Origin of the sequence: Candidatus Tisiphia endosymbiont of Beris chalybata (genome assembly GCF_964026555.1) — a bacterium.
GTDB lineage: Bacteria > Pseudomonadota > Alphaproteobacteria > Rickettsiales > Rickettsiaceae > Tisiphia.
Genome location: NZ_OZ032159.1, coordinates 980,414 through 1,038,084 on the forward strand (window position 1 = coordinate 980,414; position 57,671 = coordinate 1,038,084).

The 57,671-nt window shown below is 33.3% G+C and carries 56 protein-coding genes, 2 tRNA genes and 4 pseudogenes (2 of these 62 running past the window's edge); 25 read left to right on the forward strand and 37 right to left on the reverse strand.

Annotated features, from left to right (window positions below):
* Both AAGD44_RS04735 and AAGD44_RS04740 read left to right on the forward strand, forming a co-directional pair.
* On the forward strand, window positions 1-388 hold the 3' portion of the coding sequence (locus AAGD44_RS04735; RefSeq protein WP_341763608.1) for an MFS transporter. The gene continues 965 nt to the left of window position 1, outside the view; 388 of the gene's 1,353 nt are visible here — the last part of the coding sequence; its start codon lies beyond the left edge, outside the window; it ends in the stop codon at window positions 386-388.
* Between the two features lie 266 nt (window positions 389-654).
* A complete protein-coding gene (locus AAGD44_RS04740) occupies window positions 655-1,287 on the forward strand; it encodes a DUF6444 domain-containing protein (RefSeq protein WP_341763609.1) in 633 nt (210 codons plus the stop codon).
* Between the two features lie 64 nt (window positions 1,288-1,351).
* On the opposite strand, the gene AAGD44_RS04745 is transcribed toward AAGD44_RS04740, so the two are convergent.
* A complete protein-coding gene (locus AAGD44_RS04745) occupies window positions 1,352-1,504 on the reverse strand; it encodes a hypothetical protein (RefSeq protein ID WP_341763610.1) in 153 nt (50 codons plus the stop codon).
* 8 nt (window positions 1,505-1,512) lie between these two features.
* On the opposite strand from AAGD44_RS04745, the gene AAGD44_RS04750 reads away from it, so the two are divergent.
* Window positions 1,513-2,067 carry an IS66 family transposase gene (locus tag AAGD44_RS04750; protein WP_410521010.1) on the forward strand — a complete coding sequence of 185 codons (555 nt, stop codon included), beginning with the start codon at window positions 1,513-1,515 and terminating at the stop codon, window positions 2,065-2,067.
* Window positions 2,068-2,233: 166 nt separating this feature from the next.
* On the opposite strand, the gene recN is transcribed toward AAGD44_RS04750, so the two are convergent.
* The 3 genes from recN to AAGD44_RS04765 all read right to left on the reverse strand — a co-directional run bounded on the left by recN (window position 2,234) and on the right by AAGD44_RS04765 (window position 5,053).
* On the reverse strand, window positions 2,234-3,925 hold the full coding sequence (recN, locus tag AAGD44_RS04755; RefSeq protein ID WP_341763612.1) for a DNA repair protein RecN: 1,692 nt from the start codon (window positions 3,923-3,925) through the stop codon (window positions 2,234-2,236).
* A 4-nt stretch (window positions 3,926-3,929) separates the two neighbouring features.
* Entirely contained in the window at window positions 3,930-4,832 is a 903-nt protein-coding gene (locus AAGD44_RS04760) for an outer membrane protein assembly factor BamD (protein WP_410520971.1), read from the reverse strand.
* 137 nt (window positions 4,833-4,969) lie between these two features.
* Window positions 4,970-5,053 (reverse strand) — tRNA-Leu (locus tag AAGD44_RS04765).
* Between the two features lie 207 nt (window positions 5,054-5,260).
* Between AAGD44_RS04765 and AAGD44_RS04770 the strand changes: the two genes are divergently transcribed.
* Window positions 5,261-6,001, forward strand: a complete 741-nt coding sequence (locus tag AAGD44_RS04770; RefSeq protein WP_341763613.1) for a Bax inhibitor-1/YccA family protein — start codon at window positions 5,261-5,263, stop codon at window positions 5,999-6,001.
* 285 nt (window positions 6,002-6,286) lie between these two features.
* Here the strand turns inward: AAGD44_RS04770 and AAGD44_RS04775 are convergent, their stop codons facing one another.
* From AAGD44_RS04775 to AAGD44_RS04785, 3 genes are all read right to left on the reverse strand, one after another.
* A complete protein-coding gene (locus AAGD44_RS04775; protein WP_341763614.1) occupies window positions 6,287-6,772 on the reverse strand; it encodes a DUF6314 family protein in 486 nt (161 codons plus the stop codon).
* A 297-nt stretch (window positions 6,773-7,069) separates the two neighbouring features.
* Window positions 7,070-7,675 carry a carbonic anhydrase gene (locus tag AAGD44_RS04780; RefSeq protein WP_341763615.1) on the reverse strand — a complete coding sequence of 202 codons (606 nt, stop codon included), beginning with the start codon at window positions 7,673-7,675 and terminating at the stop codon, window positions 7,070-7,072.
* A 137-nt stretch (window positions 7,676-7,812) separates the two neighbouring features.
* Complete coding sequence (locus tag AAGD44_RS04785) at window positions 7,813-8,400, reverse strand: UbiX family flavin prenyltransferase (RefSeq protein WP_341763616.1); 588 nt, start codon at window positions 8,398-8,400, stop codon at window positions 7,813-7,815.
* A gap of 402 nt (window positions 8,401-8,802) precedes the next feature.
* Between AAGD44_RS04785 and AAGD44_RS07825 the strand changes: the two genes are divergently transcribed.
* Window positions 8,803-8,973, forward strand: a complete 171-nt coding sequence (locus tag AAGD44_RS07825) for a YdcH family protein (protein ID WP_410520972.1) — start codon at window positions 8,803-8,805, stop codon at window positions 8,971-8,973.
* Here the strand turns inward: AAGD44_RS07825 and AAGD44_RS04790 are convergent.
* From AAGD44_RS04790 to AAGD44_RS04850, 13 genes and pseudogenes are all read right to left on the reverse strand, one after another.
* Window positions 8,970-9,182 (reverse strand): palindromic element RPE1 domain-containing protein, encoded by a 213-nt coding sequence (locus AAGD44_RS04790; RefSeq protein WP_341763617.1) that lies wholly within the window; start codon window positions 9,180-9,182, stop codon window positions 8,970-8,972. The genes AAGD44_RS07825 and AAGD44_RS04790 overlap by 4 nt on opposite strands.
* A 110-nt stretch (window positions 9,183-9,292) precedes the next feature.
* Window positions 9,293-10,222: an SDR family NAD(P)-dependent oxidoreductase gene (locus AAGD44_RS04795; RefSeq protein ID WP_341763618.1), complete on the reverse strand. Its 930-nt coding sequence runs from the start codon at window positions 10,220-10,222 to the stop codon at window positions 9,293-9,295.
* Window positions 10,215-10,739 carry a cytochrome c family protein gene (locus AAGD44_RS04800; protein WP_341763619.1) on the reverse strand — a complete coding sequence of 175 codons (525 nt, stop codon included), beginning with the start codon at window positions 10,737-10,739 and terminating at the stop codon, window positions 10,215-10,217. The genes AAGD44_RS04795 and AAGD44_RS04800 overlap by 8 nt, the downstream gene beginning before the upstream one ends.
* 335 nt (window positions 10,740-11,074) lie before the next feature.
* Window positions 11,075-11,149, reverse strand: a tRNA-Gly gene (locus AAGD44_RS04805).
* Window positions 11,150-11,200: 51 nt separating this feature from the next.
* Complete coding sequence (locus tag AAGD44_RS04810; protein WP_341763620.1) at window positions 11,201-11,362, reverse strand: palindromic element RPE1 domain-containing protein; 162 nt, start codon at window positions 11,360-11,362, stop codon at window positions 11,201-11,203.
* A gap of 251 nt (window positions 11,363-11,613) precedes the next feature.
* Window positions 11,614-12,399: a succinate dehydrogenase iron-sulfur subunit gene (locus tag AAGD44_RS04815; RefSeq protein WP_341763621.1), complete on the reverse strand. Its 786-nt coding sequence runs from the start codon at window positions 12,397-12,399 to the stop codon at window positions 11,614-11,616.
* A gap of 57 nt (window positions 12,400-12,456) precedes the next feature.
* Window positions 12,457-14,287: pseudogene (ftsH, locus tag AAGD44_RS04820) on the reverse strand (ATP-dependent zinc metalloprotease FtsH); the annotation flags it as partial.
* Between the two features lie 10 nt (window positions 14,288-14,297).
* On the reverse strand, window positions 14,298-15,629 hold the full coding sequence (tilS, locus tag AAGD44_RS04825) for a tRNA lysidine(34) synthetase TilS (protein WP_341763622.1): 1,332 nt from the start codon (window positions 15,627-15,629) through the stop codon (window positions 14,298-14,300).
* A gap of 32 nt (window positions 15,630-15,661) precedes the next feature.
* Window positions 15,662-16,573 (reverse strand): signal recognition particle-docking protein FtsY, encoded by a 912-nt coding sequence (gene ftsY / locus AAGD44_RS04830; RefSeq protein ID WP_341763623.1) that lies wholly within the window; start codon window positions 16,571-16,573, stop codon window positions 15,662-15,664.
* Complete coding sequence (locus AAGD44_RS04835; RefSeq protein WP_341763624.1) at window positions 16,570-17,550, reverse strand: L-threonylcarbamoyladenylate synthase; 981 nt, start codon at window positions 17,548-17,550, stop codon at window positions 16,570-16,572. The genes ftsY and AAGD44_RS04835 overlap by 4 nt, the downstream gene beginning before the upstream one ends.
* Window positions 17,547-19,568, reverse strand: coding sequence for a glycine--tRNA ligase subunit beta (gene glyS / locus AAGD44_RS04840; protein WP_341763625.1), 2,022 nt, complete (start codon window positions 19,566-19,568; stop codon window positions 17,547-17,549). The genes AAGD44_RS04835 and glyS overlap by 4 nt, the downstream gene beginning before the upstream one ends.
* Before the next feature lie 121 nt (window positions 19,569-19,689).
* Window positions 19,690-21,358, reverse strand: a pseudogene (gene ettA / locus AAGD44_RS04845) (energy-dependent translational throttle protein EttA).
* A 180-nt stretch (window positions 21,359-21,538) separates the two neighbouring features.
* Window positions 21,539-22,078 (reverse strand): demethoxyubiquinone hydroxylase family protein, encoded by a 540-nt coding sequence (locus tag AAGD44_RS04850; RefSeq protein ID WP_341763626.1) that lies wholly within the window; start codon window positions 22,076-22,078, stop codon window positions 21,539-21,541.
* 488 nt (window positions 22,079-22,566) lie between these two features.
* On the opposite strand from AAGD44_RS04850, the gene rpmH reads away from it, so the two are divergent.
* The 3 genes and pseudogenes from rpmH to AAGD44_RS07835 form a co-directional block, all read left to right on the forward strand.
* Window positions 22,567-22,701 carry a 50S ribosomal protein L34 gene (rpmH, locus tag AAGD44_RS04855; RefSeq protein WP_341763627.1) on the forward strand — a complete coding sequence of 45 codons (135 nt, stop codon included), beginning with the start codon at window positions 22,567-22,569 and terminating at the stop codon, window positions 22,699-22,701.
* A 6-nt stretch (window positions 22,702-22,707) separates the two neighbouring features.
* Window positions 22,708-23,004, forward strand: a pseudogene (locus AAGD44_RS07830) (hypothetical protein); the annotation flags it as partial.
* Window positions 23,005-23,244: pseudogene (locus tag AAGD44_RS07835) on the forward strand (ribonuclease P protein component); the annotation flags it as partial. It lies immediately after the preceding pseudogene.
* Between the two features lie 174 nt (window positions 23,245-23,418).
* Here the strand turns inward: AAGD44_RS07835 and lpxC are convergent.
* Together lpxC and AAGD44_RS04870 are read right to left on the reverse strand one after the other, a co-directional pair.
* Window positions 23,419-24,276: a UDP-3-O-acyl-N-acetylglucosamine deacetylase gene (gene lpxC, locus AAGD44_RS04865; protein ID WP_341764682.1), complete on the reverse strand. Its 858-nt coding sequence runs from the start codon at window positions 24,274-24,276 to the stop codon at window positions 23,419-23,421.
* Window positions 24,277-24,532: 256 nt separating this feature from the next.
* A complete protein-coding gene (locus AAGD44_RS04870; RefSeq protein ID WP_341763629.1) occupies window positions 24,533-25,366 on the reverse strand; it encodes a pyruvate, water dikinase regulatory protein in 834 nt (277 codons plus the stop codon).
* Between the two features lie 391 nt (window positions 25,367-25,757).
* On the opposite strand from AAGD44_RS04870, the gene hemE reads away from it, so the two are divergent.
* The 3 genes from hemE (at window position 25,758) to hemJ (ending at window position 28,438) form a co-directional block, all read left to right on the forward strand.
* The gene (hemE, locus tag AAGD44_RS04875) at window positions 25,758-26,777 is read left to right on the forward strand and encodes a uroporphyrinogen decarboxylase (protein WP_341763630.1); all 1,020 of its coding nucleotides are present in this window, start codon (window positions 25,758-25,760) and stop codon (window positions 26,775-26,777) included.
* 151 nt (window positions 26,778-26,928) lie between these two features.
* Complete coding sequence (gene hemH / locus AAGD44_RS04880; protein WP_341764683.1) at window positions 26,929-27,993, forward strand: ferrochelatase; 1,065 nt, start codon at window positions 26,929-26,931, stop codon at window positions 27,991-27,993.
* A 7-nt stretch (window positions 27,994-28,000) separates the two neighbouring features.
* Window positions 28,001-28,438: a protoporphyrinogen oxidase HemJ gene (gene hemJ / locus AAGD44_RS04885; protein ID WP_341763631.1), complete on the forward strand. Its 438-nt coding sequence runs from the start codon at window positions 28,001-28,003 to the stop codon at window positions 28,436-28,438.
* Between the two features lie 173 nt (window positions 28,439-28,611).
* On the opposite strand, the gene AAGD44_RS04890 is transcribed toward hemJ, so the two are convergent.
* Window positions 28,612-28,929, reverse strand: a complete 318-nt coding sequence (locus AAGD44_RS04890; protein WP_341763632.1) for a hypothetical protein — start codon at window positions 28,927-28,929, stop codon at window positions 28,612-28,614.
* Window positions 28,930-29,113: 184 nt separating this feature from the next.
* Window positions 29,114-30,613 (reverse strand): Npt1/Npt2 family nucleotide transporter, encoded by a 1,500-nt coding sequence (locus tag AAGD44_RS04895; RefSeq protein ID WP_341763633.1) that lies wholly within the window; start codon window positions 30,611-30,613, stop codon window positions 29,114-29,116.
* A gap of 229 nt (window positions 30,614-30,842) precedes the next feature.
* Between AAGD44_RS04895 and AAGD44_RS04900 the strand changes: the two genes are divergently transcribed.
* Together AAGD44_RS04900 and AAGD44_RS04905 are read left to right on the forward strand one after the other, a co-directional pair.
* Window positions 30,843-31,829, forward strand: a complete 987-nt coding sequence (locus AAGD44_RS04900) for an alpha/beta fold hydrolase (protein ID WP_341763634.1) — start codon at window positions 30,843-30,845, stop codon at window positions 31,827-31,829.
* A 66-nt stretch (window positions 31,830-31,895) separates the two neighbouring features.
* Complete coding sequence (locus AAGD44_RS04905; RefSeq protein WP_341763635.1) at window positions 31,896-33,077, forward strand: acetyl-CoA C-acyltransferase; 1,182 nt, start codon at window positions 31,896-31,898, stop codon at window positions 33,075-33,077.
* Between the two features lie 161 nt (window positions 33,078-33,238).
* Here AAGD44_RS04905 and AAGD44_RS04910 read toward each other — a convergent pair whose 3' ends face one another.
* Window positions 33,239-33,373: a hypothetical protein gene (locus tag AAGD44_RS04910; protein WP_341763636.1), complete on the reverse strand. Its 135-nt coding sequence runs from the start codon at window positions 33,371-33,373 to the stop codon at window positions 33,239-33,241.
* On the opposite strand from AAGD44_RS04910, the gene AAGD44_RS04915 reads away from it, so the two are divergent.
* The 5 genes from AAGD44_RS04915 (at window position 33,368) to AAGD44_RS04935 (ending at window position 38,905) form a co-directional block, all read left to right on the forward strand.
* The gene (locus tag AAGD44_RS04915; RefSeq protein WP_341763637.1) at window positions 33,368-33,520 is read left to right on the forward strand and encodes a palindromic element RPE1 domain-containing protein; all 153 of its coding nucleotides are present in this window, start codon (window positions 33,368-33,370) and stop codon (window positions 33,518-33,520) included. The two genes, AAGD44_RS04910 and AAGD44_RS04915, sit on opposite strands and share 6 nt — an antisense overlap.
* Before the next feature lie 97 nt (window positions 33,521-33,617).
* Complete coding sequence (trxA, locus tag AAGD44_RS04920; RefSeq protein WP_341763638.1) at window positions 33,618-33,941, forward strand: thioredoxin; 324 nt, start codon at window positions 33,618-33,620, stop codon at window positions 33,939-33,941.
* Window positions 33,942-34,054: 113 nt separating this feature from the next.
* Window positions 34,055-34,792 (forward strand): ABC transporter ATP-binding protein, encoded by a 738-nt coding sequence (locus AAGD44_RS04925; RefSeq protein ID WP_341763639.1) that lies wholly within the window; start codon window positions 34,055-34,057, stop codon window positions 34,790-34,792.
* A 1-nt stretch (window position 34,793) separates the two neighbouring features.
* Window positions 34,794-35,570 carry an ABC transporter permease gene (locus AAGD44_RS04930; RefSeq protein WP_341763640.1) on the forward strand — a complete coding sequence of 259 codons (777 nt, stop codon included), beginning with the start codon at window positions 34,794-34,796 and terminating at the stop codon, window positions 35,568-35,570.
* Window positions 35,567-38,905 carry a 2-polyprenylphenol hydroxylase gene (locus AAGD44_RS04935; protein ID WP_341763641.1) on the forward strand — a complete coding sequence of 1,113 codons (3,339 nt, stop codon included), beginning with the start codon at window positions 35,567-35,569 and terminating at the stop codon, window positions 38,903-38,905. The genes AAGD44_RS04930 and AAGD44_RS04935 overlap by 4 nt, the downstream gene beginning before the upstream one ends.
* On the opposite strand, the gene AAGD44_RS04940 is transcribed toward AAGD44_RS04935, so the two are convergent.
* The 7 genes from AAGD44_RS04940 to atpH all read right to left on the reverse strand — a co-directional run bounded on the left by AAGD44_RS04940 (window position 38,906) and on the right by atpH (window position 45,230).
* Window positions 38,906-39,232, reverse strand: coding sequence for a DUF721 domain-containing protein (locus AAGD44_RS04940; RefSeq protein WP_341763642.1), 327 nt, complete (start codon window positions 39,230-39,232; stop codon window positions 38,906-38,908).
* On the reverse strand, window positions 39,229-40,233 hold the full coding sequence (locus AAGD44_RS04945; protein ID WP_341763643.1) for a glycosyltransferase family 4 protein: 1,005 nt from the start codon (window positions 40,231-40,233) through the stop codon (window positions 39,229-39,231). Before AAGD44_RS04945 ends, AAGD44_RS04940 begins: the two co-directional genes overlap by 4 nt.
* 45 nt (window positions 40,234-40,278) lie before the next feature.
* Window positions 40,279-40,692, reverse strand: a complete 414-nt coding sequence (atpC, locus tag AAGD44_RS04950) for a F0F1 ATP synthase subunit epsilon (protein WP_341763644.1) — start codon at window positions 40,690-40,692, stop codon at window positions 40,279-40,281.
* Window positions 40,693-42,135 carry a F0F1 ATP synthase subunit beta gene (atpD, locus tag AAGD44_RS04955; RefSeq protein ID WP_341763645.1) on the reverse strand — a complete coding sequence of 481 codons (1,443 nt, stop codon included), beginning with the start codon at window positions 42,133-42,135 and terminating at the stop codon, window positions 40,693-40,695.
* 91 nt (window positions 42,136-42,226) lie between these two features.
* Window positions 42,227-43,096, reverse strand: a complete 870-nt coding sequence (gene atpG / locus AAGD44_RS04960; protein ID WP_341763646.1) for an ATP synthase F1 subunit gamma — start codon at window positions 43,094-43,096, stop codon at window positions 42,227-42,229.
* Window positions 43,093-44,652, reverse strand: a complete 1,560-nt coding sequence (gene atpA, locus AAGD44_RS04965; protein ID WP_341763647.1) for a F0F1 ATP synthase subunit alpha — start codon at window positions 44,650-44,652, stop codon at window positions 43,093-43,095. Before atpA ends, atpG begins: the two co-directional genes overlap by 4 nt.
* Before the next feature lie 26 nt (window positions 44,653-44,678).
* Entirely contained in the window at window positions 44,679-45,230 is a 552-nt protein-coding gene (atpH, locus tag AAGD44_RS04970; protein ID WP_341763648.1) for an ATP synthase F1 subunit delta, read from the reverse strand.
* A 258-nt stretch (window positions 45,231-45,488) separates the two neighbouring features.
* On the opposite strand from atpH, the gene AAGD44_RS04975 reads away from it, so the two are divergent.
* Window positions 45,489-46,034 (forward strand): hypothetical protein, encoded by a 546-nt coding sequence (locus AAGD44_RS04975; RefSeq protein WP_341763649.1) that lies wholly within the window; start codon window positions 45,489-45,491, stop codon window positions 46,032-46,034.
* Window positions 45,922-46,926 (forward strand): ankyrin repeat domain-containing protein, encoded by a 1,005-nt coding sequence (locus tag AAGD44_RS04980; protein WP_341763650.1) that lies wholly within the window; start codon window positions 45,922-45,924, stop codon window positions 46,924-46,926. The genes AAGD44_RS04975 and AAGD44_RS04980 overlap by 113 nt, the downstream gene beginning before the upstream one ends.
* Window positions 46,927-46,952: 26 nt before the next feature.
* Here AAGD44_RS04980 and truA read toward each other — a convergent pair whose 3' ends face one another.
* The 4 genes from truA to AAGD44_RS05000 all read right to left on the reverse strand — a co-directional run bounded on the left by truA (window position 46,953) and on the right by AAGD44_RS05000 (window position 52,122).
* A complete protein-coding gene (gene truA / locus AAGD44_RS04985) occupies window positions 46,953-47,702 on the reverse strand; it encodes a tRNA pseudouridine(38-40) synthase TruA (protein WP_341764684.1) in 750 nt (249 codons plus the stop codon).
* A 92-nt stretch (window positions 47,703-47,794) separates the two neighbouring features.
* The gene (gene rpoD / locus AAGD44_RS04990) at window positions 47,795-49,705 is read right to left on the reverse strand and encodes an RNA polymerase sigma factor RpoD (protein ID WP_341763651.1); all 1,911 of its coding nucleotides are present in this window, start codon (window positions 49,703-49,705) and stop codon (window positions 47,795-47,797) included.
* A gap of 18 nt (window positions 49,706-49,723) precedes the next feature.
* Window positions 49,724-51,505, reverse strand: coding sequence for a DNA primase (gene dnaG, locus AAGD44_RS04995; protein WP_341763652.1), 1,782 nt, complete (start codon window positions 51,503-51,505; stop codon window positions 49,724-49,726).
* Window positions 51,502-52,122 (reverse strand): diacylglycerol/polyprenol kinase family protein, encoded by a 621-nt coding sequence (locus AAGD44_RS05000; RefSeq protein WP_341763653.1) that lies wholly within the window; start codon window positions 52,120-52,122, stop codon window positions 51,502-51,504. Before AAGD44_RS05000 ends, dnaG begins: the two co-directional genes overlap by 4 nt.
* Before the next feature lie 78 nt (window positions 52,123-52,200).
* On the opposite strand from AAGD44_RS05000, the gene greA reads away from it, so the two are divergent.
* The 4 genes from greA to AAGD44_RS05020 all read left to right on the forward strand — a co-directional run bounded on the left by greA (window position 52,201) and on the right by AAGD44_RS05020 (window position 56,227).
* Complete coding sequence (gene greA, locus AAGD44_RS05005; protein WP_341764685.1) at window positions 52,201-52,689, forward strand: transcription elongation factor GreA; 489 nt, start codon at window positions 52,201-52,203, stop codon at window positions 52,687-52,689.
* Window positions 52,690-52,766: 77 nt separating this feature from the next.
* Window positions 52,767-53,390, forward strand: coding sequence for a lipoyl(octanoyl) transferase LipB (gene lipB, locus AAGD44_RS05010; RefSeq protein ID WP_341763654.1), 624 nt, complete (start codon window positions 52,767-52,769; stop codon window positions 53,388-53,390).
* 11 nt (window positions 53,391-53,401) lie between these two features.
* Window positions 53,402-55,525, forward strand: coding sequence for a hypothetical protein (locus tag AAGD44_RS05015; protein WP_341763655.1), 2,124 nt, complete (start codon window positions 53,402-53,404; stop codon window positions 55,523-55,525).
* A 387-nt stretch (window positions 55,526-55,912) separates the two neighbouring features.
* Window positions 55,913-56,227 (forward strand): hypothetical protein, encoded by a 315-nt coding sequence (locus AAGD44_RS05020; RefSeq protein ID WP_341763656.1) that lies wholly within the window; start codon window positions 55,913-55,915, stop codon window positions 56,225-56,227.
* A gap of 126 nt (window positions 56,228-56,353) precedes the next feature.
* Here the strand turns inward: AAGD44_RS05020 and AAGD44_RS05025 are convergent, their stop codons facing one another.
* The gene (locus AAGD44_RS05025; protein ID WP_341763657.1) at window positions 56,354-56,524 is read right to left on the reverse strand and encodes a palindromic element RPE1 domain-containing protein; all 171 of its coding nucleotides are present in this window, start codon (window positions 56,522-56,524) and stop codon (window positions 56,354-56,356) included.
* 361 nt (window positions 56,525-56,885) lie between these two features.
* Here AAGD44_RS05025 and AAGD44_RS05030 point away from each other — a divergent pair, with 361 nt between their 5' ends.
* On the forward strand, window positions 56,886-57,671 hold the 5' portion of the coding sequence (locus AAGD44_RS05030) for a DUF2748 family protein (protein ID WP_341763658.1). The gene runs 540 nt beyond the window's last position; the window shows 786 of its 1,326 coding nt (coding positions 1-786); the start codon lies at window positions 56,886-56,888; the stop codon falls past the right edge of the window.

Below are 57,671 nucleotides of genomic sequence, written 5' to 3' on the forward strand. Positions count from 1 at the left end.
GTTGGTAATTTTTTGGATTTTTATCCTGTTATACCCCTATCTATTGAACAATGTTAGAACACCGTTTGATATTTTTATACTTCAATCATTGCTTATGTTTTTTGTGCCGGACTTAACCCCTGGCCAATCAATTTTATATACATATTTTCCTGTTTTTAAGCGCTTTACATATGTGGGTTTTATGTACGCTATATCACGAACAATTATGTATATTATCACATCTTTCGGCCTTATTTATTTAACAACACAGCTAGGTAATTATGGGTTGTTGATTGTTATGATTCCAGTTATGATAGGTTATACATTTGGTATATTGCATTTTGAAAAATTAGAGATAGCAAGTGGCCACTATCCTACAAAAAAGAAATGGTTTCTAGCGATGAATTAGGCCCTAGAAACGCTCCTATAGAATGAGTAGATTTCGATTGTCTTTATTTTACTTAATTCTTGCCACTTTAATTCTCGCGAAATAGGAAAAAGTAAAGCTGTCTAACATAATTTGGCCTATAGTGCTACAATCTAACTCTATAAACTATCTTGCCCATTTAAGAATGGGAATTGGTGACCGTTCAGTGATTTATCAAGAGCAGTAAAAAAAAGCTTGCATAAATATTAAACATATGTAATTTGAGGTTAAATATTTATGCAAGATTGATGAGCAAAAATCTAGAGACTAAAGAAGTAGATTTAGAACAAGTTATTCAGCTATTGCAAAAACAAAACGAAGAACTTCTAAAGGAGAATGAAGTGCTGAGGTGCAAAATAATTGCGCTTGAAGATAAGCTAAATATTAATTCCGGTAATTCAGGTCTTCCAACGTCTCGAGAGATTTTTCAAATAGAGAAGAAAACTAGAGTAAAGAGTGATAGGAAAGCAGGAGGCCAGCCTAACCACAAATATAATTCTTATCAAATGAAGAAAGCCGATGTGATAGTAGATGTTATGCCTTGCGAAGAATCTTGCAAGTGTGGTGGCATTTTAACTTTAGCAGAAGCATATAAACTACATCAAAAAGTAGAAATTCCTGTAATTCAACCAGTTGTGACAGAATACCACTTACGCCAAAAGATATGCGCTAGCTGTAATAAAAGATATAAAGGCAAATTGAATAATTACAAGTTACTGGGGAAAAATGCTGAAGGGATAATCGGTAGTTTAGGTGGATTTTTTAATAATAGTAAGCGTGATATCCAACAAATATTAAGCCAGATATTTAATTTAGATCTTAGTCTTGGTTTAATCTCCACAAGTGAAGGTAGAATAGACCTCTTGCATAACCTAATCTAATTGGTAATTTTGTCGTCGAAACTCCTCTCTGTCCCTCACGTACGTCTATGTATAGTATAGTCCATTAAGGTACGTACAGGGTATTTATCTTCAAGTATGCATGACTACTATGCTTCCTGCGTACTATCGTGTATGTATCATAGTAACCTAAGCTATACGCTGCGGTACTCGACTTCGTTTCTCCTAAAAATTCTTCAATTATCTTTAGGTTATGCAAGAGGTCTAATATCTAAAAAGCTTGAGAATAAATACAATGCACTAGTGAAATTAGCAGGGGAAAGCAGCTATTTGCACTTTGACGAGACTAGCTCTAATAATAAAGGGAAAAGACATTGGTGTTGGGTTGCAGCAAATAGTGTTGTTACAGTATTTAAATTAGCAAGTTCAAGAGGGAAAAAAGTATTAGAAAGTTTTTTACCAGAATATGAAGGGAAAGTAATTAGTGATAGATATGCCGTATATAATATATTTAAGCAGGAGAAACGGCAAATATGTTTAGCTCATCTACGTAGAGATTTTAAGAGATTTGCTTATAGCAAACATAACAATTTAGCAGAAATTGGCAAGAATTTACTAGCCATAATAGATACAGTATTTAGGTTTTATAAATTAGACCTCTTGCATAACCTAAAGATAATTGAAGAATTTTTAGGAGAAACGAAGTCGAGTACCGCAGCGTACATAGACGTACGTGAGGAACAGAGAGGAGTTTCGACGACAAAATTACCAATTAGATTAGGTTATGCAAGAGGTCTATTATGTCTTTCTTACTATATTTAGGGGGTCTACCTCCTTCTTTGCATGATGGGATAAATAATTCTTGTATTAAACTCCATTCTCTTTCTTTTAGATCTGTAGGATATTTTGCTCTTGCCATAATTTAATATTCATCGCTTATTATCTGTTAATTTATCATATCTTTGGTTTTACAACAAGCTCTAAGAACCTAATTTATTAATAATTCCTTCGCTGCTTTGAGAGTGATATCGGTAATTAATTTACCTGATAACATACGTGCAATTTCATATTCCTTCTCAAGGTTATCTAAATTTTTTATACTGATTTTAGTATGTTGATTATATTGGGTTTTAGTTACTAAAATATGTTGATCGGCTTTTCCTGCTACTTGAGGCTGATGAGTAATTACAATTACTTGCGATCGCAAGCTAAGCTTTTTTAATCTCTCACCTATTTTATCCGCTACAACCCCGCCAATTCCAGTATCTATTTCATCAAAAATTATTGTGTCAATTAATAGTTTATCGAAAAGACAAGTTTTTATGGCCAACATAAACCTTGATAATTCTCCGCCCGAAGCAATTTTATCAATAGGTGCGAGTTTCATGCCAGGATTAGTTGAGGCTGTGAAACGCACCTCATCTATACCATTGTTATATATATTGAGAAGCTCCGGCTGTATTTGCTGCGCCCCTTCCTTTAAACATAGAATGTCTTTACGGTTGATTTCAATTTTAAAAATTGCTTTTTCCATTTTAAGCTGCGTCAGTTCCTTTTGGATAGCTGTTTCAAGCTTTCTTGCGCTAATGGAGCGTTTGTTGGATAATAGGTTGGCTAATTCTAAATACTCTTTATATTTTTCTATCGTGTTAATAGCTAAGTTTTCTACGTTTTTAATCTTATTTTGCAAAGTTGTTAATTGCTGCTTGGAACTTTCAACAAATTGGGGTATTGATTCACAAGAAATATTATATTTTCGAGCTTTAGCTCTTAATAAGAATAATCGTTCTTCAATTTCGTCAAGATTAAATTCATTCTCTTCAAACTTATTAATAATATTTTGTAACTTTATCTGCGCTTCCTCTAAACTATTATAGCAGTCCTCTAAGTTAGCTGAAATAGACGCAAGTGTCTCATCTTGCAATAGATTTCGACTTATTAAACGCCTAGCATTATTGATTAAGTTGATTAGCTCAGGATTTTCCAGGTATCCTAAAATAGTTTGAGTAGTGACTAATTCTTTTTCGCGATTCTGTAAAGTATGCCTAATATTAATAAGTTTTTCTTCTTCTCCTTCCAATATATTAAGGTTGGTTAGCTCCTCGATTATAAAAGTTAAATAATCTATTTCTTTATATATATTCTCTTTTTCTTGGTTAATTTTACTTGCTTCTTTTATATTTTCTTGTAACACATTATAACATTTGGCTAATTCCATTCTTAAGCCTAAAAGGTCTCCGTAGTCATCTAAAATATTTAAATGAGAAGAAGGAGACAGAAGAGAAGTGTGATTATTTTGTCCATGTAGTTCAAATAAATAATTAGCTATTTGTTGGACAGAATTTTGAGTAACTACTTGATCATTGATCAGAAATTTTTTGCGGGTCCCCAATTTTTGGGTACGTTTTATAAATAATTCCCCATCATGTTCGATGTTAAATTGATCTAAAAGCTCCTTTAAATGGTCATTTAATGTAAAAGTTGCAGTAACTGAGCAAAAATCATAGCCATCCTTTATTATATTATCTGAAAACTTATTACCTAACGAGAACAAAATAGCATCAAGCAGAATAGATTTTCCTGCCCCTGTTTCCCCTGTAATTACACATAAACCTTTTTCGAATTCAATTTCTAATTCGTCTATCAGAATAAAATTCCTAACTGAGAGACTTTGTAACATCTGATTATTTTAAAGATTTATTCATTAATGCGTGCGCATATCTATACCAATTACTATTAGGATAATTATAACCAAGCACGGCGGCATATTTTTGAGCTTCTTCATTCAATCCTAGCATCAAATACCCTTCTACTAAACGATAAAGCGCTTCGGATATATGGGAAGTAGTCTGATAACTATCTACCACTAGCTGAAACCTATTAATAGCTGCTATTGGGTTTTTTTTCCGTAGATAATAACGCCCTAAATCCATTTCCTTACCGGCTAAATGGTCGGTTACTAAATCTATTTTTAAAGATGAGTCAATGGAATAGCGAGTGTTAGGAAATAGGCTTATAACATCTTCAAAGCTTTCTTTAGCTAGAACGGTTCTTGACTGATCAAGCTGAGTATCTGATATTTGCATGTAATATGATAGTGCTTTTAAGTAATAAGCATAAGATACATCGGGATGCATAGGGTGAAGGCTAATAAAAACAGTTAATACATCAACTGCTTCTTCATACTGTCCTGCTAAAAATAAAGAATAGGCTTGCATTAATTCAGCTTGGGAAGAAGCTATATTACCCGGATCTTGATAAAAAATTCTTGAGAATTGTTCTGCAGCCTTTAAATATTTTTGTTTTTCCAGTAAAACAACACCTTCATCATATAATTCATTAACTGGGACTATTAAATCCTCATCTATTTTTTTAGTTTTACAGCTAGATAAAGCTAAGCTAGCAGTGATTATATAAAATAATAATAGACTTCTTGCATAAGTCAATCTAGCCGGTAATTTTATCGTCGAAACTTTCCTCTGCTCCTCAGCTACGTCTATGTATCCTCTAGTAACCGACTTCGTTTCTTCTAAAAATTCTGCAGCGCTATCTGACTTATATAGGAAATCTAATGTTATTAATTTCATAATGCTTAATTATTTATAAAGCTACTTTATACACCAAATATTAGAAGCTACACAAGGTTATTTTAAAAAATGATAATTTTTAGCTTTCTAATTATTCCACATATTGGGTAAGATTTTTGATCTAAACTATAACTGCTTGGTACCTCTGACCGGACTTGAACCAGCACGCTTTTGAGCGATAGATTTTGAGTCTACCGTGTCTACCATTCCACCACAGAGGCATCTAGTAAAAGTCAAGCTTGGTTAATTTTCTAAAATAGCTATATAGTTTTTATATGTAAACAATTTACTTAAACTTTCTACAAAATACAACGAATATCAGCGATATTTGTTGAATATAAAAATATTTTAAAAATATCCTCTTGAAAAGCACCTGCTTGCAGCTTATACTTATACCTATAAACAAAAATGGTTCATGGGGTTTACTTATGATTGATTACACAAAAACAAGAATATTTACTGATACACAGAATAAGACGCATGATGCCGGCTTAAGGGATTATATGTTGAAGGTGTACAACTATATGGCGCTAGCTCTTGCTCTTACAGGGATTTTAGCTTTTGCTACTAACTTTGAGCCCTTAAGAAGTTTAATGTTTAGTGTTACTGCTAATGGACAAGTTGTAGGTAATACAGGCCTGGGCACATTGGTCATGATTGCCCCAGTAGGAATAGCAATGTATTTCTTTATGGGTTTTGGTACGATGAAACTGGACACTGCGAAGATATTATTTTGGGTTTATGCTGCTTTAACTGGTATATCTTTAGCATCATTAGGGATGATTTATACAGGTGAATCAATAGCACGTACTTTCTTTATTTGTGCCTCTGTTTTTGGGGGGATGAGTATTTATGGCTATAGTACTAATAGAGATTTAACTTCATTTGGTTCTTTCTTTATTATGGGGCTATTTGGACTTATTATTGCTTCTGTAGTGAATTTATTTCTCCAAAGCTCAGCTTTATATTTTGCTACTTCTATCCTTGGGGTTGCTATATTTATGGGGCTTATTGCTTGGGATACACAAAAAATAAAATCTATGTATTTTATGTATGGCGGTGGTGAGTTAGGACAAAAAATGTCTATTATGGCTGCTTTTACTTTATATCTAGATTTCATTAATTTGTTCTTATATCTAATAAGGTTTTTAGGTAATAGAAGGAACTAACATAACCAAAATTCGATGTAACAACTTATATCGAATTTTTAGTTATAATCTCCAATTCTTGAGGTCAAAAGAACATACTTCCATAAAGAATTGGATTTTATTTTGCATAGCAGGCGCAGAGGTATGTACTAATACACCAGCATGCATAACTACCGTGCTTCCCGTATATTATCGGGTATGTATCATAATGATATAAGCTATACTAAAAAAATAATTTAGCGAGATGAATAACATATTGGCGGACGTTCTGCAATTTTATTCTCCCTAGCTATTTTTTTGAAGTGCTTACGTTTTATCAATTCTAGTGTAACTAGTTTGTATAGTATAATTTTTATAAGGCCCCAGCACATTATAATTTAAGTTAAAGCGATCGGAGTTATAAAAAATATAATGTGCTATGTAAGTGTCCAAATTACATTGATGGATTCCTTCCGCTTTAACAGGCAAGACAGAAGTAAAATACATTTGATAGAATAAAGAATTATCATTGTCATCATAAAAATACTTAATAATTGTATTCTGCCTAAGAATATATAGATATTTTCGAGAGGCCTTTACCATACTTTTATTATTATAATAATTAATATTTAATTCTTCTCTATATAATACTATATTTTTGTTAGAACTGTGTGAAGCGGCATGCTGCTTTATAGGATCATATCCTATAAAATGAGCGGTTCCTTCTCCCGTTCCTTGATTACTTAAAATCCTTCTAATGGAATAGTTTCCTATTAAGTTATAAAATATATTTTCTATAAACTTCATTGTCATACTCTGTTGACCTCAAGAATTATTTTAACAAATTAACCTGTGGGTTATATTTAGGATATTTTTTGGATCGCAGAATTGGATTTATTTTGAGAAGTAGGGGGCGTGGGATGTATAGCTACTAATACCATGTCCGAAAACTAATCATCATGTCGTCGTATAGCTTATGTCATTATGATGCACACACGATAGTGTGGGGGAAAAGCATAGTAGAGCTGTGCATGCTTTTGAAGATAACTACCCTGTACGCACCTTAATGGACTATACTATATCATAATGACATAAGCTATACTGAAAATTTTATTTCAACAGTTCGTAAGTTTTTTGTGTATCCGAATAAGTACAAATTTGCCCAGTGGGGATATCAAAAAACCACCGATGAATCACTAATTCCTGCTTAATAACTTTTTCATGTATCCAAGGAAATGACAAGCAATTTTGATATGACTGATTCAGAGATAATTTTGCATAATCATCAGCTTCATATTGCTTAAAATTAGGGATTTTGATTAAAGAAACCCAATTAGTTATAAAATCATTTTGCGGCTGCTGCTCGCTATTTAGCAGCATCTTAACCCCCCCACATTGGCTATGACCCAATATAATGAGATGCTTAATTTTAAGGAAACATATACCGAACTCTAAAGCCGCACTCGTACCATGATGCGTATCGTCCTTTTCGTAAGGAGGCACAATATTCGCCACATTACGGACTACAAATAAATCTCCTGGGGCGCATTGCAATATTAAAGCTGGATCCACTCGGGAATCACAACAAGCCACTACCATAATTTTAGGCTGTTGGCCATCACGGTAGAGATTATACATGATAGATTCATCATCGTTAGCATATTTCTTCCTGAACTCTTGATAACCTTTTAATATTTTATTAAAACTTTGTTCCATATAATTCTTTATACTGTTAAATTTATAGTCATTTAGGTTGAATTAGATACTAGGCGCAAGGAGTGAAGCCTAGAAATACTAGGTGAACGACGAGCAACAACGTAGCTAGTTTAACCTAAATGACTATATCAACTATTTTAAGCTTTTGCCGGTAGCCCATCCCAACGTTTCCCTAAAACAACAGGAAGATCAAAAAGATCAAGAATACGACAAACGGAATGATTAATAATATCATCTAAAGTTTGAGGTAAGTGATAAAAAGAAGGGACAGGGGGCACAATTATTCCTCCATAATTTGATACCTTTAACATATTTTCCAAATGGCCCGAATGTAGGGGGCTTTCTCTAGCCATTAACGCAAGCTTTTTGCGTTCTTTAAGGACTACTCCGGCTGCTCGTGTCATTAGATTGTCTTCAAGACCAGTAGCAATCGAAGCAAGAGTTGACATACTACAGGGGGCGATTATCATACCCGATAATAAAAAGGAGCCACTTGAAATTCGTGCTCCTATATCCAAGATATTATAGTTATAATCAGCCAAGTTTCTTACTTGTTCTATGGAATAGTTTGTTTCATGAGAAATAGTAAGATAAGCTGCTTTGGAAATGACCAAGTGACTTTCAACTTTTAATTGCTTTAGCATCTCTAATACTCGGATCCCATATATAGCTCCCGAAGCTCCTGATATTGCTATAATTATTTTTTTTTTGCTCTCAAAATGCATAACTATATTTTTTCCTTTTAAATTATAGCCTCTTATACTAAGATAAGTTTTATAGTGAATTGATTTGAATTAGCAACAAAATTGTGCGGCATTCCCAATAGTAAATTATTGAGATCAATTCAGTTAAGGTCACTATATTAATTTAGAACTCTAGCCTTTATATACTGATTACAAAAGATACAAGAAAGCCTTGATCTTTTGTTAACAACCTAATATTGATACACGTTATAGTAATAATTGAAGACTTTACTTCGATTATATCGATAAAACTTGCCACCGCTCCTCAGCTGCGTCTATGTACCCAGCTCGGCTCGGCTTCGTTTTTCCTAAAAATCCCGAGCGCTTTTTTGACTTATGCAGGAAACCTAATGCCCAATTTTAAATAAATCATGGAGTTGTAAGATGAATATAATCAACCATATACAAAGTCTGCAAAAAAAACATAATAATCTACAAAAACTCATAAATCATGCATTCTTACACTTTCAGGATGATACTCAAGTCAGGAGTTTAAAGAAACAAAAATTAGCTCTGAAAGATAAGATCCTCTCATTGTATACGAATATAAATTAAATCCTTGAGTTTCTTACTACTGCTTTGAGAGCAACTTGTATATACAACTCTTTCAGAACCCAGGAGTATATTAGACCTCTTGCATAACCTAATCTAATTGGTAATTTTGTCGTCAAAACTCCTCTCTGTTCCTCACGTACGTCTATGTACGCTGCGGTACTCGACTTCGTTTCTCCTAAAAATTCTTCAATTATCTTTAGGTTATGCAAGAGGTCTAATATATGTAAGCTGCACTCCTAGCTCTTCTTGAAGTTGACCTTCGTATACCAACTCTTCAGTTACGAGCAGTATATTTCTCAAGCCCCTGAAAATTTTATATCTACTCAGAAGAGCTCCTTCGATCTTTACCTCGAGCTGGTAATTTGGACAATGAATCTAAGGGAGAATCCTCAGCTACGGCCAAGTGCGCTGTAGTTTTGTGTGGCTCAACTCCTTCAAATTCGCAGCTCTGTGCGGGGTGCGGAAGAGATGTAGAGTTTAAGCTTGGTTTCCCAGGTAACTTAGAGTTAATATAATCTAGAAGTGGATAAGGAAATAGGCTGATAATTTTAAGGAGAAAATAGATAATTTTTGGAAATACTATCAAGCCTTTTTTATTATTAATTCCTTGGATTATAATTTTTGCTGCTTGCTCAGCAGAAATTTTAAATGGCATAGGAAATTTATTAAGCTGGGTCATTGGAGTGTCAATATAACCGGGAATCACCACACATACTTGCACCTGAAAGCTTTGAAGATAAGATCGCATGGCTTCACCAAAAATTTTAATAGCGGCCTTACTTGCAGAATATGAAGGAGCGCTAGCAAGAGGAAGTAAACCTGCCATTGAGCTTATGAGTACTATAGTCCCATGTTTACGTTTGATCATTACTGGTAAAGCAGGTAAAATAATATTTAAACTGCCATTTAAATTGGTAGAAAAAATTTCTTTTACTTGAACGGTTGTCTCGGGATGATTTAGAGTCCCTGCGGATACACCTGCTGAAGTTATTATAATATCAATATTATAATTGTTACAAAATTTTTCCATATATGTTTCTGTTAAAATAGCATCTTTAACATCACAAATTACCTCCACTACCTCCGCTTGACGTCGCCTACAAATATCTGCTACTTCCTTAAGTCTACCTTCTGATCTAGCAAATAAAATTAAGCATATTCCTTTATTAGCATATTGCACCGCTAATGCACGGCCAAGCCCGCTAGAAGCACCAGTTATTAGAATTGTCTTATTTTTGCTGTTAATCATGGGCAAATGTTTTTAAAAATACTATTACATCCGCTATATCTTGAGGCTTATTTAACCCCGCAAAAGTCATCTTTGTTCCAGGAAGGTACTGATTAGGCTTATGTAGGAAATGGAATAGGTTTTCCTCATCCCAAATCCCTCCTATATTGGATAAAGCAGTTGAATATTTATAATTTTCTACTTTTGCCTTTTTAGAGCCTACAACATTCCATAAATTTGGCCCAACTTTATTGAGGCCATTCTTATCAAATGTATGACACATTAGGCATTTCTTAATTATATTACTACCAGCTTCAGCATTAGCTTTTTTTATTAATTCTTCTATATTAACCGGTTCAACTGCAGTTGTTTGACTAGTGTCCTCGATGGAACTGTCTGTTATCGGTATACTATAACCCCGGGCTTCAGGGCGTAAAAGAGGTTTATATAGGATATTTGCTATAAATCCGACCATCATTGAAATTAAGCTGGCTAATAAAATAGAAGCGACAATTTTGTTTAACTCTATTCCAGACATATTATTATCTCATAAGAATTATATGATATATTATATTTGCTTTGAAAGGGCTTATGCAAAACTTCGGAGGGCTTTATTAAACTTTCTGCATAAGTCGATCTAGTAGGTGATTTTGTTGTCAAAACTTGCCACCGCTCCTCAGGCTGAGTCCATGTACGCAGCTTGGCTCGACTTCGTTTTTCCTAAAAATCCTGAGCGCTTTTTCGACTTATGCAGAAAGTCTATTAGTACTATGACAATACTATGCCTATGTTTCACTAAAACAAATTTAGTGAAACTAGTCTATAAAGTAAGATAAAAATATAATAACTCTAGTAATCTAATTGTTGTTGTATTGGAGCGGGTGAAGGGATTCGAACCCTCGACTTCGACCTTGGCAAGGTAGCGCTCTACCCCTGAGCTACACCCGCTAAACTCCGATTATGATAATAATCTACTCATAAATTAGTTTTAACATATACTCAATAGATTTCAAGATCCCTCATTAGACCTCTTGCATAACCTAATCTAATTGGTAATTTTGTCGTCGAAACTCCTCTCTGTTCCTCACGTACGTCTATGTACGCTGCGGTACTCGACTTCGTTTCTCCTAAAAATTCTTCAATTATCTTTAGGTTATGCAAGAGGTCTATTTTATTTTACAAGGATGAGCAAGCGCAGTGTATAAAATAGCACATAAGCATACAAATCCCCGATAAAATGAAATTACCATTCTTGAAAGGCAAAGAGATACGAATAAATTCCGTGCCCTTATTAATATTTTCTACATAAGCAACTAAAGGTTCCTTATGTACAAGCAAGGGTTAATGTAAGGATAAATATAAGGAAATACTATAAAAAGATCAAGAAGAAAAGTATCCCCCTTGATAAAATTCTATACCCCTTGTCTTTCTATTATTTGCCCCTTTATTGCCGCAATAGCTTTAGCAGGATTTAAACCTTTGGGACAAGTTTTAGTACAATTCATAATTGTATGACAACGATATAATTTAAAAGGATCTTCCAAAGCACTAAGCCTTTCTCCCCTATATTCATCTCTAGAATCTGCAATCCATCTATAGGCTTGTAAGAGAATTGCAGGCCCTAAATATTTGTCTCCATTCCACCAATAGCTCGGGCAGGAAGTAGAACAGCAGGCACATAAAATACATTCATATAAGCCATCTAATTTTTCTCTATCCTTAAGAGACTGCAATCTTTCACTATTTGAAGGAGCTACACTATCAGTTTTTAGCCATGGCTCTATTGACTCATATTGAGCATAAAAATGAGTCATATCCGGTACTAAATCCTTCACTACCTTCATATGAGGAAGAGGATATATTTTAATGTCTCCCGAGATCTCTTCAATCGGTTTAATACATGCTAAAGTGTTAGTCCCATCTATATTCATAGCACAGCTACCACAAATTCCTTCACGACAGGAGCGCCTAAAAGTTAAGGTAGAATCTATTTCATTTTTGATCTTAATTAAGGCATCCAAGACCATAGGACCAGTTTTGTCTAAATCTAATTCGTAGGTATCAATTCTTGGATTTTCTCCAGAATCAGGGTTGTACCGGTAAATTTTGATATTACGTGGCTTTATTATAGAAGTAGAAGATTTATGCAATACCCCTTGATGAATCCTGGAATTCGGTGGTAACCTAAATTCTGCCATAATCTATTTCTCAATTTTAATGCAAGGAACGCCAGTATATCATACATTATTTATAGCTGGAAATAAATTTTCTGCTTCAGAATTCAATGACCTATCACTTAATAAATTTTTAATCTGCTGTCCTGATAGTGTTTCATGTTCGATCAACATTTTAGCTAATAAATGCAGCTGTTCAATGTGTTCAGTTAATATATCTTTGGCAAAATCATATCCTTTTTCAATAATTTTCTTTACCTCTTTATCGATCGTCTCTGCGGTATGAGGAGAACTATGACTATTCCCAGCTCTTCCATGACTATACAGATCTTCATTAGCTGATCCATAATATATTGGGCCTATTAACTCGCTTAGTCCCCAATCTGTAACCATAGCTCTAGCCATTTGAGTAGCCATTTTAATATCCGAAGAAGCACCAGAAGTAACTTTAGAGGGACCAAAGATAATTTCTTCGGCTACTCTACCAGCCATTGCTACTGCTATATCCGCTTCCATTTTATCACGAGGCATAGAAAACCGATCATTTTCTGGTAATCTCATAACCATACCAAGCGCCCTACCTCTTGGTATAATTGTTGCTTTATGAATTGGGTCAGAAGCAGGGCAATAAAGACCAACTAAGGCATGGCCGCCTTCATGGTAAGCAGTTAATTTTTTTTGCTCCTCTGACATTACCATTGAACGTCTTTCTACTCCCATTAACACCTTATCTTTCGCTTCTTCTAAATCTCCCATATTAACTTCTTTTTTGCCTTTGCGCGCAGCGATTAAAGCAGATTCATTCACTAAATTTGCAAGTTCAGCGCCAGAAAATCCAGGAGTTCCTCTTGCAATAATTCTAGCTAATATATTTTTAGCACATTTTATTTTTTTTAAATGTACTTGTAAAATTTGCTCTCTCCCATCTATATCTGGGTTAGGCACAGTAATCTGCCGATCAAATCTCCCTGGCCTTAACAAGGCGGTGTCTAATACATCAGGGCGATTAGTTGCGGCAATAATTATTACCCCTTCATTATCTTCAAACCCATCCATCTCAACCAACATCTGGTTTAAGGTTTGTTCTCTCTCGTCGTTACCCCCGCCCATGCCAATACCTCTATGACGACCTACTGCATCTATTTCATCAATAAAAATTATACATGGCGCATTACGCTTACCTTGCTCGAACATATCTCTCGTACGCGGCTTGCCCCTACCCCTACAAACATTTCCACAAAATCAGAACCAGAAATACTAAAGAAAGGTACATTAGCTTCTCCTGCGATAGCTTTGGCAAGTAAAGTCTTACCGGTACCTGGAGGGCCAATAAGTAAACATCCTTTTGGGATTTTCCCCCCAAGTTTCTGGAATTTACTCGGATCCCGCAGAAAGTCAACAATTTCAGTTAATTCTTCCTTAGCTTCATTAATCCCTGCCGCACATCTTTAAAGGTAACTTTAGGGCCTTTATCTGAAATTAATTTTGCTTTAGATTTACCAAAACCCATGGCTTTCCCCCCGCCTTGCATTTGGCGCATAAAAAATACCCATACACAGATCAGCAAAATCATTGGGAACCATGACACAAATATGCTAAATAAAGAATTCATTTTTGTATCGGGTGGGCTTACTTCAATATGAACCCCATTGCTACTTAACTTATTAATAAGATCCGCATAATCAGGAGCATAAGTCGAAAAGGTAGCACCATCGCTTAGCGTACCGCTGATTGTTCGACCTTGAATCTTTACAGAGCTGACAGCTTTTTCATCAATTTTTGTTAAGAAATCTGAAAAGGCAATATGGCTTTTCGAGCCCATAAGGCTATCATTTTGAAAAGCGTGGAAAGTAAGTATCATTAAGACAAAAACCGATACCCAAATTAGAATATTTTTACCTTGATTGTTCATCTATGCTAACCTAATAGAAATGTGTAAAACGTGATACAAAGCTAGGGTAAAAACAAACCGCCATTTCCTCCTCCAAGCTTTCATCATTATAATATGATAGATGGGGGATGGCTATAACTTTTTCAAGTATTTTGATTATAGGTAGAGTAAATAAAATTGCCATATGGTTCTTAAAACTGCGATTTTTTAAAGATGTTAGATCTAGATTATTTCTTATTTCAGAATAATTTTTTACTGTTAAATTATCAATAAAATATTTTTTATTTTCTAGTTTTACAATATTATAGTTAAGATTAAAAAGAAACCTATTATCCCAAATACAGTTGTTAATTAATGGTATAGAGGTAGGCCGGTGCCTCCCAAATTCTCGATATACTATAAGATGATCATTAATTTTTCTAATTATACAACCGTGTAATGTTTTGGTAAAATTAGTTGGTTGCTGCAATAATTCGTTTATTCGAGTAATAGCATCTGTTCTACCTTGATAATTTTTGCCACTAATAGTATTAAGGGTAAAGCTAATGACTTGTTTTTTAACCACAGTAAAAAATTCTGTAAATTTTAATAAGTCTATTAGAGCAAACCCCAAACCATAAATTTGCACTGCTTCGGCAATACAAGCAATAAATTCGGGGTGCAATTGTTCTTCTACTTGCTGATTGACTGCTAACTGTTCTTTGATTATTTGAGTTTTTTTATTCTCACCTTCGATATTTAATCTTTTTCTAATAACATTTCGTAGATATTTATTAGATAAATTCGTTTCATCTTCAAACCATTTAATATTGTTAGTAATCAAATATTTAGTTAGTTGTTGCTTTGGGATATTAAATAATGGCCGGACTATTCTAATGTTATTATACCATATAATATAGTGACTACTTAGGCCAAATACACTACTTTTTTTTTCTGATCTTATACAATAATTTTCTATATAATCATCTAAATGATGTGCGGTAAAGAGAGTCAATATATCTAATTTTATACATAACTCTGTCATCAGTTTATAACGAGCTTCTCGGGCCCTGGCTTGTAAATTAGAAAAATTATTTTTAGAATCAAAGTGAAGTTGATAGTGAGAATATCCTAATTTATGGCTCAAATTACGCACATATTCATTTTCTAGCTTAGAATTACTGCGTAAATGATGATCTATAGAAATTACAATTAGGTTGATATTACTGCTTTTTGCCCATTTATGTGCAAGCATCAAAAGCGCTATAGAATCAGAGCCCCCGGAAACAGCTAAAGCGATAGTAGGCGTAGAAAAATCATTGGATACATTAATACTGTCCCCAATTAAATTATTAATATTATTTATGAATTGTTCATATAGCATTTATAAGGTCCAATTAACCAGAACCGGTAAGCCTAACTATGGCCTACTAAGCCATTAGCAAATAAAGCCGGGTCAAACGGTTTTAAATCCTCTATAGTCTCTCCTATCCCTATAAAATATATCGGTAGGTTAAACTTCTGAACCGCTCCCACTACTACCCCTGCTTTAGCAGTCCCGTCTAATTTAGTAACAATTAAGCCAGTAATATTAGCAATAGCCTTAAACTGCTCTATCTGATTGTATATATTTTGTCCGGTAGTAGCATCAATTACTAAAATATTATGATGTGGTGCAGTGTCATCGACTTTCTTAATTACTCGTATAATTTTACCAAGCTCATCCATAAGGTTCTTTTGGTTATGTAATCTGCCGGCAGTATCGATAAATAATACGTCTATATCATTCGTTAGCGCCGATTGCATGCCTAAGTAAGCTACACTTGCGGGGTCTGCTAATTCCTCACCAGTGATAAATACCGCCCCACTCCTCTGCGCCCAACTAGATAACTGACTAACAGCAGCAGCTCTAAATGTATCACAAGCAGCAATGGCTACTTTTTTCCCTTGCTGCGAATAAATAGTAGCAAGCTTACCGATAGTAGTGGTTTTGCCCGAACCATTTACTCCGCAAACAAGAATTACATTAAGCTTTTTGGCTAGTAATTCAAATTCATGTTTTTGATTTAGGAGATTAACGAGTATTTCAGCTAGTTTTCCTTTAATTATCGCCGAGCTGGCCTCAGCATCAAATTTTATGGACCGTAGCTTAGTTATAATTTCAGTAGCTACTGAATGAGTGATATCAGAAGATATTAGAAGCTCTTCTAGTTCGCTTAAAGTTTGTTCATCAAGCTTTTTTTTATAAAATATTTTATCAATACCAAGCGATATTTTATCTGAACTTTTAACTAAAGCTTTTTTTAATTTATTAAATAAAGAAATCATATTATTTCAGCAGCCCTTTTAAGTCTGTCATTAATCGCGGCTCCTATACCGACTTTCGGAATTTTTGCTACCGCAATTGTCGATATTATATTTTGTATAGCGTAATGATCCAATAATCTAAGCTTTAAATATAGATTTGCTGCCGCTTCAATTAAGTTACCATTTATACTTAAATTAACCGAAAAATTACTACTAAGTCTACTAGCAGCAAAATTAAGCCCTATTTCACCCTCTTGTAAACTGTCTGCGTTTATCCTTAACCTTACCTTCGGTGAATAATGTCTGAGCAACATACCAGGCGCTTTGACTTGAATTGAAGCGGCGCATGGCATGAGTCTTCTACCAACTACTTTTTCTAAGGCTTCGCTAGTAATAAAACCCTCTCTTAAAATAACTAAATCAGCAGAGGTAGTATCTACTATAGTTGACTCAAGTCCATATTGAGATTGATATCTGTCTTCTATTAAAATAAAAACTTCTTTCTCATGTAAGAAATGTTCTTGCACATGTTGCAGAGTAGTAGAACTTATATAACCAGAAGGGTTAGCGCTAGGAGCCGCTATTGGTACCCCAGATTTTGTGATTAACCCCAGAGCAATATCATGTGAAGGGCAACGCAAAGCGACAGTAGTAAGACCAGCTACTACAGCTTTAGCTATTTTCGCACTGCTCTTTACTGGTACTACGATGGATAAAGGCCCTGGCCAGAACATATTAACCAATTTTAACGCATCTTCACTAAATTCTCCAATAGTTTGAGCTTGTTCTAGACTCTTAACATGGACAATTAAAGGATTAGTATTAGGCCGACCTTTAATCCTAAAAATTTTTTGGCAAGCAGCTTCATTGGTAGCATCCGCCCCTAGTCCATATACAGTTTCTGTAGGAAAAGCTACTACATTACTTGATTTAATAAAATCAACCGCTTGGTCTAATTCTTTATGGATAATAGCTTTATTATATTTTATTAGACTCATAAAGTATTGAAGTTTGCTAATTTGTTAAATAACTGTTTAATCATTTGAAGTAACAACAAACGATTATTAGCAATAATGGGATTAGAATCTTTTACTAATAAGTTATCAAAAAATTCATTGATAGGCTTTAATATTTCTAGCAATATAGTAAATGCTGCAGAAAAATCTTTTGCCGCCATATAGTGATCAACTTTCTTAGTAATATATTTTAAGGAGGTAAATAGCTGCTGTTCGTAATTAGAAACAAAAGCCTCTTGATTAACTTCTTCTTCGCACGCTACACCTTCTAATATATTATTAGCTCGCTTATAAATAGTTAATAAATCATTACCGTTTATTTCCCCCAAAAGTTTTTGCAGAGCGTCAATCTTTAGGCTACTTATTACTAGATCTTCTTCTATATTGAAGTCAATTATAGCATTAATTAGCGGCATATTATAGTAATCTTTAAAATAATATTTTGCTCTTTCTTCTAAAAAAGCTAAAATTAATTGGTTTTTTTTAACCCCCAAGTTTTCTTGAGGTAAAAACTGATATAGAGAAATAGTGTAGGCAACTAATTGCTTAATATTGATCTTTAATTTATTACCTAAAATTATTCTAATAATACCCGCAGCTTGCCTCCTAAGGGAATAAGGATCTCTAGAACCACTGGGTTCTTCTCCTATTAATATTAGGCCAACTAAACTATCTAATTTATCAGCAATAGCTATTATTGCAGCTTCTGTTGTGGAGGGCAAATTATCCTTAGGCCCTTGGGGCTTATAATGATCCTTTATTGCTACTGCAATATCATTGCTTAATCCTTCTGCTTTAGCATAATAGTATCCCATAATTCCTTGTAACTCTGGAAATTCTCCAACCATTTCACTTAGCAAGTCACTTTTACAAAGCCTGGCTGCTATTTGTAGATTCTGATTGCTAGGGCTAATAAACTGACAAATACTAACAATTCTGTCAATTTTTTGCCTTATAGTACCAAGCTGCGCATGAAATGTTAGTTGTTCCAGTTTCGGTAAACGTGCTTCTAAGTTATGCGCCAAATCTTGCTGGTAGAAATAAAGAGCATCTGATAAGCGGGCAGATAATACTTTTTCATTGCCTCTAACTATCATATCGCGATTATGAGGCATGTTACTCACAAAAAGGAAATATGGAGCAAAATTACCAAACTTATCAAAAGTGCTGAAATATTTCTGATGAGTTCTCATAGAGCTAATCAACACTTCACTAGGTAATTTTAAAAATTTTTCTGGAATTTTTCCAACCATCACCACCGGAAATTCTACCAGCCCTGTTACTTCGTCTAACAATCCATCATTTTCTTTTATTATTAAATTAAGCGACTGAGAGATAGAATCTAACTGTTTTTTAATTAGCTCCTTACGTTCTACCTGACTTAAAATAACACTAGCTTCCCGTAACTTCTGCTGGTACTCCGTAAAATCTCTGACCACTATTAAGTTAGGGTTAATAAATCTATGCCCAAAAGTAGTATTATTAGCAGTTAAATGGCCATATTTTATAGATAGTACCTTCCCCTCAAATATACATAAAATATTCCTAAGAGGCCTTACCCAACTTATATCATAATTTCCCCACTTCATAGATTTGGGCCAAGTATATTTACTAATTGCCTTAAGGATTATCTCAGATAGCAAAGCACGTGTATCGATTGCCTGAGTTTGTTTGACAATTATATAATATAACTGCCCTTGCACTAAGTGGGTCGATAATTTTTCTTTCTCAATATTATTTGATCGACAAAACCCATTTATAGCTACTTCTGGCGCAGAAACTTTTGGGCCGCGTATTTCTAGTAATTTAGGCTGGATAATATTAGGTAAATTAATAATGTGACAAGCTATTCTTCTTGGGCCAATATATACTTGAACTTCTGCAACCAAATCATTTTCTTGTAAGATGGTAGTAAATATCTCCTTATAACCCTCAGCAGCAGCTTTTTGCATTAAAGCTGGTATTTCTTCACTAAAAAGTTCTAATAACAACTCACTCATAAATTAATTTTTTATGTTCATTTTTAATCTGTATGCGAATCTAGACCCGCAAGAGTACTAGGATCCAATACTTCATCTGTAGCCTTAGAAGTGTATTATTCTCATTTAGTGTGCTATTTAATTAAACCAATCTCTTATGACGATATTTAGGAGTATTAACATTCTCCCCTGTTAAAGCCCCTATATAGTCATGATAATCTTGATAATTTCCTTCAAACCAAGTAGCATTCCCCTCTTTATCATAGGAAATAATATGTGTGGCTATCCTATCTAAAAACCACCGATCATGGCTTATTACTAAAACACAGCCAGCAAAATCTAAAATTGCATCTTCTAAAGCTCTTAAAGTATCAACATCAAGATCATTTGATGGTTCGTCAAGCAGTATAACATTCGCTCCTTCTTTTAGCAATTTAGCTATGTGTACTCTATTACGTTCTCCACCTGAAAGTTGCCCTACTTTTTTTTGCTGATCTCCCCCTCTAAAATTAAATGCTGCACAATAAGCCCGACTTTTCATTGATTTAGGCCCCAGCTGTAAATCCTCAAGCCCTTCAGAAATCTCGTCCCATACAGTTTTATTGTCATCTAAATGATCTCTTGATTGATCAACATATCCAAGTTTAACTGTTTGCCCTAATTTGATTTCCCCCTGGTCTGGCGATATTTTACCGGTAATAATATTAAATAAAGTAGATTTTCCTGCCCCATTTGGCCCAATTATCCCTACAATAGCACCAGGAGGAATTTTAAAGCTAAAATCTGATAACAGCACTTTATCTCCAAATCTTTTAGCTATATGCTCAGCTTCGATCACTAAATCTCCAAGGCGAGGGGCCATTAGGTATAATAATTTGCGCGATTCCGGTATTTTGTTCCTTTTGCCTAGTTAACAACTCTTGATAAGCAGTAATTCTTGCTTTACTTTTTGTCTGCCTAGCTTTTGGTGATTGGCGTATCCATTCAAGCTCCCGTTTTAATTGTTGGTTTCGTACGTCTTCTTCTTTATCCTCAAGCTCTAATTTCGCCTGTTTTTGTTCAAGCCAAGCAGTATAATTAGAATGCCAAGGAACACATCTACCGCGATCAACTTCTAATATCCAATCTGTTACATTATCTAAGAAATACCGATCATGGGTAATCACTACTACTGTACCTTTATAACTTTTTAAATAATTTTCAAGCCAAGATACTGATTCAGCATCTAAGTGGTTAGTAGGCTCATCCAATAATAACATATCAGGTTTTTCTAGTAAAAGTTTACATAAAGCTACTCTCCTCTTTTCACCGCCAGAAATTTTCATCACATCCGCATCTTTATCAGGACATCTCAAAGCAAGCATAGCAATATCTATTTCTCGCTCTAAGCTCCACGCGTCACAGCTATCTATTTTTTCTTGAAGATTCGCTTGTTTTTCTAAGAGTTCGTTCATTTCATTGTCCGACATTTCTTCTGCAAACTTATGACTTATTGCATTAAACTCATCAATTAACAGCTTTTTCTCTTTTAAACCTTCCATAATATTTTCAAATACGTTCTTACCTGTATCTAAATGAGGTTCTTGCTCTAAATAACCAACTTTGACACCGCTTGCCACAAAAGCTTCGCCATCATATTCTCTATCGATACCAGCCATAATTTTCACGAGAGTAGATTTTCCTGCTCCATTTGGCCCTATTACACCAATTTTTGCTCCTGGTAAGAATGATAAATGGGTTTCTTTTAAAATTTGTTTACCATTAATAGTTTTACTTAAACCATTCATAACATAAACATATTGATATGACATAATGCTTAATCCCTTATATTTTTATACGTAACATATTATACTCGAGTGATCTCTCAAGTTAGATTTTATTTTGAATGGCGAATGCGCGCAGCGTATATGTAAGTATAGCGTGGGGTATTTAGCTATACGCGAGCTCACGATAAAATAAAAAAACAATTCTTGAAAGACGGGTGGTATATATCAGAGCTTTTTACTTAAGATAATAGCCAATTTACACATTGATTTTATAGCGTTTTTTATTAAGGAAATCCCTAGAATTTCTTCATTTCCATGCTCTAAAGCTATATCTTTGTGCTCTATTTCCTCTAATTGAAATTGTTTGATATTAGCTAATAAATCCTGCGCAATATCATTATCTTCTAGGTAATCTATCTGAGTTTGGTAATGCTTTTCAATAACTTCTTCTACCGCTTGCGTTAGCAACATAGTTGTTTTAAGCCCCATTAAAGCTGATACACTACCTAGCAGATAACCTGTAATATGCCAAAATGGTAGCAAGATAGTAGGTCGGATATCTTGCTTTATTAAAAGAGCCTCAAAATATTGAAGATGTAATTCTTCCTGCTCTAACATATGTTTTATTGTAATATAATCTCTTTGATTTTTAATATAATTTAATTGTCCTTGGTAAATCCTTTTCGCTCCATATTCTCCTGCATGGTTTACTCTAACCATTTCTTCTATGATATCAACTGAATTAGTAAAATCCGGTCTTGCCATTGTGATTTAATATTTACTTTAAAATTATTATTTTATTCACATACTAACTCTAAGCTAGATAAAATACGCATAAATCAAGCTATATATTGCTCGTGCTTCAAGAATTGGATTTTATTTTAAATGGCGAGCGTTTGCTGCGTACATGCCAGTACGTGAGCACGTGAGTCCATGATAAAATAAAATCCAATTCTTGAAAGACGAGTAGTATATATAAAAATTTTGTCAATACAACCAAGCTGGAAGTAGAGTTTCTATCACAAAAATATTAAAAATACAACGGGGTCTTTCTGATTATTATTTTACTCGAGTTCTATTAGTGAATATACATTTAAATTGACAATTTACTACTATGTAACTATAAAGAAAACTTATTATTTTAATACCGCAGTTAATTAGCTAAATAAGTACAAAAATATATATAGTCAATATTAAATCAAAAATATATTTTTATTATTTATTAAAATTTTTCAACCCGCAAGAGTAAATTTATGAAGCGTACATTTCAGCCGAGCAACTTAGTGAGAAAAAGAAGACACGGTTTTAGAGCCAGAATGGCAACGGTGGGCGGCAGAGAAATACTAAGGAAGCGCCGTGCTAAAGGTAGAAAAAGACTATCAGCGTAATTAAATTTGTTCATTACCTCTTTAAAAAATCAAAAAGAATTTGACTTAGTTAATAAATCAGGGAAGAAATTTCACTGTCCTTATTTTATTGCTATTATCACAAAGGATTTTTCAAAAATCTCCTACCATAAATTAATAGACCAAAATATACTCCTCTCAGATGATTTTGCTGCTAGGCGCGATGGAGCGAAGCCTATAGATAATGCTCGAGCATTGAGCAACGACGCATGCAAATTCATATCAAAGGAGTATAATAATATATTTTATTTTGGAATGAAAGTAGGGAAAAAATTAAGCAAATCTGCAGTTACCCGTAATAAAATCAAAAGACGCATTAGACATTTGGTCCGGCTTTTAGTTAATAATTCAGGACATACAGATAATAACTCAGGACGTACAGGCAGTAAAAATCCTCTTTCGAAGATAATTCAGCAGCATAATTGGGGAATGATTATTATACCCCGTAAAGGGTTTGAGAAATTTTTATTTGCTCACTTGTTAGCAGAGCTGGAAAAAATATTTTCTAAATTATACTGTTCATAAATGTAGAGTTGGTAGACAATAGAATCAACTTTAAGAATATATATACTCGGTGAACTTCAAGAATTGGATTTTATTTTAAATGGCGAGAGAGCGCAGCGTACTAAAGCACGTGAGTCCATGATAAAAAATAAAAAAATTTTTGAAAGACGAGTAGTATATAGGTCTATTTGAAAGCTATGCAGCACTAATCCACTGATAGGAGCTGCTATCACTAAATATTTGTCGTAACAGTTCATTATTTAAAGAATGGCTGGTTTTATAACCATGAATGTTAGATATGATGTGGGCTCCTGTAGTATATAAATCTCCAAAAAGATCAAGAAGTTTATGGCGCACAAATTCATCTTGATATCTTAATCCCTCATGGTTCATTATAATATCTCTATCTATCCCTACAGCATTATCAAGTGAGGCACCACGTGCTAGCCCTTTACTTTTAAGATATTCAAGTTCATGAATAAAACCAAATGTCCTAGCATCAGCAATATTATTTTTAAAAGATTCTTTTTCAGAAAATACTAAATTTTGTTTTCCAATAGCTTTACTAGCAAAATCTATAGTCAAGTCAACAATCATATTATCAGAAGGGCTACATATTAGCTCACAATCTTTATGACTTACTCGAACCTCTTTCAAGATTTTCAAGTATTTCTTTGGAGCTTTTTGTAATAATTTGCCAGCATATTCTATCATAAACATAAATGGCTTACTGCTACCATCCATTATTGGTACTTCAGGCCCATCAATTTCTACTATCAAATTGTCTATACCAGATCCCCAGAGAGCGGCCAATAAATGTTCTATAGTAGAAACAGACACCTTGTGCTCATTTTGGATAGTAGTAGATAAAGTTGTATCTGAAACATTTAGATAATTAACTGGGATAGAATTAAGCTCTTGTTTTACATCAGTTCTAATAAAAATAACTCCTGTATTTTTCCTTGCTGGTTTTAACGTTAATTGAATAATTTTACCGGAATGGACTCCCACTCCATAACAACTTACTGGATTCAATATCGTTAATTGCATAATTCCATCTATTCTATTTATAAAAACTTTAAGCAATTCTAATTCCTTAATTATTAACATGCAAGTTACATTATGTTACAAAATATTTCACTACATTTTTTTATTAATATATTCCATGGATTTTTCTAGGTTCTGTGGAGGTTTCTATGTAATGAGTCAATTTTATAGGCACTTTCTCTCGTAGAACCGCAGCATACTAATGGCATCTGAGGGTGCGAGAACGAAAATAATGACCAGATCTAGCATTAGATAGAAATGTTTAAAGACTTAAATTTTTGAAATTATTCTTTTTTTGATCATAGTAAATTTTCATAATCAAGGCAGCGGTTTCTTCTATAGACCTTCTTGTAACATCAATTACTGCCCAGCCTTTTTGTTCACAAATTAATCTTACTTGCATACATTCTTCTTGGACTATTCGATAATTAGTATAATTAGTATCCTCAGTTACTTGCAATGAATTTAACCGAGTTTCTCTTATCTCAATAAGTCTAATGGGATTAATAATTAAACCTACGACCAACGGGATAGTTATTTTGTCAAAAAGTTCTAGAAATGGGTAGCCATGTATGTAAGGGACATTTGCTGTCTTAAAACCATTATACGCTAAATACACCGAGGTAGGGGTTTTGGAAGTTCTAGAAGGCCCTATTAAAATAATATCTGCCTCATCTAATTCATTAACCATTTGCCCATCATCATGTCGAAAAGTGTAATCAATAGCATGAATTTTATCAAAATAACTTTCATCAAATTCTTGGTCGTACCCCAAATTACCTTCTATTTCTATCCCTAGGAACACCGAGATTTCTTTTACTATTTTTCCTACTACAGAGATACAAGGGATTTTTAAGCTATAACAAAATTTACTTAACTCTTTTCTTAGTTCAGGATTCGAAATAGCATATAATACTACCCCCGGCTTACTTTTAATTTTATTTAAAACCTCACGTAATAAGGTCCTATTCCTTATTAATGGCCAATGGTACAATTTAGACTCAACTTTATTAAATTGTAATAAGGCGGTGTTGGCTACATGCTTGACTGTTTGTATTGCCGATTCGGAAACCAGATGAATAATTAACTTTTTCATGACATATATAACTTTTGTGGATAATTTTTTACTATTGTTAATTTTTATATATTATAAATAATTAATTACTCCCCTGCATATAGTATATCTAACATAGCTACGGGGTAATCCACATAATAATATGTTTATGTGGATAATTTTGTGTGTAAATAACGAGAAACCGCTTATCCTTCTTGTTTTCCCATTTTATACACAAAAATAATAAGTAATTATCCACCTTAAAAATAATTTTAGCAATTATGTGAGTAATAGTTTTAATTGCTAAAATAATAAAGCTTTTAAAAGATATGTAAATGTAGATAATTTTGTGTATATTTAATTAATATACATATTACGCAGCTCTACAACTACCTAAAATAATATTATAATATTATTAATTATAGAAGAACATATGAAACAAATACTGCAAGTTTTTGAAAAATGCAATGTTAAGCCCCCTATTTGGTTAATGCGACAAGCAGGAAGACATTTACCAGAATATAGGAAGACCAGGGATACGGTTAACAACTTTCTTGAGTTATGTTATGATGTTGAAAAAGCAGTAGAAGTAACATTACAACCAGTAGAAAGATATAACACTGACGCTGCTATAATTTTTTCTGATATTTTAATATTACCTGATGCCTTAGGATGGAGGGTAGAATTTGCCAAGGAAGAAGGACCTATATTACAGCAATTTCAAAATGAAGATGATTTTAAAATTTTTAAAGAATTAGATAAAGAAAAATTGAATAAAATCTATGAGATAATTAGAAAGGTTAAAGCTAGGCTAAGTCCTGACAAAGCATTAATAGGTTTTGTAGGAAGCCCTTGGACAGTAATGACTTATCTTCTAGAAGGGAGAGGTAAACAGAATTTTCAAACAGCTAAAAACTTTATTTATAAAAATAATAAATTAGCTCAAGAACTTGTAGACTTTATTACAAAAAAAACTATTATTCATTTAATTGGCCAAGTAGAAGCAGGGGTCGACTTAGTCCAATTATTTGATTCCTGGGCAGGAATTCTTGGAGAAAAAGAATATGAACAATTTATTATTCAACCAACTAAAGAAATTGTCAAAACTTTAAAAGAAAAGTTTCCTACTTTACCTATTATAGGGTTTCCTAGAGGCTCAGGGTTTTTATACGATAATTATATTAATAATACTGGAATAAGTGCTATAGGAGTAGATCAATTTGTACCAATTAGCGTAATGAAGAATTGGAGCAATAAAATAGTAGTGCAAGGAAATTTAGATCCTTTACTATTACTTACTGATAAAGAAATTATTGAAAAAAAAGTAAGAGAGCTAGTTACAAGTTTCCCAGAAAGAAATTTTATTTTTAATCTTGGGCATGGAATTTTACCCAATACACCAGTTGAAAATGTTGAGATTTTAGTTAATTGTGTTAGAGAGTTTAATTACTAGACCTTTTTTGAGCCTCGCATCAAGCAAGGAATCTAAAGGAGATGAGCTGGGTAGAACCAAGGGGCACTTAGGGGCAACTGAGAATCCTCGTCTAGGTTCGAACTATAGATCACCAGCTCGATGCGAGGCTCAAAAGGGGCCTACTGAAATAATTAAAAGAAAGATAGCTATTGTACTTCTGAATCTAGGGGGGCCTAGCAGTTTAAGAGAAGTTAAACAATTTTTATTCAATTTATTTTACGATAAAGCTATTATTAATCTTCCTAATCCATTAAGGTTTATCATTGCTAAACTGATTTCAGTTATTAGAGAAAAAAAATCACAGCACTTATATTCTTTAATAGGGGGAAAATCCCCAATTTTACAAGAAACAGAACTGCAAAGACTAGCTATTACTGCAAAATTAAAACAAATTTTAAATGAAGACTTTGATGTCTTCATAGCAATGCGCTATTCTTCTCCAGGCTCAAAGGAGGTAATAAAGAATATAATGAAATATAACCCTTCAGAAATTATATTACTGCCTTTGTATCCTCAATTTTCTACTGCGACCACTAAATCTTCGGTTGAAGATGTTATGTCTTCTCTAGCTAAAAATAAACTTACTCATATCCCAGTAAAAACTATTTGTTGTTATCCTATAGATAGTGAGTTTATTACTGCGCATTCATCGATAATAAAGCAAGCAATAGAAAACTTAAAAAATAAAGAAAATTATCGTATTTTATTTTCAGCCCATAGTCTTCCTGAGAAAATAATAAAATCAGGGGATCCTTATCAATGGCAAGTTGAAAAAACAGTGGAAAAAATATTATTTCAGGTTAATATAGAGGATTTAGACTATAAAATAGTTTATCAAAGTAAAATTGGTCCAGTAAAGTGGCTTGGACCAAGCACAGAAGATGAAATTGAGAAGGCAGGAAAAGAAAATAAATCTCTAATAATAGTACCAGTAGCGTTTGTCTCAGAGCATGTAGAAACGTTGGTAGAATTAGATATTGAATATATTAATATTGCTAATAAATATGGAATTGAATATGTAAGAGTTCCCGCTCTTGGGATAAATAAATTATTTATTGATAGCTTAACTAAAATGGTATTAAGATTAGTTAAACAAGAGGGGAGTAAAGATATAAATCATCTAATAGTTAGTTCAGTTAATAAAAAACTATGCCCTTCTCATTTTACTATGTGTTTATGTAATTATAAAAATTAGGTACAATATGGCTAGTTACTACTTATGGTTTAAGGCCTTCCACGTCATTTCAGTGATTTGTTGGATGGTTGGGTTATTATATTTACCCAGATTATATGCTTATCATGCTAAAGCTACGATAGGCAGTGAGAGCGATAAAACTTTTCAACTAATGGAAAGTAGATTACTTAGGATCATTATGAACCCCGCAATGATCACCACTTATATGCTAGGCCTAACAAACGCTTATATATATGGAATAGTTGCTTTAGGTACATGGTTTCATATAAAAATGACAGCGGTTCTAGGCCTTACAGTTTTCCATGGATTACTGGCTAGGTGGAGAAAAAACTTTATTAATGGAAAAAATCTTCATACAGAAAGGTTTTTTCGTACCGTTAATGAAGTACCAACAGTTTTCATGATATTAGCAGTCATCATGGTTATTGTTAAGCCGTTTGATTAGCCCTAAAAACTGGAGGGGAGGAAGATGAAATTATCTTTAACTAATAGCGTATACTGCTCGTAACTGAAGAGTTGGTATACGAAGTTCACCGAGTATACATATTAGTATGTAAGGAGCGAAACGTAGATGATTAAGTTTTCGGAAATGGTATAACTCAAACTTCTTTCCCTCTTTTATAATGGGACTTCACCCACCGGTAATACTTCACAGCCCCCTATAGGGTTAGGGTGGCCGTTATGAGGAAAATTGGCAACTTCTAGTTCTATCCCCCCTGAATCTTCTTGATGGTTATCCTGATTTAAAGGGCAACGCCAAAATACTACACAACCTATTATTGTGAGTACACATATACTAAACACTAATAGTGATAAAATAATCATATTATGTAGGGGGTTTTCAGGTGAAACCTCTCCAAATTGATAGGATTTAGTAGAAAGATCTAATATATTATTGCTTGAAGACGGTGCTAAGGATGATATATTTGATAGCATATTTCCTCTTATCATTAGTTTATCTCCTTATACTACTTTAAAGATATTATGTTAGACAAGGCAATCTTAGCGAAGTACACCTAAAGCTTAACTAATACTTATTTTTTTAATAAAATAAGTATCCAAATTAACTCAGTTTAAAATTGTTGTGGAAATTCAACTGTTAGGAGGTAATTATAAATTATTAGACAATTTTCTTATATTCAAAATATATTTTTCTTACAGAATAAATCCATATAATACAAACAACTGTAAATATACTCATTAAGAGCGAAGAAATGGAGTGAAAAGTTGCCGTTGGTACTAACGTAAAAATGATTGATTGTATTAACCCACTTGAGGATTTGCCAACTTTAGAACTAATTACATCAACCGCTGCCTTGCCTTTAGTTTTTAATTCTGGATCCAGGGGTATATAGAGCATTTCCCTTGAAGTATCCCAAATAGAATATTTAGTCCCTTTTGCCAGAATGTTTTGTAAAGCCCCGACTGATACTGCAAGCGCTAAAGGGGTCATTAATATAGTGCTCTCAAATAATGATAATACTTGGTTCTCGAATACAATTAAAATAAAAAATAATATACCAGTAACCATTATTATAATTGGGGAAATTACTGCGGCAACGAACCAATTGTGGCTGCGCATTATATTATTACCAACTATAGTCATTACCATAATAGCAACTCCTGTCCAAAGTATATAAAGACTATTGAACTCAGCGTAACTATTAACAGTAGGGTATAATTCCTTAATTTTTGCTTTCCACACAGCTTCTACTAAATTCATAGACAAACCAAACGCTGCAGAACAAATTAACATCAACCACAAATATTTAGATCTGGTTATATATTTAAAGCTTTCAATTAAACCCATACTTTCCTTAGTTGATCTACCACGTTTAGCAGGGGCATAAAATGTAGGGTTAGTAAAAACATTTTTCGTAATAAATTTTACAAATAAACATGATATAATTGCAGAAAGTATCACTAAGCTTATCGATATTTTTACCAAAAGAGTTTTATCATCTGCTATGTTAAAAAAGTTTTTAGCAACAGTACTTTCAGATGAAAGGTTCATCATTAAAAAGCCAACAAAAATTAAAGAAGAATTGCCAAATAATGAAAAAAGAGTATAAAACCTCTTCGCTTCTTCAGTAGTAGTAAGCTCATTTGCAAACTGCCAAAACAATAAGACATAAAATATATTAGGCCAGAGCTCAGCTAAGGTATAGAAAATGACATAGCTCCAATTGTTAATTAAAGCTATATACCATTTAAAATGAGGATAATTTAACGCTACTTGTTCTAAAAAAACACTTTTAACATGGAAAACTTGAACGTTAGGATAAAGGATAAAAGCAAAAAGAATAAAGAATCCAACAAAAAAGCTTATTAAGTAATAATAAATCTTTTCAAAACTAAAATGATTAAGCATTTTAGCATATATTATCACAAATAGAGCAGCAGCAGGGGTAACACAGTAGACTTTAGTAAAACTAACTACTTCTGCGCTAATTTCTGAGATTAATATACTATCTTTTAAAATTCTTAATATGTTTTGATTAAATAGGACAGTAAACATCAACCCACACATCGGTATAAACTTTCCAAGTTCATAATTATGAATAGGCCAAAATATAGTTCTGAATTTACCTTTAAATGAGCTTGACCGCGAACTAGCCATATCAATATTTCCTAAGGCAAAAAAAAAATTTAAGACAGCTAATTAGCTTAAATAATTCTTAATTTTTAGGGTTGAGAATATCCTCGAATTCTTTACAATATAATTGATATATAATTACAAAAATAAAATATAAAATATGAGAGTTTTGCACTTATATATTATTGCCTTAATTCTGTCAAGGTGTTTGTAACTAGGTCAGCTTAAGAATAGATTCCTATATAAGGTAAATATGTTACAAGATCAATGCCAGCAATATTTTGATGAATATAATTATTATTCATCCCTAAATTCACTAGGCAACAATTACTTAAAACTAGCACAAATAGTAACCAAAACACCATATTATCAAATTTTATCCTATAAAAGCCTTAAAAATAATAACAATAAGACCTTTTTAGTTATTCCTTCAATTTTTAACTCGCCGGAAATTCTTTTTTTATCCCACTCAATAAGTTTTATTGATAATTTAAGACAATACGGGAATGTTTTTTTAGTGGACTGGTTTGAGCTAAATAAAGCTAATTATTTATTAGAGGATTATGCCAAGTGGGTGGTAGAGGTGGTTATAGCACTAAGGAAAAAAAATAACCAAATAATAGATTTAATAGGGCATTGTATAGGAGGTAATTTAGCTATTGCCGCTGCAATAATATTCCCAGATTCAATCAGAACATTAACTTTATTATCCACCCCGTGGGATTTTTCTCATTTTGCTTTATCTCGTAATATACATCAATATTTTGGTTTAGGTTCAGATGTACAAAATTTATCAATGATTCCGAAACTATATATTCAAATTCTTTTTTTTCTAATGTTCTCCGGTCAGTTTAGCGGAAAGCTTAATAAATTCTTTGTTATAAAGTCATTGAAAGAGAAAGATTTAACTTTTAGAATAGAAAATTGGTTATTATCTGGTGCTGCTTTACCAAAAGGAACATATATGCAAATTATGGATGAAATAATAGGTAATAATATGTTCATGAAGCTACAATGGCAAGTTGATAATGTTATTATGAACCCATCGTTAATAACGAAGCCAGTATATCAAATAGTGGCAGATAATGATAAAATAGCGCCTGGTTCTTCTATTTTACCTTTGCATAAATTATTTAAAAAATCTACACTTATAAAAGTAAAAGGAGGGCATATTAGTTATTTAATTAATAATAAATTATCTGCCTTACTAAGGGAATATAACAATTCATCTGAAGATTAAAAGAATCTAGTACTTGTTTTTTTGGGCAGGGAGTCTATTTAGAATAATTTTCTATAGGAGTAAAAAATGAATAATAAAGCAGCTTACATAGTGTATGCCAGGCGAACAGCTGTAGGTTCTTTACTAGGAAGTTTAGGGCAAATTTCAGCTGCTAAGCTCGGTTCGCTAGTGATAGGATCAATCGTAGGAGAGAGTAAATTAGACCCTTTTCTTATTGATGAAGTTATAATGGGGCAAGTGATTACTGCAGGGGCAGGGCAAAATCCTGCTAGACAAGCCTTATTGCAGGCTGGTTTACCTCAAGAAGTTAAAGGTTTTACGATTAATAAAGTATGTGGTTCTGGCCTAAAAGCAGTCTGTTTGGCCACTAGCTCTATTATGGCTGGGGAGAATGAGATTGTTATAGCAGGAGGTCAAGAGAATATGTCCTTAGGGCTGCACGGAGCTTACATTAGAGCCGGACAGAAGCTAGGAAACATCACGATGGTTGATTTAATGCAGTATGATGGTTTAGTAGATGCCTTTTCTAATAATTCAATGGGAATTACTGCAGAAAATATAGCCAAGAAGTTTAATATTAGTAGAGAAATCCAAGATGAATATGCAGCAAAGTCCCATCAAAAAGCAAGTAGAGCACGAACAGAAGGATATTTTAAAGATGAGATATTGCCAGTAGAGGTTAAGGTAAAGAAGGACATCTTACTGTTTGATCAAGATGAAGGTATTAGGGCTAATGCTAGCTTAGACGTGTTAGCGCAACTTAAGCCTGTTTTCGAGAAAGGAGGCACTGTAACCGCTGGTAATTCTTCTTCTATTAATGATGGGGCGGCTTGTGTAATGGTAGTATCGGAAGAAGCATTAACTAAATATAATTTACATCCCCTTGCTCGAATAGTATCTTATGCTAGCACTGGAGTAGATCCTAATATTATGGGGACCGCTCCTGTCCCAGCCTCTCTTAAGGCCTTAGCAAAAGCCGGATGGAGAGTAGAAGATTTAGATGTAATAGAAGCAAATGAAGCTTTTGCTGCACAAGCTATTTATGTCAACGAACGTATGAAATGGGATATTGATAAAGTAAATATGAATGGAGGAGCAATAGCAATAGGACATCCTATAGGAGCAAGTGGAGCAAGAATTTTTGTAAGCTTGATCCATCAAATGAAAAGAGTCAACGCTAAAAAAGGATTAGCAACACTTTGCATAGGAGGAGGTTTGGGGATTGCTATGTGCGTAGAAGCAGTTTAAGTTGTATACCCCTATGATATAAATTTGCATGCGTCGTTGCTCAAATAGCTCGCCTATTATCTATAGGCTCTACCATTGCGCCTAGCAGCAAAAAATCATCGGAAGAGGAGTGTATTTATCGGCAATGCTCCATTAAGTATGCTTATTTTAAAAGCAGTTATTTACAACCCTAATTTTTCTCCATATAATTCAAAAATAATAGACTTTCTGCATAAGTCAAAATAGCTTTGAGAATTATTAGGAGAAATGAACCTGTCTCCAAAGCGTATTTCTGTTCGTAAATAGACCTCTTGCATAACCTAAAGATAATTGAAGAATTTTTAGGAGAAACGAAGTCGAGTACCGCAGCGTACATAGACGTACGTGAGGAACAGAGAGGAGTTTCGACGACAAAATTACCAATTAGATTAGGTTATGCAAGAGGTCTAATGAAAAGGTGGTAGACGAAGCTCAATGCAAGTGGAGACAAATGTCGACGACAAAGTTACCGGCTAGATTGAGTTATGCAGAAAACCAATAGTAGAATAATATGAGGAATATATGGTAAATGATGTAACCGATGGTACATTTGAAAAAGAGGTTTTAGAATCAACTATGCCTGTTGTAGTTGATTTTTGGGCTAGTTGGTGTGGGCCTTGTAAAATGTTAACTCCTATCCTTGAAGAGCTAAGCACCGAATTAGAAGGTAAAATAAAGGTCGTTAAAATAAATATAGATGATAATCCTAACACCCCTTCAAAATTTGGTATTCGTAGTATTCCCACAATGATCCTATTTGAAAACGGAAAAAATGTGGCTACTAAAATGGGAGCCCTGCCTAAAGATACTATTAAAGAATGGATTAATTCTTCAGTAAAAGTATAAAATAGTATACCTTAAGATAAAATAAAAAAATAATCCAGATATACGTAGCTGTATATCTGCAGGTCCCTAATTTATATTAGTTGACTTATCGTCAAGCAAATTACATTTAACTTATGACCTATAAAAAAGCATCTATCGATATAATTGATGGATATGTGGAAGGGATTAATAACCAGCAACGAGTAGAAAGTTTAAAACATTTTTTCATAAAAGGAGGAAAAATATTTCCTTCGTCAATTCCAATCTTAAATAAGATAAATTTTTCTTGTAAAGTAGGAGAAAAAGTTGCTTTTATAGGGAGTAATGGTTCAGGCAAAAGCTCTCTACTTAAGGTAATAGCAGGCATTTATCCTTTAAAATCCGGGATGCGGAAAGTACATGGTAATTTTGCTGCTATCATTGAAATGGGGGTGGGGTTTGAATTAGAACAAACTGGCAGAGAAAATATTAAAATACTTATGCTTTATAATAATATGTTAAGTAGATATAGTAAAAAATTAGAAGAAGAAATTATTGATTTTACCGAGTTAGGAGTAAAAATAGATTTACCTATAAAAAATTATAGCTCAGGAATGTTAGCAAGGTTAGCATTTTCTGTATCTGTTTTTCAAGAAGCAGATATTCTTCTCCTAGATGAAGTTTTTGCTGCTGGAGATAGTCATTTTATTGAAAAATCTACTAATTTGATCAGGAATAAGATGCGGAATACGCCAATTTTAATATTGGTTAGCCATCAAGAAAGTATTGTAAAAAATAATTGTACTAGATGTATTTTATTAAAAGAGGGTAGTATTGTAGCGGATGGTAATCCAGATGATGTATTAAAAATCTATAATAATGGAAATTACTAATATGATAAGCTATTTTTTTTCTAAAAAATACTGGCTGCCAATTATGTTACTGACACAAACTGCTATAGTTCGTCAAAATAAAGATTCTTTTTTAGGTTCTTTATGGGGATTAATCCAGCCTTTTACGCAGGTAATAATAATATCGTATTTTTTTGGCTTTTTACTTAAGTTGCCAAAAGACCAATTAATTATGAATTTAGTAGGGGCTTTACCGTTTTGGCTATTTATTGTTAATAGCCTAAATATAGCGACAAATTCTATAATTGCTCGCTCGGGAATTATAAAAAAAGTAGTAATCTCTAGGACAATCTTTCCGTTTTCTGATAGTCTAGTGCAAGTTTATACTCTAATCTATTCTTTTGTAGCTATGTATATAGCCTTTATAATTTTATACCCTGAAAAGTTTTCTATATGGATAATTTTTCTACCAATCCTTGTATTGCCCTTAATAATTTGTGTAGTTAGTGTTTCTATCGCTTTTGCCTTTCTAACTCCCTATATACGTGATATTCCGCAGCTATTAAATTTAATTTTAAATATTGTTTATTGGACCATACCTATAGTATACCCCTACTCTATAGTACCAGAGTCAAAAAGAATATTTTTTGAGATCAATCCTGTTTTTATTGTTATAAGGCCTATGCAACATCTAGTAATAGAAGGAAACATGCCGGATGTATTTATGATTATTAAATCTGTTATTGTAGCTATTATTACTTCATTTGTGAGTTACTTAGGCTATAGATGTCTTTCTAAGAATGTCATATATTACGTATGAACCTTGCTTTTGGGTTAGATTTTATAGAGTTACAAACCCTAGAAGGCCTTAAAAAATTAGATCAAATTTTCCAAAAATTTTTACAAGATCATAATTATGATCTTTATAAAAAGCTATCATTCTTCAGAAATAATGCTGATAAAATTAATCCGAATTATTATTCGGAGTTTCTACTAGAGATTTCTCCTATATTAGATGATTTTTTAGCGCAACTTTTTGGTATTGAGTCAGAAGTAGCAAAATTAAGATTTACTCATAAAGAGTTTGATATAATTTATGAATGTAAAAGAAAGTTTGTGCACCGTACTGCATTAAAAAAATACCCATATGAAAAATTAAAAGAGTTAAATTTTAATAAGCTATTAAGCTCTATAGAACAATTTTTAGGAGTAGGTTTTACTGAAGATAAATTTGCCCAACAAGTATTAGCATGGCAATTAAATGAGGAACTATATTCTGTCGAGCTAAATGAAGCGGCAAAATATGCTGCTTGCATGGTTTATAGTAACCCAAATAGTATATTATTCTCAAGACCTAGTAAAATTGATCAAAATAATTTAATTGATGATAATAAGGTAGAAAGCTATAAACAGCGGGTGAGAGTAGGATTTGATTTTTTTGATCCTGAATTTAATTTAAATAGAGCTTTAAATGGAGCTAATTATTGTATTTATTGCCATAAAACCGGTAAGGATTCATGCTCTAAGGGCTTGTTCCTGCCAGGTGTGACTAATAAGGAAAATCCCTTAGTAGCAGAGGATGCAATCGCCCCGGCTTTTGTATTAGCAAATCAACAGCCGTTGAAAAATGGTAATGCCCTAAAGTTAGGATGTCCTCTTAAACAGAAAATTTCTGAAATGAATTATGTTAAAGCAAAAGGTTTTAATTTAGCTGCTCTGGCTATTATTATTATTGATAATCCAATGGTAGCTGCTACCGGGCATAGGATTTGTAATGATTGTGCTAATTCATGTATCTATCAAAAGCAAGAACCTGTAGATATCCCTCTAATAGAATCTAATATTTTGCAGGAAACTTTATTATTACCCTATGGGGTAGAGATATATTTATTACTGACGAATTGGAACCCTCTTAATATCCTTTCTCCGTTACCTGCTGCCTCAACTAATTATAAAATTTTAGTAGCAGGGCTCGGCCCTGCTGGCTTTAGCTTATGTTATTATTTATTACGAGAGGGACATAATGTAGTGGCAGTAGATGGTTTTAAAATTAATCCCCTACCTTTTGATATAGTCAATTCAGGAGAATTTGGTGCTAGGAGCGATGGAGCGACGCCTATATATAATAGGCAAGCATTGAGTGACGATGTCACCAACTTCTCATCAATTGACTATAGTAGTAAACCTATTAAATATTGGCTTGATTATAAAAAAAAATTGTCAGAGAGAGCTCCTGCTGGTTTCGGAGGGGTAGCGGAATATGGCATTACACCAAGATGGGATAAAAATAATTTAACTATACTACAATTAATATTACAACGAAATAGCCATTTTCTTCTATTTAGTGGGGTAAGTTTAGGTAGTAACATAACAATCGAACAAGTTATAGAGCTAGGTTTCGATCACTTAGCTATATGTACCGGAGCTGACACCCCTAAAGTAGTAAAGATGAAAAATTTTCTTGCCAAAGGTGTGAGAACTGCGTCGGATGTTTTAATGACCATTCAATCTGGAGGAGCATTTTTAGAAGAATCTATCACTAATTTACTTATTAGAATGCCGATTATTGTTATAGGGGGAGGGCTTACTGCAGTTGATGTCGCAGTTGAATCTCTATTTTACTATAGGGCACAAGTAATAAAGTTTTATAAAAAATATCAAGCATTAATTAAGCAGAATGGAACCAACTATACTGAACGAGACTGGACGAAAGAAGATAGGTTAATAGCTGAAGAATTTATTACCCATGCTAAATTATTTCAGGTAGCTCAAGATAAGGAAGCTGTTTTAAATATTTTAAATGAATTAGGAGGGGCAACAATTTTTTATAGAGGCAAATTAAAGGATTCCCCTGCTTACAAATTAAACCCTGATGAAGTAATGTATGCTATGGCTACAGGCATTAAGTTTGTAGCCAATATGGATCCTGTAACCATTAATGTAGATGAATATGAATATACTGAATCTGTAGAATTTAACAATTTAGGTATTAAGAAAAAAGTTTTAGCTCGCACAGTCATTATGGCTGTGGGAACCGAAAACCATCGGGATTTTTTAAAAAATAACTATAGCAAACAAGGGAGCACTAACAATTTTTTACCCGAAAAAATAACTCCCTTTATAACTTATTTTGGTGATTGTAATCCTTTATTTGCAGGAAGTGTGGTCAAAGCTATAGCAAGTAGTAAAGAAGGATATAAGTTTATTAGCCAGAATCTTCTTAAAAATAAACCAAATTTCTCTGGTAATTACTTAAATTTTTTTGCCAAGCTCGATTATTTACTAATCAGCTATATTCAGGAAGTTAATGTTTTGGCGCCAGAGATAATAGAGCTGGTAGTTCACTCGCCCTTAGCTTCTCAAAATTTTCGGCCAGGTCAATTTTTCCGTTTACAGAATTATGCCAAGGATATTGCAAAAATTATGGAGCCTTTAGCTCTTACTGGTGCTTATGCAAGGCCTGAGAAAGGCTTAATTAATTTAATAATTCAGGAAAAAGGGGGGACAAGTAGATTATGCCGAACTTTATCAAGAAATGAACAAATAGTTTTAATGGGGCCTTGTGGTAATCCAACTGAAATATTAAAAGATAGCACTTTAGTGCTGATTGCTACTGGAATTGGCAACGCTCTTTTAATTCCTGTTGCGCAAGCCCTTAAAAATAATAATTGTACAATAATTTATTTGGCTGGCTATAAAAAATTACAAGATAGATTTTATCAAGAAAAAATAGAAAATTCAGCAGATATAGTTATCTGGTGTGGTGAGGAAGAAATTTTGCCAAAAAATAGGGTAAGAGATATTAGTATTAAGGGAAATGTCATTGATGGTATAATATATTCGAGTAAATTGCAAGAATTAAAAGAGTCTATAGTTCATGTCAATAGAATAATAGCTGCAAGTAGTCCAAAAATGACCAAAGCTATTAAAGATATAAAAGATGAAATTTTTAGCTACGATATCCCCATGATAGTTAGTCTAAATTCCCCTATGCAATGTATGATGAAAGGCATTTGCGGGCAATGTATACAAAAAGTTACCAATAAACAGCAATATATTTTTGTTTGTGCTTGTCAAGAGCAAGAGGCTAAAATAGTTGATTTTGAAGGACTAAAAAATCGTTTAGAGCAAAATTCTTTACAAGAAAAATTATGATTAATGTGAGTATGGTTTAGCTGAATATATAGTAGTTTTTAAATTATGTATAGCCTTAAAGCCTAAGTAAACAGAAATGCGTTCTATTATTATGTGTTGATGGAAGGAAAGCTCTAGCGCGATGCTTGAGTTTTCTACTTGTACGTGTAGAACATTGAGAGCTAATCCTTTTTCTTTAATACTGCCTATTCTTAGAGGGGTAGCTTGCGAGCTAAATTTGGGTCCAACAATTTTATCCCAATTAACCATGATTTCAGCAAGTAAAGGGTGTTGTCTTCCAAAAATTCTTTTGATAATTATATTGATATCATGGCTAAGCAGTTTCATATTGTAAAATTAATTATTGTAATCATTACTACTAATATAGCAAAGATAATTGACATTAAAGGAAGGTAAAGAGAGGTAATAGAAAGTAGCATAAGCAGTATGTTGCACGATATTATTCTGCTTACTATTTGTCTATGGGTTTTTCCTTTCCTTACAGCCTTTTGAAAAAAATGCTGTAAATGAGGTTGCCAAATCTTTTCTTTATTGAGAAGCCTAGTTAAAATAGTTAGTCCTCCATCTGCTAGGTAATACAAAGGCGCAATACAGGAAGCAATAAATAAACGGGAACTAGAAGCAGAGACTAACAGGAAACATAAGCCTAACATAAAACCTAAACTTATACTACCTACATCACCTAAAAAGATTTTAGCAGGATTCCAGTTAAATAACAAAAAGCTTAAAGAGCAGGCTAAAATCAGTACATTAAGTATAACTATTAAATTTACGTTTATTATAGTATCAGTTTTTAAATAACATAATATTAATAGCGTAATAGATAAATGGGTAGACTCCGAACAGCTAATACCATCTATTCCATCAAGAAAATTATAAATATTTAAAAAAGTAGTTAAAGCAATTACTACTAATAGGAAATCAATAGCTGCAGGTACTTCGTAATGAAATAAGGAATGGGGAGATAAAAATAACCTGGCGGCTATTGCAGAACAAATTATATGAATAATTAACCTTATGAATATGGGTATAGAAATCAAATCATCTAAAAACGAAATTATAGAAATAATAGATAATACCGGTAAAAATTTAATAGAGTTCGTTAAAGAAGAAGTTAGAAAATATTCATAACTACTAAACCCAATTATTATTACTATAACTATTGCAAGCCCTCCGCCCCTGGGGGTAATTTTACTGTGAGCCCTGCGATTATTCGGGATATCTACTAGCCCTAAAGACGGAAGAATAGGAATTAAAAGTCGGGTAAGGAGGGTAGTAGACATAAAAGCTAATAAAAATAAGATACTATAATAAAAAAAAATCTCCATAAGCCCTAACTATCAATGGTTTTGCTACTTGAAAAAAAGATTTAATTATAAATTAGTAATACTGATTTTGCTAGGCTCAACTCCTTGTTCTAACATTTTTTTTAGGAGCTCTATTTTGGCAGGCAATTCAGTTAAGGATAGGCTTGTCACATCAATAGCAAATTCAGTGATTATATTTACGCTTTTATTAGTTATTTCTGCTATCCCAGTACATACAAAAAATTTTAATAGCTGAATATTTGTTTTATCTAGGTGCTCGAGCGTAGGCTCTTCTGTTAGCTTAGAGTTGGTAGCTATTGAAATTTTTACTAATCCTTCTTTTAGGTTGACAATTAGCAAGGTATGGCCTGGTAGAATCCCGAGCTCTCCTGCGGCTCCAGGGATTGTTACCATTAGCGCTTCTTTATCAAATAAGATGCTGGTAGGGATTATAATCTTCACCTGAAGAATTTTATTCATTTAGTTACTCTTAACAATTTTGTCCTGAAGTTTTTCGCCCTTTGCTATGGCTTCGCTAATATTACCAACCATATAAAAAGCACTTTCTGGTAAGTGATCATATTTACCTTCTACTAAGCCTTCAAACCCCTCAATCGTATCAGTGAGGTTAACAAATTTTCCAGGAGAACCAGTAAATACCTCAGCTACATGAAATGGTTGAGATAAAAATCGTTGTATTTTTCGTGCCCTTGTAACAATTAATTTATCAGATTCTGATAGCTCGTCCATTCCTAAAATAGCAATTATATCTTGTAATGATTTATATGTTTGTAGAATTTTTTGGACATTACGGGCAACGGAGTAATGTTTCTCGCCAACAATTACTGGATCTAGCATTTGCGAACTACTATCTAATGGGTCTACAGCGGGATAAATGCCCAGTTCAGCAATTTGTCTACTAAGTACCGTAGTTGCATCCAGGTGGGCGAAAGAAGAAGCAGGCGCTGGGTCGGTTAAATCATCAGCTGGGACATAAATAGCTTGCACGGAGGTAATAGAGCCGTGTTTAGTGGAAGTAATACGTTCTTGTAGTTCTCCCATATCAGTTGCAAGAGTTGGTTGATAGCCAACTGCTGAAGGGATCCTGCCTAACAGTGCTGATACCTCAGAACCAGCTTGGGTAAACCGGAAAATATTATCTATAAAAAATAATACATCTTGTCCTCCCTCTAAATCTCGAAAACTTTCAGCTATAGTAAGGCCAGTTAAAGCAACTCTTGCCCTGGCACCTGGTGGTTCATTCATTTGCCCATATACAAGGGTAACTTTAGATTTTTTGGGCTCCTGGAGATTAATTACCCCAGAAGTAATCATTTCATGATAAAGATCATTACCTTCTCTGGTCCTTTCTCCCACTCCGGCAAACACGGTATATCCGCCATGGGCTTTAGCTATATTGTTAATAAGTTCCATAATCAATACTGTTTTTCCCACGCCAGCACCGCCAAATAACCCAATCTTTCCTCCTTTTACATAAGGGGCTAAAAGATCAATTACTTTAATTCCTGTTACTAAAATATTTTTTTCAGTTGATTGGTCAATAAAAGCTGGGGCTGGCTTATAAATTGAAGAAAAATTGGTAGCATTAAAACTCCCTCGTTCATCAATTGGGTCACCTGTTACATTCATTATTCTCCCAAGCGTTTCTAGGCCAATAGGTACTTTAATACTGTCTCCTGTATCAACCACTGTTTGTTCTCTTACTAAGCCATCGGTTGGATGCATAGATATACAGCGTGCTATATTATCCCCTATATGCTGCGCTACTTCCAATATCACTTTACTGCCATTATTATCACACTCAAGCGCATTTAAAATTTTTGGTAAATAATTATCATCACCGAAATGTACATCAACGACAGCTGAAATAATTTGTACAATTTTACCTGTATTATTAGTCATATATTCTCTTCAATAAGTTCAGCAGAAGTAGAGTCTCGAAAGAAGTCTAGTAAAAATGAAACCCAATCCTTGAAAGTAAATACGAAATTCTTTATAAAGCCCCAACACCTGCGATAATTTCAATTAACTCATTAGTAATTAGGTCTTGCCTTGATTTATTAAGCTTTAGTGTTAAATTATCAATAAGCTCATTAGCGTTTTTTGTAGCATTATCCATAGAGGTCATTCTAGCTCCTTCTTCACTAGCTCTACTATGTAGTAAAGCATAATTAATTTGTGAGGATATATACAACTTAAATAGGTTAAATATTAGGTCTGCTCCTTCATATTCATAGCTTAAATATTTATCTTCTGCTGTTGTTAACTGGGTGGTAACAGGGAATATTTGTTGTCTAGAAGGCAGCTGTACCATAGCATTTTTGCATTTATTAAAATATATTTGACAGCTGCCAATTTCAGCAGCTTCAATCATATTCATAAGCCTTTCTATAATTTTTAAGGATAAATCATTAGTATGAAATTTTGGAAAATCATAATAACTATCTATATAAGATCCATATCCTCCTTTAATAATATCATACCCTTTTTTTCCTATAACTATAATTTTTATTTCCTTACTAGAGTTTTTTAAATTTTCAATATCAGCTTTTACTAATTTAGTTACTGAAAAATTAAAAGATCCACATAATCCGCGTTCAGAAGTAATTATTATTAATAAATATGGTTTTTCTGGGTTTCCTAAAAAGAATTTTTTATCTTTTTCATCCATATCTTGCAGATTATTTTCCGTAGCTATATTACCTATTATTTTATGGAGCGTTTCAATATAAGCTTCAGAATTTTTAACTTGATTTTTTGCTTTGGTAAATTTAGTAGCGGATACTAGTTGCATTGCTTTGGTAATCTTTTGGGTCGTCTTAATGCTTTTAATACGCGATCTTAACTGTTTTAAATTACTCATAACTCCTTAGATCTTGTAGATAAAAAGTTTTTTATAAATTCCTCTAAAAAAATTTTTAACTTTTGTTCTATTTCTTCAGTAAGTTTACTTTGTTCTTTAATAGATATTAAAATATCTTTACTATTAACCTTTAATTCTTGCAATAATTTATCTTCAAATTCTTTTATTTGTTCAATAGGTATACTATCTAGATAGCCTTGTACTCCAGCGTAAAGACTAACTACCTGCTCTTCTATAGGGAAAGGTTGGTATTGATTTTGTTTTAATATTTCGTTTAGTTTGGCTCCATGGTTAATTAGTTTGCTAGTGGCAGGATCTAAATCGGAACTAAATTGAGAAAAGGCTGCTAGTTCTCTAAATTGCGCTAGGTCTAGCTTAGCTGTCCCTGCTACTTGCTTCATAGATTTTACTTGGGCAGCTGACCCTACTCGACTTACTGATAGGCCAATATTTACTGCAGGTCTGATCCCTTGATAAAAAAGTTCATTTTCTAGAAAAATTTGTCCATCTGTGATTGAGATAACATTAGTTGGGATATACGCTGAAACGTCTCCTGCTTGAGTTTCAATAATTGGTAAAGCGGTAAGAGAACCTCCACCTAATTCATCCGATAATTTTGCAGCTCGTTCTAATAAGCGAGAATGTAAGTAAAATACATCCCCGGGATAGGCTTCACGCCCTGGGGATCTCCGAAGTAAGAGGGAGATTTGCCTATAAGCAACCGCATGTTTACTTAAATCATCATAAATAATTAGAGCATGCATCCCGTTATCGCGAAAATATTCTCCAATACTACAAGCACTGTAGGGCGCTACATATTGCAGGGCAACTGGGTCAGAAGCTGTTGCTGCTACCACGACGGTATATTCCATTGCTCCTGCATCTTCTAGCTTTTTTACCACTCCGGCGACAGTCGATCTTTTTTGGCCTATAGCTACATAAATACAGTAAATTTTGTTTTTTTCGTCTCCCTCAAGATGTGCTTGTTTTTGATTGATGATCGTATCAATGGCAATAGCAGTTTTACCTATTTGTCTATCGCCAATAATTAGTTCCCTTTGTCCGCGGCCGATAGGTATTAAAGCATCAATTACTTTAATGCCGGTTTGTACTGGTTGACTAACGCTTTTTCTTGCAATTATTCCTGGAGCTTTTTCTTCTATATTTCGATAGGTATCTGTGATAATTGGGCCCTTACCGTCAATAGGGTTAGCTATTCCGTCTACTATCCTGCCCAGTAAGGCTTTGCCCACCGGTACTTGTAGAATTTTTTTAGTTCTTTTGGCGGTATCTCCTTGTTTGACTTCGCAATCGTCTCCTATTAGTATCACGCTTACTGAATCAGTTTCGAGACTGATAACCAACCCTTTGATTCCTGACTCAAATTCAACTATTTCTCCGGCTTCAACTTTATTAATACCATATATTTTAGCAATGCCATCTTCAACCGTGATAACTTGTCCTACCTCTTCTAAATCACTATTATAGCTAATATTAGCAATTTCTTGTTTAAGTATTTCGGCAATTTCAACAGTTTTTAATCGTTTGGTAGACATCAGTTTATTTACCTAAAATTTATATTTTACTCACCATTAGTATTTATTAAGGCGTTATTTACTTTTTTTAAGAATCCCGCAATAGAATAATCTTTAACTAGACTATCATATTGTAAAATAATTCCACCAATAATAGATGGATTCAGCTCAAAATTTATAGCAACTTTTTGATGAAAATTCTCTTCTAAATATTTTTTTAACCAGTTTTTCTCTTCAGCTTGTAACAGTTTAGAAGAGGTAATTTTTACTATTTTAACATTACGGTTTTTATTAAGTAAGTCCTGATATAATGATACGATATTGGGTAAAATTGATAGTCGTGAATGTTTTAAAAGTATTAGTAGGAATTGTTTAACTATTAATTCAGTATTTAAGTGTTTAGTGATTAACTCAATTAAAGTCAGTTTATCTCGGTATTTTGCAATAGGGGAAAGCATAATATCTTTAATTTTTTGATCCCCTTGTATAAGTACATCAATACGCTTAATTTGTGTTAATATTTTTTCTTCTAAAGCAGCAGCTAAAGCATTCTCAAACAAAGCAGAAGTATAATTTTGTACTAATTGGTTGTTGATCATTTGTTTATGTCTGTACTTATCTTTGTTAGTCTATCATTAGGAATTTATGATTTTCTAAGGTTACTCTAGGGATTGTAGATTTATATCACATAATTACAACAAATTATACTAATTACCTATAAGCTATCCGTTAAATATTTATATTAATATAATCAGTATCATGTTATGTTTATTACAAAGGTTAATAAAATTTAACTAAGAAGCAATAAAGCTACTGGTTGTTTTATGAGTTTTTAAGAGATGGTTGGAGCTTATAAAATGTTGCAGAAAAAAAATTATTTAGAATTAAAAGCTCTTCATATTGTAGGGCCATACAATGTAATTGATCCAGAAATTGAAAAATTGTATAAGGAAAATAAAAACTGTCTCATAATTGGGGATGGAGCACAAGATAAACCATTAACTTTTGAGAATATTGGAAATAATCTAGAAAAAAATAATGTTAAAATTGGCCCAAATACTCGTATCGATATTCTTGCTCACGGCAACCGAATAGGAAACAAGCATATGATGCAGCTTGATGACTTAAACCCTAATGCTTGCTGTTATACAGAGAATTTTTTTACGAAGCTAAGAGAGTTAGCTAATTGTCCTTTATATATTCACTTATGGGCATGTTATGGAGGATCAGCTAATAAAGATGCCTCTAGGCGAGGGTTCCATTTTAGTAACTCATATAGAGGGAAAAGATGTGGCAATTATTTATTTAGAAAATTATGCTTTACAAGCTTCATTAAGCCGTTATTTAAAACAAAATATAACCCCATATCAACAATTTATTTTAGATTTGCAAGAAAATTTTGAAGCAATGACTTTTAATAAGGTGGCTGATGCGCAGCTGACCCAATTTAAGTTTATACGAATACCTAAAGAAAAGGTAATGTTAGATGTAATTAGGACCATGCAAAAAGAAGACGACCTTATAGATTGTATTAAAGAGTTTTTTACTCCGGAAATTGCAAGATTTAAAAAAACATTTAAGACGGAAGATATTACAGAAGCATCGGAAGAAGTCAGTAATATAAATCTCCAAAAAGCTGCTACCTTAGGCCATGGTATTTTACTCCACCTTTCTACGAATAGTAAGTACATACCACCTAGATTGTTTAGTAGTTTCATAGATAAATTATTAGATAATGGTTTGAATATAAATAATTCTTTTATAGATAGGACCGCGCTACATTATGCTACTGCAAAAGGGAATTTTGCTGCAGTAAAGTTACTACTTGAGAAGGGGGCGGATCCAACTATTCCAAATAAATATGGGATTACCCCATTAGATCTGGCTGCTACAGGTAAGAATCCTAATATAGTAAAGTTACTAATGGAGGCTATGATGAAATTAAATAATCGAAATAGTATTCACTATCCCTTAATACAGTCTGGTGATAAGAAAGGGAAAGAAGATAAGGCGCCAGATATATTAATTGAAGAATTGAGAAAACTATATATCCAAAATAATACCTCTAGACAAAAACGTAAGCTAGAGGTTATAGAAAATTCTACAGCTAAAAGGAGCAAAGTAGAGATGCAAGATAGTCAAGTACACCCTAAATCTATATTAGAAAATATTACTCTAGCTGATATTGCTTTACAAGAAGAGAAATATAAAATGACCCTTATTACGGATCCTGCCGCAAGAGTAACCCCGCTAGTTATGAATAAGAAGTCTAAAGGAGTAGTAAGGGGTTTTTGAAACATTATATAAGAATGAAAACTAACTTAATAATCTACTTTCAGGAAATACAGCCCGCATGCTGGGGCTTTAATGCCAGCCGCTTCTCGGTTTTTAGCCTCTAAAGCTCTTTTTATATCCTCTTCTTGCCAGATATTACGTCCTACTAAAACTAAACTGCCAACAATATTTCGTACCATATTATGTAAAAATGAGGGAGCTGAAAAATATAATCTTATTTCGTCATTTTCTTGGGTAATTATTAGATTTGTTAAAGTTTTTATTGGGGATTTGGCTTGACAATCTTTGGATCTAAAAGAACTAAAATCATGGTATCCTATAAGATAAGCAGCACTTTTTCTCATCGAATTTATATTCATAGGTTGTTTTATCCACCAAGCACGGTTCAAATCTATTATGACTTGCCCCGTTCTATTGATAATTCTATATACATAATGTCGTGCTATAGCCGAGAATCTTGCATGAAAGTTCTCATCCACTATTTCACATTTGGTAATTCCTATATTATGGGTGCGCACAAAATGATTAATTGCTTGCATAACTTTATAAGTAGGAATTAATTTTGTTAAATCAAAATGTGCTACTTGCCCTATCGCATGTACACCTGCATCAGTTCTACCGGCAGCATGTAGGGTAACATTTTCCCCGGTAAATTTATAAACACTTTCTTCTAATATTTGTTGAATCGAGGTAATATTAGCTTGTCTTTGCCAACCCGCGAATCCAGTCCCCAAATATTCTATGGTGATTTTATATCTATGGGAATTTATATTCATCATTACTAGTATATTAACTTAAGTTGCTAATAATAAAATAATTAGCAACTTAAGTTAAGCAGGTTAATTTTTATCAAAATTGAGTTATAGACTTATCCTGCATAGGCTGAGTCAGAGGAATTATTGTGTTTTTTGGAGCCCCCTTGGAAACTACGGAGTTTTTTAGATCTAGTAGGATGTTTTAGTTTGCGTAATGCTTTAGATTCTATCTGCCTAATCCTTTCTCTTGTAACATTGAACTGCTGCCCCACTTCCTCTAGGGTATGATCAGTAGCCATTCCAATACCAAATCTCATCCTTAAAACTCTTTCTTCCCGAGGGGTAAGGCTTGCTAAAACCCTAGTAGTGACCTCCCGTAAGTTTGACTGTATTGCAGCATCTAGGGGTAATATAGCATTTTTATCTTCAATAAAATCCCCCAGATAGCTCCCATCATCATCCCCTACAGGGTTTTCTAGACTGATTGGTTCTTTAGCTATCTTCATTACCTTTCTAACTTTATCCACTGCCATAGAAAGACGCGCTGCAATTTCAGCTGCGGTTGGCTCGTACCCTAGCTCGTTCAGCATTTGCCTTGAAGTACGAATAATTTTATTGATAGTTTCAATCATATGTACGGGGATACGGATAGTCCTTGCTTGATCTGCAATAGCCCTGGTAATAGCTTGCCTGATCCACCAAGTAGCATAAGTAGAAAATTTATATCCCCTTCGATATTCAAATTTATCTACGGCTTTCATTAAGCCAATATTTCCTTCTTGAATTAGGTCTAGGAATTGGAGGCCTCTATTGGCGTATTTTTTAGCAATGGAAATTACTAATCGTAAATTAGCTTCGATCATTTCTTTCTTTGCTCTATGAGCCTGTCTCTCTCCTTTCTGAATAGTATGAACTAATTTTTTAAATTCTATGATAGGTAGGCAGGTAGCTTTTTCAATAGCTTTTAATTCATTAATTATTTGATCAGTGGCCTCAAGTTCGTTAGTGATAAAATCCCTCCAAGCAAGATTTTTATTTTTTAGCATCTGCTTTTTCCAGGTTTCATCAATAACGGCCCCTATATATTCCCCTAAGAAGCTTTGACGGCTTATATTATATTTCTCAGCTAGTTTTAGAAAGCTAGCTTCTTTGGATATTAATTCTTTATTAACACTATACATTTTATCTAAAATTTCTTCTGTTCTCTTAGAGTTAAAATGAATACCAGAAATTTCTTCTACCAATATTTGTAGGTTTTTTATATATTTCTTATTATCCTGTAATTCTTTGGCTTGAGGGTAGTGTTCATAATGTTTTTTTGCTTCAATAAGCAGTTCTTCGGAAACGTTAGAAATTCTTTCCATACGTTCGATAATATTAGGTAGTAACTGTATTTCAATAGCAGCTATTGTTAAATTATTAGCTTCTTCATGTTCTTCACTATCTGTTTCTAATTCATTTTGACTTTCTTCAGAAGAGCTATCATGTTCCATGTTAGCTTCTAAATCAATTAAATCGCGAAGTAACATTTTTTCGTTTACTAAATCTTCATGCCATTTAATAAAGAATTTCATTGAAACGGGATTTTCACAAAGAGATTTAATCATTATCTCCTTGCCTTCCTCAATTTTTTTAGCTATTTCTATTTCACTTTCCCGCGATAAAAGCTCTACTCCTCCCATATCTCTTAGATATAATCTTACGGGATCATCGGTTGTACCTAAATTTTCTTCTTCTTGTTCTTCTTCTTGTTCACGATCGACATTATTAGTTAATTTAAATTCTTCATCTACATTAATATCTAATTTAATTTCGTCAACATCAGTTTCTATAATATCAACTCCTGCTTCGGAAAATTTAGATATTACTTTTTCTAACTCATTTACCAATATATTATTAGTAACAGGAATAATTTTATTTATGTCATAATAAGTTACGCCAAGGCCCTTTTCTTTAGCTTTTTTAATTAACAGGCCAGCTTTATCATCTTGGGTCTTGACATTTTTTTTGATATTTTCCGCCATAATTATATAAACCCTGGGTCAATTAGTGAAAGATTCATTTAGAGTATAAAGTTCTTTTGAAATTTTTATAATCTCTTCACGATATAGTGTAGCCTTTTTTAATTCTTCATCGGAGGCAGTTTGAACAATAGAGGTATATTCTTGTTTTAATAGTATTAAGTGATATTTTTTATACAGTAATTGCCATAGTAAGTATGGATCTATATCGTTTTTATTGAATGCTAATTCTAGAAATAAATTATTGGAGTGTAATAATATTAAAAAAGTATTATAAAAGCTAGTTTTTTCTATTAAGTTAATGATATTTTCCTTATCAAATATCTCATTATTAACCACCTTATCAAAATACCAATCACGGAAATCATTTAGAATATTATCTTGAAAATTTAAAATTAGTAAAAAATCTTTTATTTCTGATTGAGTAGTTATTTCAGGAAATTTTACCATCATTATAAAAAAAACTTGTTCTAATATTTCGATTTCTGTATATTCCGCTCCTGAAAGCTTAATATTCGTTATCTTAGAATTTTTGATATAATTTTTATTAGAGACCTTAATTAAATTTTGCCATATTTGATCCTTAAAATATCTATAATAGTGAGTGCTTAATAGTTTATCTTGAATTTGCTTACAATAATTTTCTAGATCCCTTTCTAAAATAGCTTTATTTTCTGGGGTAGAAAAATTTTTACCTTGATATTCAAAGTGCCAAATCATTTCTGATAGATTGATTCTTTGATCTAAAAGCTGAGAAAAAGCTTTGGCTCCTTCTTTATTTATTATATCATTAGGGTCACTTGCAGGAGGTAAAGTAATGAATGAGACTTTCTTACTGCCATTGATCAATGGTAACACTAAATTAATTACCCGCTTTGTTGCTTTAATCCCTGCTTCGTCGCCATCCAAACAGATGATTATTTCATCGGCTGCTCGCCATAATTTTTGAATATGGTTTTCGGTGATAGCAGTACCAAGGCTTGCTACTGCCTCTTTAAAGCCTGCTTGATAAAGAGTAGTAACATCTAAATATCCTTCAACTAATATTGAAAAATTTTGCTTATAAGCTGCATTAATAGCGTAATTTTCTCCGTATAATATTTCATTTTTTTGAAATATTATAGTTTCAGGAGAGTTTAAATATTTAGGTAAACCGTCATTAATAATTCTTCCCCCAAACCCGACTATTTTATCATAAATATTTTTAATAGGGAAAGTGATGCGGTTGTAAAAAATTTCATATATTGTACCATCTTCTCGTCTTCCTACTAGCCCGGCCTTTTGCAGCTTTAACCAGGAAATAGATTTTTGTTCAAAAAATTTTTGTAACGCTTTGCCAGTAGGAGCAAAACCAATGGAAAATTTTTCTATAGTGTCTTTATTAATACCGCGTTTAAGTAAGTAATCTAAAACTTCTTGCGTTAGTTGCGACTTAAAAAACCTTTCGGCCATTTCTAAAATATTAAATAATTCGTCTGATTCTTCATATAATTTTTGCTCTGCCACAGTTAATTTAGGTAATTCAATACCATAATCATTAGCTAATTTAATAGCTGCTTCTTTATAAGGTAGCCCATTAGTATTAGAAACGAATTTTATCACATCGCCATGTACGGAACAGCCAAAGCAGTAATAGAATTTTTTATTATCATTTACTGTAAATGAAGGGGTCTTCTCAAGATGAAAAGGGCATAAACCTAAATAGTTACCAGATTTTTTAGTTAAGGTTACTTTCTGCCTAACGACATCTGATAAATTAATCCTATTCCTAAGAAATTCGTAAAATTCTAAGGGAATTTTCATAAACCTAAAATAAAGTTGAAGACCACCGTGGAAAAACAATAAGAAAGAGGGATAGATAAATTATCATTTATAGCTAGCTCTTTTGAATAGAATTCACTAATAGTCGCAACTATAGAACTAATTATAATAATAATGAAACTAGTGTGATAGCCTATAAAAAAATAAACTACCATACTAATAAAAATGGCGGAAACTAAAAAAGCAATAGAACCTTCTAATGATTTTCCATTTTTTAGCTGTTTACCAATCCTGATTCCGATTAGGGCAGCGAGGCAATCAGATATTATTAAAATAAACCATGAGGAAATAGCTAGGCCTTTTGAAAATAATAGCGCTGTTAGAAAAAATCCAACTATCATGAAAGTGCTGCCGCTTAGTGTAAATGTCCCACTCTGCTCACTGGGGCGCATAAGTCTTGAGAAAAATTTATCGATATATTTTCTTATTCTAAAATCATAATGTCTTGCTGTATCGATATATAAAACAAATACTGCTAGGAGAAATAATAAGATAATAGCTACAAATTTTGATAAGAATAAATAAATAAGTGGGGCAGCTAGGCTATATAGATGAAAGGTCTTGCGTTGTACCTCGAAATTATAAACTTCAGTTTGCATAAGAACCTGAAAGGCTTGTTTGACAAAATTTCACACTATAAATATACTATAAAACTTAACTTAGACAAGACAATTATTATTATGGCAAAATTTCCTATTACACATAAAGGGTTCGATAATCTAGAGAAAGAACTAAAACAGCTTAAGCATGTAGAACGTCCAAAAGTGATTGAAGCGATAGCAACTGCTAGGGATTTTGGTGACTTATCAGAAAATGCAGAATACCAGGCTGCGCGTGAAAAACAAAGCTTTATTGAAGGACGTATTTTAGATCTAGAAGATAAAATTGCAAGAGCCGAAATTATTGATACTTCTAAGCTTACAGGAGACAGCATAAAATTTGGCGCAACCGTTAAATTAGTTGACGATGAGACAGAAGAGGTACTGACATATCACATTGTGGGAGAATATGAAGCGGATATTACTAAAAAAAGAGTATCTATAGTGTCTCCGATTGCCAAGGCTCTTATTGGGAAAAAGGTAGGAGACGTAGTGGAAGTAACAACGCCGAAAAGTTCTAAAACTTATGAAGTTTTAGAGATATCTTATCAAGAACTAGAGCTCTAAATATATATGGGTAATGGTAAATGTCCTCTAGGGGCCATAAAAAGACTGTTAAATAAAGATTATTAAAAAATTCTATTATGGTTCAATTTATTACTTTACCTGATTTTTCTGAATACGAAGATACAATAAAATTAATGGAATTTAAGGTTAATCAAGTAATAAATAAATTACTAGAAGGGGTAGTGTATTTAGTTGAGTATAAAGAAGTATATACTGCTGGTACTAGTTTTAAAGAAGAGGAGTTATTAGATCCTAGAGATATAGCAGTAATTTATACCGGTAGAGGGGGAGGATTTACTTACCATGGGAAAGGTCAAAGGGTTATATATCCAATACTTGATTTATCCTCCCAAAGATGTCAAAAGGACTTAAAGTTATATATTAGGTTATTAGAACAATGGATTATCAGTAGCTTACTACATTATGGGATTAAAGCCTTCACCGTAGAGAATAAAATAGGGGTATGGGTGAAAGAAAACGGTAGCCCCGCAAAAATTGCCTCAATAGGAGTAAGAGTTAAAAAATGGGTGGCATATCATGGCATTGCAGTAAATATTTCTACGAATCTTAAAAATTTCGAAGGTATTATTGCCTGCGGTCTTAAAGGATTACCAATAACTTCTTTAAAAAAGCTTGGTGTTGATGTAACATTGGCACAATTTGACCAAGTGATAGAAGATAATTTTAATAAATTTTTATAGGTAATAAAAATATGGGAAATATTCAGAAAATAAGTGAGTTGAAAGCTGCTATTCGGCTATCTGGCTATCCGGCTATCCGGGCTTTTAACCTCAACGTGGATGATTTGGAGGAAAAGTTTACTCGGGAAACACCACTGCCTGGCACCATTAATATAAGTAATTATATCTCTTTAAAGTCAGAAATTCTAACTCCGGGATTAAAGTCATTATATGATTCTCTTAATGCCTTAGATGGTTTTTCTTCAATAGAAAATTTAAGGAAAAAATATTCATCTCTACTTTTACAAGACCTTGAAAAACATTCTAACCTCCCAGAATTTTATCGCGGAGAAGGTACCCCAGATTTTAAGCAGGAATTTTATCAGCAAGTAAGCAAGTTGAAAGATTTAAAGGGGGGCGCTCTGGAGGAGGTAGATAAGAAGGATTTAGTAATGGGTACAATAACATGGTTTGTAGATTATTGTTCTAACTCTAAGATAATTAAATCTCCCCAATTTATTTCTGCTAAAATGTTACTTGAGTTATATAAAGATAACGCGACCCTTGCTTCTGTAAAGGAGAGTTTGGATAAGGCGCTTAATGAGTATAAAGAACACTATCAAAGACAAGTAAAGATAGATATTGGAGGTATTGAAGATATTGAAGAGCGTGGACGAGATGCTATTCTATTAAAAGATCAATCGGGAGAAACTAAGCTAATTGATATGGGGGAATTAGAAAAATTATCAACCTTGACCCCTGAACAAATAGATTTTATAAAAACTAGTTGGCATCAAGGAACATTTGGATCTGGATGGTTTGCTATCTCGTGCTTTAAAAATGATTTATTAAAAAAAATATCCGAAGCTTACCGTGGTAACGGTGAAGATGCTCACGTAGGAGATATGAAATTTGCTAGTAATAATTTTTTATTAGTGGATATATCTACTGAAAATAAAGTTAAATTGTACAATCAATGTAGGATGCAAGTAAGAAAAACAATGGAACCTGGGCCAAATAATTTAATTGACTGTGTGACTGGAGTTTTAGAAGTAGATGTGTCTAATTTAAAAGGAGAAACTTTCATGCCTGGTTGTGATTCAATCCAGCCAACAATTAATGTGTATATATCCGCATTTGATTCAAAGATAAACTTAGAATTTCCTAAAAATGTGGTTACTGAATCATTAGAAGCGGATCAAAAAAGGCAACAATTAACACTAGGATCCATCAAAGGCTGTCTTCATGAGATAGAGATATCCGGAAAACATCGAGATAAGGCAATTAATTTATTAATAACTTTAAAAGGGGAAGCGGCAGCAGCTGACTTAATATTGCCTGTTATAATAACCTCCAATTTGTCTAACGAAGAGAAAATGCATATTCTAGAAGCTACTACTACAACCCAAGGTGAGAATTTTTTTACTGATTCAATAACAACTTTAGGAGCTGAATTAATAGCTAAAGCCAAATTCCAAGAAGTTATCAAAAAAACAATAGGAGCGGACAAACTAAGTGATCAATATATAAAATTTATTGAATTCATTTCAGTTGCTAAAAATTCTTTTGATAATTCAAGTATGTCTCAAAAAGATAATCCCTTAGGACAGATAGCCTCTAAAATATCTGAACGGACAAACCAACAGGAAAAGTATTTTGTAGAAGCTCATGAGGGATTAGAGCAAAAGTTAGCAGTGGAAAATTATGTATTTCTTGAAACAGATCAGGAAAAACAGGAACAATTTGCCAATAAGCAATTAGCAAAATATTGTCAAGCACAAACTGTAGAAATATTAGGTAAATCTGAGACTGATCGTATAGCAAGCGCCTTAATTTCTATATTAACTCCGATATGTAAAAATGATCAAGAAAAAAAGGCTCTTAGGAATAACGCAGATTTAGTAGTTAGAGAATGCGCGCGCTATGGAGGGGAGGTAAGGATGAGCTTTGGTCAAAAGTGGCATGCTTATATTATAGATCCGATAAAAAGGTTATTAGGGCGAGGAATAGAAATGCCAAAGTGCTTAAAAGAACATCCGGAGCTTATTACTTCTATAAATAATAAAAAATTAGCAAACCCGTCAATTACTAATACCCTTACAGAGCCTGGTGAGAAGCTAGTGCCGTGCAATCCTAGAAGGGGACACGGCAGATGACTATCACATTGATTTGAACAGGTTCTGTAGTTTCTATCTAATGGTAGATTTCGTCGTTATTTTCGCTCTCGAATCCTCACGTACGTTTAGTACGTGAGGAGCGCAGTCTTTAGACACGACGACGCCAATTCTTGAAGTTCCTAGAGTATAGTCACTTAGGTTAAACTAGCTACCGTTGTTGCTCGTCGCTTACCTAGTATCTCCTAGGCTTCACTCCTCGCGCCTAGTATCTAATTTAACCTAAGTGACTATATATGTACGCGCCGGTGCGGGGCACTTGTACTCCTAGTACTAATTTAGTTTTGGGAAATGGTATTAAATATTTGACAAAGGGATAATTTAGCTTAAACTACAAGTAGAATTAGTAGTTTTATAAAGAGTATTAATATGTGCGTTACTTCAGAAGTAGAAAATTATAAGAATGACATGGTGGTGGTTGATTGTAGGAGAATGACTCAGCAAGAAGTAGAGAGATTAACACCAGAAAATATATTTAAGTTAATGTTAAATCAAGGAATAGAAATTGAAACGGCTCGCAATACTAATCTAGTGTGGGTAATAACCAAGGAAAAGGGAAATAGTTGTTTGCGTCTGCAAAAATCTGGTTTGATTGAAGGGAGGGCTATTGTTACAGAAGATATAATAATTATGAAAGAAATTATGGGAGAAGATACACTACTTCACTATGATAGCTGGCAGTAGATCTCATTTGCAACTCTACTTCTACTGAAATTTGTATGTTGAATCTAGGCTCAAATCCTCACGTATACGCAATGGATTTCAAGAGTTGGATTTTATTTGGCAGGGGTGAGCGCGCGGAGCGTAAAACTAAGTACGTGAGCACGTGAAACTTTGATAAAATAGACCTCTTGCATAACCTAATCTAATTGGTAATTTTGTCGTCGAAACTCCTCTCTGTTCCTCACGTACGTCTATGTACGCTGCGGTACTCGACTTCGTTTCTCCTAAAAATTCTTCAATTATCTTTAGGTTATGCAAGAGGTCTAATGAAAAAACAACTCTTGAAAGGCGAAGAGTATATACTGTTCGTACCTGAAGAGTTGGTAGACGATAGAATCAACTTCAAGAAGAGCGAGGAGGGTCAAAGTCGAGCAGAGCAGCGTTAAAGTACGTGAGCAGCCTCGATCTTTAGGGCGCGACGACGCTAATTCTTGAAGTTCCTAGAGTATACATCCTAGTGCGCTACGTTTTGGAGCAAAGAGCCTCCTTCAAACTCCCTGCGCGATGCGAGTTTCGAAAGAGGCCTATTGACAAACAGCTTTAATTATGTTTTATTATTAAAAAAACCCAGCAAGCGCTTGGCAATAGAGGGTTTAATAGTAATTTAATTTATAATGTGATGAGCTCCATTTATCATATACTTGATAAAGTACCGGCGTTTTTTCCTGAAGATATGCAGTTAGAGTATGAAAAATTAGCCCAGCAATTAATTAAATCAGGTAAGCTTAGGATAGATACCGATACTAGTAGTAATTTTGCTAGGTTTTCTGATCCAAAATTTAACATTAGCAGGATGATAAGCAAAGAAGAGGTAACAGATCCTGCGTTAATACCTCAGACCAACCAATTATTTCAGTCTTTATATAAGTCCAATATATCAGCTCAAAAATTAGAATCTATTTATAAAGATTTGCATAAACAACTTCAGAAATTACAACCAGTTAAACTAGAAATTACCGAGAAATTAGCAAGAATTTTTGTGCAAGCTGCCCACCCGATAGTAATAAAATGGTTAATATACGACAAGGTGCAAGTGTTTATTACTTATTCTCATAATATTGGCGATATGATGAATATAGTTGATTGGCAACGTTCTGGTGGTAATAGCGGTATGCAAAGCACTGATGGAAAAAATGTTGCGGTTTTTGTTTCTTGTGGAGGCGATCCATTTGCGCAAAACAATAAAGAGCATCCAACTTACGGGGATGGGTGGGCGGCTATAGCGCGCTTGCAAATTATTGCAGGTCAAGAGCTAGGGCATTTTGCTGATATTAAAAGAGATGAGAAAGGGAGACAAATTAGCCGTCATTCCGCAAATTTTGCTGGCACCAAGGCCACTCCTCATGTGAAGCAAGCCCGAAGGAATGACCTAATTAATTGTGATAAGTTATTTGCTAAGCTTTTA

What these genes read in the sequence shown, in the direction of transcription:
- AAGD44_RS04930 (WP_341763640.1), top strand. Translation starts at nt 34,794, where the DNA reads ATGATAAGCTATTTTTTTTCTAAAAAATACTGGCTGCCAATTATGTTA.
- AAGD44_RS04940 (WP_341763642.1), bottom strand. Translation starts at nt 39,232, where the DNA reads ATGAAACTGCTTAGCCATGATATCAATATAATTATCAAAAGAATTTTT.
- truA (WP_341764684.1), bottom strand. Translation starts at nt 47,702, where the DNA reads ATGAATATAAATTCCCATAGATATAAAATCACCATAGAATATTTGGGG.
- recN (WP_341763612.1), bottom strand. Translation starts at nt 3,925, where the DNA reads ATGTTACAAAGTCTCTCAGTTAGGAATTTTATTCTGATAGACGAATTA.
- AAGD44_RS04895 (WP_341763633.1), bottom strand. Translation starts at nt 30,613, where the DNA reads ATGGCTAGTTCGCGGTCAAGCTCATTTAAAGGTAAATTCAGAACTATA.
- AAGD44_RS04775 (WP_341763614.1), bottom strand. Translation starts at nt 6,772, where the DNA reads ATGACAATGAAGTTTATAGAAAATATATTTTATAACTTAATAGGAAAC.
- AAGD44_RS04740 (WP_341763609.1), top strand. Translation starts at nt 655, where the DNA reads ATGAGCAAAAATCTAGAGACTAAAGAAGTAGATTTAGAACAAGTTATT.
- AAGD44_RS04780 (WP_341763615.1), bottom strand. Translation starts at nt 7,675, where the DNA reads ATGGAACAAAGTTTTAATAAAATATTAAAAGGTTATCAAGAGTTCAGG.
- atpH (WP_341763648.1), bottom strand. Translation starts at nt 45,230, where the DNA reads ATGATCAACAACCAATTAGTACAAAATTATACTTCTGCTTTGTTTGAG.
- rpoD (WP_341763651.1), bottom strand. Translation starts at nt 49,705, where the DNA reads ATGGCGGAAAATATCAAAAAAAATGTCAAGACCCAAGATGATAAAGCT.
- AAGD44_RS04935 (WP_341763641.1), top strand. Translation starts at nt 35,567, where the DNA reads ATGAACCTTGCTTTTGGGTTAGATTTTATAGAGTTACAAACCCTAGAA.
- AAGD44_RS05020 (WP_341763656.1), top strand. Translation starts at nt 55,913, where the DNA reads ATGTGCGTTACTTCAGAAGTAGAAAATTATAAGAATGACATGGTGGTG.
- dnaG (WP_341763652.1), bottom strand. Translation starts at nt 51,505, where the DNA reads ATGAAAATTCCCTTAGAATTTTACGAATTTCTTAGGAATAGGATTAAT.
- AAGD44_RS04900 (WP_341763634.1), top strand. Translation starts at nt 30,843, where the DNA reads ATGTTACAAGATCAATGCCAGCAATATTTTGATGAATATAATTATTAT.
- AAGD44_RS07825 (WP_410520972.1), top strand. Translation starts at nt 8,803, where the DNA reads ATGAATATAATCAACCATATACAAAGTCTGCAAAAAAAACATAATAAT.
- AAGD44_RS04945 (WP_341763643.1), bottom strand. Translation starts at nt 40,233, where the DNA reads ATGGAGATTTTTTTTTATTATAGTATCTTATTTTTATTAGCTTTTATG.
- tilS (WP_341763622.1), bottom strand. Translation starts at nt 15,629, where the DNA reads ATGCTATATGAACAATTCATAAATAATATTAATAATTTAATTGGGGAC.
- atpA (WP_341763647.1), bottom strand. Translation starts at nt 44,652, where the DNA reads ATGTCTACCAAACGATTAAAAACTGTTGAAATTGCCGAAATACTTAAA.
- atpD (WP_341763645.1), bottom strand. Translation starts at nt 42,135, where the DNA reads ATGACTAATAATACAGGTAAAATTGTACAAATTATTTCAGCTGTCGTT.
- atpC (WP_341763644.1), bottom strand. Translation starts at nt 40,692, where the DNA reads ATGAATAAAATTCTTCAGGTGAAGATTATAATCCCTACCAGCATCTTA.
- AAGD44_RS04835 (WP_341763624.1), bottom strand. Translation starts at nt 17,550, where the DNA reads ATGAGTCTAATAAAATATAATAAAGCTATTATCCATAAAGAATTAGAC.
- ftsY (WP_341763623.1), bottom strand. Translation starts at nt 16,573, where the DNA reads ATGATTTCTTTATTTAATAAATTAAAAAAAGCTTTAGTTAAAAGTTCA.
- AAGD44_RS04890 (WP_341763632.1), bottom strand. Translation starts at nt 28,929, where the DNA reads ATGCTATCAAATATATCATCCTTAGCACCGTCTTCAAGCAATAATATA.
- AAGD44_RS04815 (WP_341763621.1), bottom strand. Translation starts at nt 12,399, where the DNA reads ATGGCAGAATTTAGGTTACCACCGAATTCCAGGATTCATCAAGGGGTA.
- AAGD44_RS04905 (WP_341763635.1), top strand. Translation starts at nt 31,896, where the DNA reads ATGAATAATAAAGCAGCTTACATAGTGTATGCCAGGCGAACAGCTGTA.
- hemJ (WP_341763631.1), top strand. Translation starts at nt 28,001, where the DNA reads ATGGCTAGTTACTACTTATGGTTTAAGGCCTTCCACGTCATTTCAGTG.
- AAGD44_RS04925 (WP_341763639.1), top strand. Translation starts at nt 34,055, where the DNA reads ATGACCTATAAAAAAGCATCTATCGATATAATTGATGGATATGTGGAA.
- AAGD44_RS04910 (WP_341763636.1), bottom strand. Translation starts at nt 33,373, where the DNA reads ATGCAAGAGGTCTATTTACGAACAGAAATACGCTTTGGAGACAGGTTC.
- hemE (WP_341763630.1), top strand. Translation starts at nt 25,758, where the DNA reads ATGAAACAAATACTGCAAGTTTTTGAAAAATGCAATGTTAAGCCCCCT.
- AAGD44_RS04850 (WP_341763626.1), bottom strand. Translation starts at nt 22,078, where the DNA reads ATGGCAAGACCGGATTTTACTAATTCAGTTGATATCATAGAAGAAATG.
- AAGD44_RS04800 (WP_341763619.1), bottom strand. Translation starts at nt 10,739, where the DNA reads ATGTCTGGAATAGAGTTAAACAAAATTGTCGCTTCTATTTTATTAGCC.
- glyS (WP_341763625.1), bottom strand. Translation starts at nt 19,568, where the DNA reads ATGAGTGAGTTGTTATTAGAACTTTTTAGTGAAGAAATACCAGCTTTA.
- lipB (WP_341763654.1), top strand. Translation starts at nt 52,767, where the DNA reads ATGGTTCAATTTATTACTTTACCTGATTTTTCTGAATACGAAGATACA.
- atpG (WP_341763646.1), bottom strand. Translation starts at nt 43,096, where the DNA reads ATGAGTAATTTAAAACAGTTAAGATCGCGTATTAAAAGCATTAAGACG.
- rpmH (WP_341763627.1), top strand. Translation starts at nt 22,567, where the DNA reads ATGAAGCGTACATTTCAGCCGAGCAACTTAGTGAGAAAAAGAAGACAC.
- AAGD44_RS04785 (WP_341763616.1), bottom strand. Translation starts at nt 8,400, where the DNA reads ATGCATTTTGAGAGCAAAAAAAAAATAATTATAGCAATATCAGGAGCT.
- AAGD44_RS04975 (WP_341763649.1), top strand. Translation starts at nt 45,489, where the DNA reads ATGTTGCAGAAAAAAAATTATTTAGAATTAAAAGCTCTTCATATTGTA.
- AAGD44_RS05015 (WP_341763655.1), top strand. Translation starts at nt 53,402, where the DNA reads ATGGGAAATATTCAGAAAATAAGTGAGTTGAAAGCTGCTATTCGGCTA.
- AAGD44_RS04770 (WP_341763613.1), top strand. Translation starts at nt 5,261, where the DNA reads ATGATTGATTACACAAAAACAAGAATATTTACTGATACACAGAATAAG.
- AAGD44_RS04760 (WP_410520971.1), bottom strand. Translation starts at nt 4,832, where the DNA reads ATGAAATTAATAACATTAGATTTCCTATATAAGTCAGATAGCGCTGCA.
- AAGD44_RS04870 (WP_341763629.1), bottom strand. Translation starts at nt 25,366, where the DNA reads ATGAAAAAGTTAATTATTCATCTGGTTTCCGAATCGGCAATACAAACA.
- trxA (WP_341763638.1), top strand. Translation starts at nt 33,618, where the DNA reads ATGGTAAATGATGTAACCGATGGTACATTTGAAAAAGAGGTTTTAGAA.
- AAGD44_RS05000 (WP_341763653.1), bottom strand. Translation starts at nt 52,122, where the DNA reads ATGCAAACTGAAGTTTATAATTTCGAGGTACAACGCAAGACCTTTCAT.
- AAGD44_RS04795 (WP_341763618.1), bottom strand. Translation starts at nt 10,222, where the DNA reads ATGATTAACAGCAAAAATAAGACAATTCTAATAACTGGTGCTTCTAGC.